Source organism: Pseudonocardia acidicola, assembly GCF_012911935.1.
GTDB classification, from domain to species: Bacteria; Actinomycetota; Actinomycetes; order Mycobacteriales; family Pseudonocardiaceae; genus Pseudonocardia; species Pseudonocardia acidicola.
Genome location: NZ_JAAXLA010000006.1, coordinates 113,077 through 165,454, shown reverse-complemented (window position 1 = coordinate 165,454; position 52,378 = coordinate 113,077). Strand labels below are relative to the sequence as shown.

53 protein-coding genes and 2 tRNA genes (1 of these 55 cut by a window edge) are annotated in these 52,378 nt (G+C 71.2%); 31 read left to right on the top strand and 24 right to left on the bottom strand.

The window, feature by feature from the left end:
• Positions 1-1,139 precede the first annotated feature (1,139 nt).
• Positions 1,140-1,216 (bottom strand) — tRNA-Pro (locus HF526_RS05650).
• A gap of 126 nt (positions 1,217-1,342) precedes the next feature.
• On the opposite strand from HF526_RS05650, the gene HF526_RS05645 reads away from it, so the two are divergent.
• A tRNA-Gly gene (locus HF526_RS05645) sits at positions 1,343-1,416 on the top strand.
• Between the two features lie 174 nt (positions 1,417-1,590).
• Here the strand turns inward: HF526_RS05645 and HF526_RS36800 are convergent.
• Positions 1,591-3,720: a P-loop NTPase family protein gene (locus HF526_RS36800; protein ID WP_338051315.1), complete on the bottom strand. Its 2,130-nt coding sequence runs from the start codon at positions 3,718-3,720 to the stop codon at positions 1,591-1,593.
• A gap of 266 nt (positions 3,721-3,986) precedes the next feature.
• On the opposite strand from HF526_RS36800, the gene HF526_RS05635 reads away from it, so the two are divergent.
• Positions 3,987-5,228: an MFS transporter gene (locus tag HF526_RS05635; RefSeq protein WP_169380171.1), complete on the top strand. Its 1,242-nt coding sequence runs from the start codon at positions 3,987-3,989 to the stop codon at positions 5,226-5,228.
• 639 nt (positions 5,229-5,867) lie between these two features.
• Here the strand turns inward: HF526_RS05635 and HF526_RS05630 are convergent.
• The 7 genes from HF526_RS05630 to HF526_RS05600 all read right to left on the bottom strand — a co-directional run bounded on the left by HF526_RS05630 (position 5,868) and on the right by HF526_RS05600 (position 10,425).
• On the bottom strand, positions 5,868-6,890 hold the full coding sequence (locus HF526_RS05630) for a ferritin family protein (protein WP_169380170.1): 1,023 nt from the start codon (positions 6,888-6,890) through the stop codon (positions 5,868-5,870).
• Positions 6,887-7,219 (bottom strand): MmoB/DmpM family protein, encoded by a 333-nt coding sequence (locus HF526_RS05625; RefSeq protein WP_169380169.1) that lies wholly within the window; start codon positions 7,217-7,219, stop codon positions 6,887-6,889. Before HF526_RS05625 ends, HF526_RS05630 begins: the two co-directional genes overlap by 4 nt.
• Positions 7,216-7,533, bottom strand: a complete 318-nt coding sequence (locus tag HF526_RS05620) for a Rieske (2Fe-2S) protein (RefSeq protein ID WP_338051314.1) — start codon at positions 7,531-7,533, stop codon at positions 7,216-7,218. Before HF526_RS05620 ends, HF526_RS05625 begins: the two co-directional genes overlap by 4 nt.
• 7 nt (positions 7,534-7,540) lie before the next feature.
• The gene (locus HF526_RS05615; protein ID WP_169380167.1) at positions 7,541-7,777 is read right to left on the bottom strand and encodes a hypothetical protein; all 237 of its coding nucleotides are present in this window, start codon (positions 7,775-7,777) and stop codon (positions 7,541-7,543) included.
• A 10-nt stretch (positions 7,778-7,787) separates the two neighbouring features.
• Positions 7,788-9,269, bottom strand: a complete 1,482-nt coding sequence (locus HF526_RS05610; protein WP_169380166.1) for a ferritin family protein — start codon at positions 9,267-9,269, stop codon at positions 7,788-7,790.
• The gene (locus HF526_RS05605; RefSeq protein ID WP_169380165.1) at positions 9,236-9,922 is read right to left on the bottom strand and encodes an MEDS domain-containing protein; all 687 of its coding nucleotides are present in this window, start codon (positions 9,920-9,922) and stop codon (positions 9,236-9,238) included. Before HF526_RS05605 ends, HF526_RS05610 begins: the two co-directional genes overlap by 34 nt.
• A 122-nt stretch (positions 9,923-10,044) precedes the next feature.
• Positions 10,045-10,425 carry an STAS domain-containing protein gene (locus HF526_RS05600; protein ID WP_239028318.1) on the bottom strand — a complete coding sequence of 127 codons (381 nt, stop codon included), beginning with the start codon at positions 10,423-10,425 and terminating at the stop codon, positions 10,045-10,047.
• 304 nt (positions 10,426-10,729) lie between these two features.
• On the opposite strand from HF526_RS05600, the gene HF526_RS05595 reads away from it, so the two are divergent.
• The 4 genes from HF526_RS05595 to HF526_RS05580 all read left to right on the top strand — a co-directional run bounded on the left by HF526_RS05595 (position 10,730) and on the right by HF526_RS05580 (position 14,405).
• Positions 10,730-11,332, top strand: coding sequence for an MEDS domain-containing protein (locus HF526_RS05595; RefSeq protein ID WP_169380163.1), 603 nt, complete (start codon positions 10,730-10,732; stop codon positions 11,330-11,332).
• A 127-nt stretch (positions 11,333-11,459) separates the two neighbouring features.
• Positions 11,460-12,167 carry a helix-turn-helix domain-containing protein gene (locus HF526_RS05590; protein WP_169380162.1) on the top strand — a complete coding sequence of 236 codons (708 nt, stop codon included), beginning with the start codon at positions 11,460-11,462 and terminating at the stop codon, positions 12,165-12,167.
• Between the two features lie 205 nt (positions 12,168-12,372).
• Complete coding sequence (locus tag HF526_RS36795; RefSeq protein WP_338051313.1) at positions 12,373-13,029, top strand: response regulator; 657 nt, start codon at positions 12,373-12,375, stop codon at positions 13,027-13,029.
• The gene (locus tag HF526_RS05580; protein WP_169380160.1) at positions 13,029-14,405 is read left to right on the top strand and encodes a DUF7125 family protein; all 1,377 of its coding nucleotides are present in this window, start codon (positions 13,029-13,031) and stop codon (positions 14,403-14,405) included. The genes HF526_RS36795 and HF526_RS05580 overlap by 1 nt, the downstream gene beginning before the upstream one ends.
• Before the next feature lie 11 nt (positions 14,406-14,416).
• Here HF526_RS05580 and HF526_RS05575 read toward each other — a convergent pair whose 3' ends face one another.
• From HF526_RS05575 to HF526_RS05565, 3 genes are all read right to left on the bottom strand, one after another.
• A complete protein-coding gene (locus HF526_RS05575) occupies positions 14,417-14,938 on the bottom strand; it encodes a hypothetical protein (protein WP_169380159.1) in 522 nt (173 codons plus the stop codon).
• Between the two features lie 190 nt (positions 14,939-15,128).
• The gene (locus tag HF526_RS05570) at positions 15,129-15,347 is read right to left on the bottom strand and encodes a hypothetical protein (RefSeq protein WP_239028317.1); all 219 of its coding nucleotides are present in this window, start codon (positions 15,345-15,347) and stop codon (positions 15,129-15,131) included.
• Positions 15,348-15,702: 355 nt separating this feature from the next.
• A complete protein-coding gene (locus HF526_RS05565; RefSeq protein ID WP_169380158.1) occupies positions 15,703-16,131 on the bottom strand; it encodes an ATP-binding protein in 429 nt (142 codons plus the stop codon).
• 338 nt (positions 16,132-16,469) lie between these two features.
• Between HF526_RS05565 and HF526_RS05560 the strand changes: the two genes are divergently transcribed.
• A complete protein-coding gene (locus HF526_RS05560) occupies positions 16,470-17,213 on the top strand; it encodes a GAF and ANTAR domain-containing protein (RefSeq protein ID WP_169380157.1) in 744 nt (247 codons plus the stop codon).
• The gene (locus HF526_RS05555) at positions 17,210-17,965 is read left to right on the top strand and encodes a GAF and ANTAR domain-containing protein (RefSeq protein WP_169380156.1); all 756 of its coding nucleotides are present in this window, start codon (positions 17,210-17,212) and stop codon (positions 17,963-17,965) included. The genes HF526_RS05560 and HF526_RS05555 overlap by 4 nt, the downstream gene beginning before the upstream one ends.
• 35 nt (positions 17,966-18,000) lie before the next feature.
• Here HF526_RS05555 and HF526_RS05550 read toward each other — a convergent pair whose 3' ends face one another.
• The 3 genes from HF526_RS05550 to HF526_RS05540 all read right to left on the bottom strand — a co-directional run bounded on the left by HF526_RS05550 (position 18,001) and on the right by HF526_RS05540 (position 19,831).
• Entirely contained in the window at positions 18,001-18,414 is a 414-nt protein-coding gene (locus HF526_RS05550) for a hypothetical protein (protein WP_169380155.1), read from the bottom strand.
• 66 nt (positions 18,415-18,480) lie between these two features.
• Positions 18,481-19,164: an MEDS domain-containing protein gene (locus tag HF526_RS05545; protein WP_169380154.1), complete on the bottom strand. Its 684-nt coding sequence runs from the start codon at positions 19,162-19,164 to the stop codon at positions 18,481-18,483.
• 70 nt (positions 19,165-19,234) lie between these two features.
• Entirely contained in the window at positions 19,235-19,831 is a 597-nt protein-coding gene (locus tag HF526_RS05540; protein WP_169380153.1) for a DUF1697 domain-containing protein, read from the bottom strand.
• A gap of 227 nt (positions 19,832-20,058) precedes the next feature.
• On the opposite strand from HF526_RS05540, the gene HF526_RS05535 reads away from it, so the two are divergent.
• Together HF526_RS05535 and HF526_RS05530 are read left to right on the top strand one after the other, a co-directional pair.
• Complete coding sequence (locus tag HF526_RS05535) at positions 20,059-20,316, top strand: hypothetical protein (protein ID WP_169380152.1); 258 nt, start codon at positions 20,059-20,061, stop codon at positions 20,314-20,316.
• Between the two features lie 111 nt (positions 20,317-20,427).
• Positions 20,428-20,880 (top strand): nitroreductase family deazaflavin-dependent oxidoreductase, encoded by a 453-nt coding sequence (locus HF526_RS05530; RefSeq protein WP_420821590.1) that lies wholly within the window; start codon positions 20,428-20,430, stop codon positions 20,878-20,880.
• 351 nt (positions 20,881-21,231) lie between these two features.
• Here the strand turns inward: HF526_RS05530 and HF526_RS05525 are convergent, their stop codons facing one another.
• Entirely contained in the window at positions 21,232-22,209 is a 978-nt protein-coding gene (locus HF526_RS05525) for an alpha/beta fold hydrolase (RefSeq protein WP_169380151.1), read from the bottom strand.
• Positions 22,210-22,248: 39 nt separating this feature from the next.
• On the opposite strand from HF526_RS05525, the gene HF526_RS05520 reads away from it, so the two are divergent.
• Positions 22,249-23,274, top strand: a complete 1,026-nt coding sequence (locus HF526_RS05520; protein ID WP_169380150.1) for a cation diffusion facilitator family transporter — start codon at positions 22,249-22,251, stop codon at positions 23,272-23,274.
• Positions 23,275-23,338: 64 nt separating this feature from the next.
• Here the strand turns inward: HF526_RS05520 and HF526_RS05515 are convergent, their stop codons facing one another.
• Together HF526_RS05515 and gltB are read right to left on the bottom strand one after the other, a co-directional pair.
• On the bottom strand, positions 23,339-24,793 hold the full coding sequence (locus HF526_RS05515) for a glutamate synthase subunit beta (RefSeq protein WP_169380149.1): 1,455 nt from the start codon (positions 24,791-24,793) through the stop codon (positions 23,339-23,341).
• Positions 24,786-29,339 (bottom strand): glutamate synthase large subunit, encoded by a 4,554-nt coding sequence (gltB, locus tag HF526_RS05510; protein ID WP_211176790.1) that lies wholly within the window; start codon positions 29,337-29,339, stop codon positions 24,786-24,788. The genes HF526_RS05515 and gltB overlap by 8 nt, the downstream gene beginning before the upstream one ends.
• A 462-nt stretch (positions 29,340-29,801) precedes the next feature.
• On the opposite strand from gltB, the gene HF526_RS36790 reads away from it, so the two are divergent.
• On the top strand, positions 29,802-30,536 hold the full coding sequence (locus tag HF526_RS36790; protein ID WP_169380148.1) for a (2Fe-2S)-binding protein: 735 nt from the start codon (positions 29,802-29,804) through the stop codon (positions 30,534-30,536).
• Here HF526_RS36790 and HF526_RS05500 read toward each other — a convergent pair.
• Genes HF526_RS05500 through HF526_RS05490 form a run of 3 tightly spaced genes read right to left on the bottom strand, consistent with a single transcriptional unit; the run spans position 30,533 to position 32,249 of the window.
• A complete protein-coding gene (locus HF526_RS05500; protein ID WP_169380147.1) occupies positions 30,533-30,910 on the bottom strand; it encodes an Asp23/Gls24 family envelope stress response protein in 378 nt (125 codons plus the stop codon). The two genes, HF526_RS36790 and HF526_RS05500, sit on opposite strands and share 4 nt — an antisense overlap.
• Positions 30,904-31,551, bottom strand: a complete 648-nt coding sequence (locus tag HF526_RS05495; RefSeq protein WP_239028316.1) for an Asp23/Gls24 family envelope stress response protein — start codon at positions 31,549-31,551, stop codon at positions 30,904-30,906. The genes HF526_RS05500 and HF526_RS05495 overlap by 7 nt, the downstream gene beginning before the upstream one ends.
• Positions 31,548-32,249, bottom strand: coding sequence for an RNA polymerase sigma factor (locus tag HF526_RS05490; RefSeq protein WP_338051311.1), 702 nt, complete (start codon positions 32,247-32,249; stop codon positions 31,548-31,550). The genes HF526_RS05495 and HF526_RS05490 overlap by 4 nt, the downstream gene beginning before the upstream one ends.
• A gap of 145 nt (positions 32,250-32,394) precedes the next feature.
• Here HF526_RS05490 and HF526_RS05485 point away from each other — a divergent pair, with 145 nt between their 5' ends.
• The 7 genes from HF526_RS05485 (at position 32,395) to HF526_RS05455 (ending at position 38,265) form a co-directional block, all read left to right on the top strand.
• A complete protein-coding gene (locus HF526_RS05485; RefSeq protein ID WP_169380146.1) occupies positions 32,395-32,571 on the top strand; it encodes a CsbD family protein in 177 nt (58 codons plus the stop codon).
• A 145-nt stretch (positions 32,572-32,716) separates the two neighbouring features.
• The gene (locus tag HF526_RS05480; protein ID WP_169380145.1) at positions 32,717-33,040 is read left to right on the top strand and encodes a hypothetical protein; all 324 of its coding nucleotides are present in this window, start codon (positions 32,717-32,719) and stop codon (positions 33,038-33,040) included.
• 165 nt (positions 33,041-33,205) lie between these two features.
• Complete coding sequence (gene tig / locus HF526_RS05475; protein WP_169380144.1) at positions 33,206-34,705, top strand: trigger factor; 1,500 nt, start codon at positions 33,206-33,208, stop codon at positions 34,703-34,705.
• Positions 34,706-34,856: 151 nt separating this feature from the next.
• Entirely contained in the window at positions 34,857-35,513 is a 657-nt protein-coding gene (locus HF526_RS05470; RefSeq protein ID WP_169380143.1) for an ATP-dependent Clp protease proteolytic subunit, read from the top strand.
• Positions 35,510-36,139 (top strand): ATP-dependent Clp protease proteolytic subunit, encoded by a 630-nt coding sequence (locus HF526_RS05465; protein ID WP_169380142.1) that lies wholly within the window; start codon positions 35,510-35,512, stop codon positions 36,137-36,139. The genes HF526_RS05470 and HF526_RS05465 overlap by 4 nt, the downstream gene beginning before the upstream one ends.
• A 199-nt stretch (positions 36,140-36,338) precedes the next feature.
• Positions 36,339-37,616 carry an ATP-dependent Clp protease ATP-binding subunit ClpX gene (gene clpX, locus HF526_RS05460; RefSeq protein ID WP_169380141.1) on the top strand — a complete coding sequence of 426 codons (1,278 nt, stop codon included), beginning with the start codon at positions 36,339-36,341 and terminating at the stop codon, positions 37,614-37,616.
• A 187-nt stretch (positions 37,617-37,803) separates the two neighbouring features.
• The gene (locus HF526_RS05455; protein WP_169380140.1) at positions 37,804-38,265 is read left to right on the top strand and encodes a GreA/GreB family elongation factor; all 462 of its coding nucleotides are present in this window, start codon (positions 37,804-37,806) and stop codon (positions 38,263-38,265) included.
• 45 nt (positions 38,266-38,310) lie between these two features.
• Here HF526_RS05455 and HF526_RS05450 read toward each other — a convergent pair whose 3' ends face one another.
• Positions 38,311-39,498, bottom strand: a complete 1,188-nt coding sequence (locus HF526_RS05450; protein WP_169380139.1) for a CoA transferase — start codon at positions 39,496-39,498, stop codon at positions 38,311-38,313.
• Positions 39,499-39,635: 137 nt separating this feature from the next.
• Between HF526_RS05450 and HF526_RS05445 the strand changes: the two genes are divergently transcribed.
• The 9 genes from HF526_RS05445 to ndk all read left to right on the top strand — a co-directional run bounded on the left by HF526_RS05445 (position 39,636) and on the right by ndk (position 48,211).
• Positions 39,636-41,021, top strand: a complete 1,386-nt coding sequence (locus tag HF526_RS05445) for an OFA family MFS transporter (RefSeq protein WP_169380138.1) — start codon at positions 39,636-39,638, stop codon at positions 41,019-41,021.
• Positions 41,018-41,155: an MFS transporter small subunit gene (locus HF526_RS05440; RefSeq protein WP_169380137.1), complete on the top strand. Its 138-nt coding sequence runs from the start codon at positions 41,018-41,020 to the stop codon at positions 41,153-41,155. Before HF526_RS05445 ends, HF526_RS05440 begins: the two co-directional genes overlap by 4 nt.
• Before the next feature lie 58 nt (positions 41,156-41,213).
• Complete coding sequence (locus HF526_RS05435) at positions 41,214-41,501, top strand: DUF6457 domain-containing protein (RefSeq protein WP_169380136.1); 288 nt, start codon at positions 41,214-41,216, stop codon at positions 41,499-41,501.
• Between the two features lie 90 nt (positions 41,502-41,591).
• The gene (locus HF526_RS05430; protein WP_169380135.1) at positions 41,592-42,266 is read left to right on the top strand and encodes a hypothetical protein; all 675 of its coding nucleotides are present in this window, start codon (positions 41,592-41,594) and stop codon (positions 42,264-42,266) included.
• A gap of 308 nt (positions 42,267-42,574) precedes the next feature.
• A complete protein-coding gene (locus tag HF526_RS05425) occupies positions 42,575-45,211 on the top strand; it encodes a valine--tRNA ligase (RefSeq protein WP_169380134.1) in 2,637 nt (878 codons plus the stop codon).
• 37 nt (positions 45,212-45,248) lie between these two features.
• A complete protein-coding gene (gene folC, locus HF526_RS05420; protein ID WP_239028315.1) occupies positions 45,249-46,757 on the top strand; it encodes a bifunctional tetrahydrofolate synthase/dihydrofolate synthase in 1,509 nt (502 codons plus the stop codon).
• Entirely contained in the window at positions 46,754-47,146 is a 393-nt protein-coding gene (locus HF526_RS05415; RefSeq protein ID WP_169380133.1) for a DUF4233 domain-containing protein, read from the top strand. Before folC ends, HF526_RS05415 begins: the two co-directional genes overlap by 4 nt.
• A 90-nt stretch (positions 47,147-47,236) precedes the next feature.
• Positions 47,237-47,779 carry a DM13 domain-containing protein gene (locus tag HF526_RS05410; protein ID WP_169380132.1) on the top strand — a complete coding sequence of 181 codons (543 nt, stop codon included), beginning with the start codon at positions 47,237-47,239 and terminating at the stop codon, positions 47,777-47,779.
• A 21-nt stretch (positions 47,780-47,800) separates the two neighbouring features.
• Entirely contained in the window at positions 47,801-48,211 is a 411-nt protein-coding gene (gene ndk / locus HF526_RS05405) for a nucleoside-diphosphate kinase (RefSeq protein WP_169380131.1), read from the top strand.
• A gap of 31 nt (positions 48,212-48,242) precedes the next feature.
• On the opposite strand, the gene HF526_RS05400 is transcribed toward ndk, so the two are convergent.
• A complete protein-coding gene (locus tag HF526_RS05400) occupies positions 48,243-49,778 on the bottom strand; it encodes an MFS transporter (protein WP_338051310.1) in 1,536 nt (511 codons plus the stop codon).
• A gap of 5 nt (positions 49,779-49,783) precedes the next feature.
• Positions 49,784-50,482, bottom strand: a complete 699-nt coding sequence (locus HF526_RS05395; RefSeq protein WP_169380130.1) for an LppX_LprAFG lipoprotein — start codon at positions 50,480-50,482, stop codon at positions 49,784-49,786.
• An 88-nt stretch (positions 50,483-50,570) separates the two neighbouring features.
• Between HF526_RS05395 and HF526_RS05390 the strand changes: the two genes are divergently transcribed.
• The 3 genes in view from HF526_RS05390 to HF526_RS05380 are tightly spaced (each overlapping or abutting the next) and all read left to right on the top strand, a layout consistent with a single transcriptional unit that may run on beyond the window.
• Entirely contained in the window at positions 50,571-51,494 is a 924-nt protein-coding gene (locus tag HF526_RS05390) for an ABC transporter ATP-binding protein (protein ID WP_338051309.1), read from the top strand.
• Positions 51,494-52,324, top strand: coding sequence for an ABC transporter permease (locus tag HF526_RS05385; RefSeq protein WP_169380128.1), 831 nt, complete (start codon positions 51,494-51,496; stop codon positions 52,322-52,324). The genes HF526_RS05390 and HF526_RS05385 overlap by 1 nt, the downstream gene beginning before the upstream one ends.
• A protein-coding gene (locus HF526_RS05380) for an ABC transporter permease (protein ID WP_338051308.1) crosses the window boundary here: on the top strand, positions 52,321-52,378 show its beginning. It continues 776 nt past the right edge of the window; the window shows 58 of its 834 coding nt (coding positions 1-58); the start codon lies at positions 52,321-52,323; the stop codon falls past the right edge of the window. Before HF526_RS05385 ends, HF526_RS05380 begins: the two co-directional genes overlap by 4 nt.

Below are 52,378 nucleotides of genomic sequence, written 5' to 3'. Positions count from 1 at the left end.
CCCCAGCCCCAGCCCCAGCCGCCCCAGGACTTGGCGTCGGTCTTGGCGGAGTACTTGGCGTCGGTCTTGCCGGTGCTGCTCTTGAGCGACCTCACCCAGTCGGTCAGCTTGAACGACATTTCATCCCCCTTTGTCGAGAAGCGTCAGACGCGCTTCTCCGGGGACAACGCTGCTTCAGGCCGGGCCAGCAAGTCAAGCATTAAATCGAAATTGGTCCGAACGTTGGCCCGACGGTTGTTCCGCTCGTCTGAAACGGGTGGACAATCGGCTGGCGATGCCACGGAAAACGCTTCGATATTTGCCTTCTCGCCGTTTTGGTGGGCCTGTGAGCTCTCCCGTTAATGCGAGGTATGACGCTTGTGCTGCCGAGGGTTTCCGCTTTCCGGATACCTCCGTTCGGTCCGCCGTCCGTCGGGGGACGGCGGACGGGGCCGCCCGGCCCATCGAGGGCTTTCGCGACCCTCCGGCCCTCTTGATGCAGGGAAGAGTGCCTGAACAGCAGTGATAGGTCAAGGGTGCCTGTCATGCTGCTGCGCCGGGTGGTCCTCTTGGTCGCCGTGGCGCACCCCCATCCGGAGAGATTTCCGGTTAGGACTCCTGCGTCTTCCGGTCGGCTCATGGAACGCCTTCGACGCTGGAAATGTGAGGTCCGTGCTGGCGCGGGATCCATGATCTTTCCCCCATTATTTCGCTCCACCCCTCCGGTAGGGGAATAAATATTCGGCCGATTTTCGCGCTGTCGGTCGCGAGTCGGGACGGCTCCGGTTCCGGGAGCGGCGATGACCTGCGCAGATCGCGGGCAGTACGTCGGGGGCCGAACGATTCAGCGAGGTCATGCGTATTCCGTCCGTGCTGTCGATGTTCACCTTCCGGGACCCGGATGGGAACACGCTCGTGATCGTCGAGCGGGGCTGATCACGACGGGACGCGGCACCGAAGCGCCTCGCTGCGGCGGCTCGCCGACTTCGCGACGACGCGCTCGATGTCGGGAACGTCACAGCCGAAGGTCGCTCGATCACCTTCGTGAGCGCGGGTCCGCATCGCGAGGAAGCCCGGATCTCCATGCGTACCGGCGATCCACCACTGCTGCACATCGCGTGTCCGCGCGGGCCACGGACGAGTCCGTACCCTGTCCGACCTGGTCGGGGTGGCGGGATTTGAACCCACGGCCCCTCGCTCCCAAAGCGAGTGCGCTACCAAGCTGCGCCACACCCCGATGCCCGCCCTGGGCGGTGCACAGGTGAGCGTAGCGTGTGACCGGCCGTATGGCCGCTGCCGAGGGCTGGGCGCGCGGCCGGTCGGGGGACTCCGCTACCCTGTCCACGGCACAACACCGTGCCACGCGGGCGTAGCTCAATGGTAGAGCCCCAGTCTTCCAAACTGGCTACGCGGGTTCGATTCCCGTCGCCCGCTCCACCCGGTTTACCAGCGGAAACGGCGCCCCCTCCCGATCATGGGAGGGGGCGCCGTTCGCGTTCGTGCCAGATCCGTGCCAGATCAGCCCGCGCGGCTCACCCCGCGGCTTCCTCGTCGGGGAGGTGACGGTGGGGAGTGGCCCGGGGAGAACTCCCCGGCTCCCCGGGCCTCCCCCTACTCGGTCCCCTCGTGCTCGTCGCTGTCGCGGTCACGCTCGGTGAGCGCGGCGTGGACGGTGGAGGTGGCGACGACCATGTGTCCGCCGGACTTGTAGGGGGCGGCGCCGACCTCGGCGAGGACCTCGGTGAGCTTCGCGAAGGTCCATCCGCGGTAGACGGTGGCGCGGCGTTCGGTCAGGCGCTGCAGGACCTCTTGGGTGCGTATCCGTGCGGTGTCGCCCAGCACGGCGGCGATGTCGGCGAGGGGGTCCACCCGCGGAGCGGCCGGGGCGTCGGGCCTCGCCGGGGCCGGGGTGATCCCGGCCTGCTCCCGGAGCGCGGCCGCGCGGGTGACGATCGGGGTGATCTCGTCGATGCCCTTCTCCTTGCGGATGTGGTGGGTGCGCAGCAGTCCGGGCCTCGCGGCGAACCCGGTGGCCATCGCGGTCCCGACGTCCTCGCCCGGCACGAGCGCGGTCGCGGAGATGCCCTGCTTGTGCGCGCCGGTGCCGAGGATGGCGTCGTTGCCCTGGTGGTCGCCGATCGCGAAGCACACGGAGTGCGAGGTGGTCTTGGCCAGGTCGCGGGGCAGGTTCGCCGACGACGGCGCCGGGGTCACGAACACGAGCGTGATGGCGCACTTGCGGGCCTTCATCATGACCTTGATGGCGAGTTCCTTGGCCTCGTCGCCGAATTCCTCGTGGCGGAACAGTTCCTGGCACTCGTCGAACACCACCACCCGCGGTCGCAGCCGCGCGTCCTTCTCCGCGAGCGCGCGGGTGACCTTGGTTTCCTCGCCGCCCAGCTCGGCGAGGAGCCGGCCGCGCTCGGTGACCTCGGTCCGCAGCTCCCGCAGCGCCTCCATCGCGGCGATCACGTGCTCGTCCTCGTCACCCTTGATCAGCGTCCGCAGCCGGGGCCGCATGGGGTCGTAGTCGACGTTGTAGGCCATCACGTAGACGTCGATGTCCACCAAGGGATCGAGCATCGCCCCGCACAGCAGCTCGATGACCAGCGAGGTCTTACCCGAGCCCATGATTCCGGCGATGCCGTAGTTCGACGCCATCAACCGGCCGGTCACGGTGCTGCCGCGCTGGTCGATGCCGACCGGGACACCGGCGAAGTAGTCCGTGGTGCCGTCGGTGAGCAGCGGGTAGGGCTCCACCGGCCCGGTGAGCAGCCCCTGATCGGCAACCCACAGGTCCAGGACGCCGGGCTGGCGCTTCGGCTCGGTCGGCCACACCTCCACCGGGAGCCGGACCAGGTTGTGCGCCAGCACGGTCTTCCGAGAGTTGATCATCTCGACGGTCACGCCGGGCGGCAGCTCCAGCTGCGTGCGCCAGCCCTTGCCGTCGCGGCCGGTGCCCTGCACCCACCGCGGGACCCACCCCTCCTTCACCTTCTTGTCCAGGGGAGCGAGGTTGAGGTTGCGCAGCGCAGCCATGATCGCGCCCTCGTCCGGCACGACGTCGCGGGCCGGGCCCTCGGCCGGACGCACGGGGGCGACCCAGGCCGGGGGTTCGGTGTGCCGGCGGCCGAGTGCCCACAGGTACAGCACCCCGCCGGCCGTCGCGGCCAGGAGCAGCAGGGCGCCGTAGGCGGCGAGGAACCACACCGTCCAGCGGATCGCCTGGATCACCCCGACGATCGGCGCGAGCACCTGAGAGACATCGGAGTCGGCGACGGCCAGGACGACGCCCAGGCCGAGCAGCAGCGCGGTGAACGAGAGGATGGCGAGGGCACCGGCCTTGACCAGCCTGATCGGCGAGGTGATCCAGTCCATCACCCGCTCATGGCGGCGCTGTTTCTCCGCGACGTCGCGGGCCTCCCACTCCAGGACGGCTTCGCGGTCTCCGGCGATCTCGGCGGGGCGCATCATCCGCTCGTAGCGGCTCGCACCGTGAGTGTCGCGCCACTGCCGCACCGCCACTCCGGCTCTGGCGACCGGGAACCACAGATGACGACCCGCCCCGCGCACCGCGGCTCGCGTGTGCTGATGCGTGGCCACGGTGCGGGCGGTCGTGATCAGATGCACCGGGGCCCGCCGTGCCAGGCTGCCGGCGGTGCGCACCAGCTCGCCGCGAGAACTCCGGGCCGGCCCCTGCTCGTCGACGGTTTCGGCGTCGATCACCTCGCCGTCGATCACGAACGGCTCAGCCTCGGCGCTGTCGGCCTGACGGGGTCACCCCCCGGCGCAGCCGCAGCGTGGGTGTTCAGACCTTTCATTCCTGATCAAGGCGGCGCCTCCGGCGGCGCGGGCCGGCTACGCGGGCCGCAGCAACCAGCGGGCTGCATAAATTCCAAGGCGGGATCGGGCCCCGCCCAGCTACCGTGCCGATCATGTGGACCTAGACGGATCCGGCGAGGAACCTGCCGGGGCCTGGCCGCGGTCTCACTTCTTGAGGAGACATCGTGCGAACGGGGCTTCTGGACACCCGCCCGCTGCGGACGTCACCGGCGTTCCGCCGGCTCTGGGTCGGGACGGCGGCGATCCGGTTCAGCGGGCAGATGGCCGTCGTCGCGGTGCTCTTCCAGGTGTGGGAGCTGACCCGCAGCCCGCTGTGGACCGGTGCGATCGGCGTGGCGACGGCGGTCCCGATGATCGTGCTCGGCCTCCTCGGCGGGACGATCGCCGACACGTTCGATCGCCGCCGGGTCGTGCTGGCGACCAGCCTCGGCGCGGTGGTCGCGGCGGCGTTGCTGGCGGCGCAGGCGGTGGCCGGGATCGGGTCGGCGGCGCTGGTCCTCGTCCTGGTTGCGGCGCAGACGTCGTGCACCGCGCTGGGCTCGGCGTCGCGGCGGGCGTTCGTGCCCCGGCTGCTGCCGCAGTCCCAGGTCGCGGCGGGGGTGGCGCTCGACCACGTCGCGTTTCAGGTGGCGATGCTGGCCGGCCCGGCGATGGCCGGGGTGGTGCTGGCCCGGTGGGGGCTGGGCTGGGCTTACGCCGTCGACGCCGTCGCGATCCTGCTCTCGCTCTACGGGGTGGTCCGGCTGCCGTCGATGTGCCCCGAGGGCGGTTCGGCGCGGGCGGGACTGCGCGCGACCGGCGAGGGGCTCGCGTTCCTGTGGCGGCGCCCGGCGCTGCGTGGGGTGTTGGCCGCCGACCTGGCCGCGACCGTCCTCGCGATGCCGATCGCACTGTTCCCGATGATCAACCAGGAGCGCTTCGGCGGCGACCCGCACACGCTCGGGCTGTTCCTCAGCGCAGTCGCGGTCGGAGGGGCGGCGTCCGGGCTGCTGTCCGGCGCGGTGACCGGCGCCGCACGGCCCGGTGCGGTGATGTTGGGCTCGGTCGGGGTCTGGGGGCTGGCGCTGGCCGGGTTCGGCCTGGTCGACGGCCTCGCCGCGACGCTGGTGTGCCTGGCCGTCGCGGGCGCTGCGGACACCGTGTCGGTGATCTCCCGGGGGACGCTCGTACAGTTGGAGACGCCGGACGGGTTCCGCGGGCGCATCAGCTCGGTGGAGTACGCGGTCGGTGCGGGCGGGCCGGGCCTGGGGGACGCGCGGGCCGGGCTGGTCGCCAGCCTGGTGTCGGCCTCGGCGTCGGCGGTCAGCGGGGGACTGGCGTGCGTGCTGGCGGTGGCGGTGATCGCCGGGATGCACCCTGCGCTGCGACGGTGGCGGCGCCCGAAGCCGGCCGGCGACGAAGCCTGAGCGCTCTGCCGTACGCGTGCCGATTCATCCCGGCGTGGCATGCGGGCACGTCCCGCGTACGTCCACGGACGACGACTGGCCGCTGACCTGCGCGTTTCAGCCCGGCCGTTCCTCCGGTCGATTGCTCGGGACGAAGAGGTCGCGCTTGCCCGGTAGGCCGGTCTCCGGCGGCCAGTGATATGCCCGTGCTCCCACTGAGCAGTTCAGTCCGCCGAGCCGTTCCTGGTTGCACTTCCGGTGGCAATCGCTGGCTGCCGTATCCCACTGCAGGGGCGGCCCGACCAGCCATCCGCCGCCACGTGGCCATCGACGATCACCGGGTGCAGACCTCGAAAGCGTGTGTCTCGGTCGTTGGGGCGCCAGCGCGGGACGGGTGTGGGGGGCCTGCGCTCGTGCCAGATGCGTGCCAGACAGGGCGCGATCTCGTGGTCACTGACGGACAACCGCGGGCGCCCGGGCACAGCGGCGGCCGGGTGGGGTGAGCGCAGGTCAGGGGTAGTGGGTGGCCCCTTCGCTTCCAAACTGGCTACGCGGGTTCGATTCCCGTCGCCCGCTCCACGCTGTCCACCAGCGACAACGGCGGCCGGTTCCGATCATCGGACCGGCCGCAGGCGGCCGGCAGGCACGCGCTGCGGTCTGTTACCCACTCGTGCGAGGCGGCGCCGTCAGCACGACGTCGATCTCCCGCGACACGTCGTCGGTGATGCGGGCGGCCACCGCGCTCGGGTCGAACGGCACGGGCGCCTCGGCGACGATGCCGGCGAGAGCTCCCAGCGACTCGGATGCGAGCGGGCGCCACTTCTCGATCCAGGCGGAGACCACCTCGGCGTTCGCCGACGTGTCCTCGATGAGGTGCCGCAGCAGCGCCGCGGTCCAGGCGCGATGCCAGCGTGCGTCCTCGTCGAGCGAGAAGTGGATGCTCGTCAGGATCGGGTCGCCGTTCGCGGTCGCGAGCGTGCCCGCGATCTCCTGGTTGACGAGGCGGTCGATGCGAGGCTTGATGACCGCATTGGTCACCGTGAACGCCTCGCCCCAGTCATAGGTGATCAGCGCACGTTCGACGAGCTCGCGCAGCGGCTGGAACGCCGCGGTGTCCTCCCATGCCGCCTGCTGTCGCCGCACCGTCTCGGCGTCGATCGGTGCACCGCTGAGCTGCACGGTGCGGTAGGCGATCCGCTGGATGCGGCGCATCTCGTCTGCCGACTGGAACGCGGCGCAGTTGGTGATCCGGGATTCAGGCGCCATCTGCGCGACGTAGGCGGCCAGCATCTGCAACCCGTGCACGGGGAAGCGCAGCGGGGAGTACCAGCGATCGAGGAACCGCACCCATCCGTCGTCGAGGTCCTGGTCGTAAGCGGTGTCGTCGATCTCTCGCAGGAGGCCGTCGACGACGTCCTCGCGGCCGTCCTGCAGCTGGGTGTAGCCGCGGTAGGTGGTGCGACGCGGGTCGGAGAACTGCGTCCAGCTGCGGGCTCGGAGGGGGGAGCCTTCCCGGTGGCGGTAGTACCAGGCGACGACGGGGTTGGTGGCCGGCAGCTCGAACCGCAGCGGGTAGTTGTAGTGGAGATCGGTGCTCACCAGCTCGTACTCGAGCGGGACGCGCCGGCCCACCGCGAGCCGCGTGTACGTCTTGCGGCCCGGTGGCCGAGCCGGTGTGGTCATCGGTCGCCTGCCAGCGGAGCGGGATCCACCGATGGCTCACTCGCGAGCCGCCAGACGGCGCCGTCATCGGTCAGCTGCATGACGCCCGTGAACGAGGACATCACGATCTCGAGGTCACCGGGGAACCGGATGGCGGTGCCGGTGGCGTCCTCGAGCCCGGCCCGCGACAGGCGGCAGACCCGAGGGGCCAGCACGCGCAGGTAGGCGCCCTCGTCCTGGACGAGCACGTGCTCGTTCTCGTCCTCGATGACGGAGACGACCGCCTGCGCGAACGGCGTTGCGTGCAGCACCGGGCCCACCCCCACGCCGGCACCATCGGATGCGCTCATTCGTCCTCCCCAACGCCTACGAATATCCGGTCGCCGTCGAGTCGCAGGGGGTAGCGGTGCAGGCACACGCTCGCGGGGTTCACCCCGTGTCCGCTCCGCGCGTCGAACTGCCACTCGTGGGCAGCACAGGTGAGGACGCCTTCACTCAGGTCTCCCTGGGAGAGCGGATTCGCCAGGTGGGGGCACCGATCCTCGTAGGCGAACAACTCCCCGTCGAGGTTGCACAGCAGGACCTCGGCGCCGTCGAGGTCCACGGCGCACATCTCGCCTTCCCAGACGTCGTCCAGCGTCCCGGCGAACAGCCACGCCGCCACGGCGCTGTCAGCCTCGCTCGACCGTGAAGATGTCACCATTTCCCAGCCCTGTCCGGGCGATCGTGGATGCGGGATCGAGGGTGTCGCCGGCCTCGTTGCGCACTGTCACAGATCCGGCCTGCTCGGGCGCCAGGCCCCAGGCCACCAGCTGGTCGGCCAGTTGCGCGACGGTGCGTCCGTCCGGGGTGACGATCACGCGCCCGACGAAGTCGTCGCTCGCGTAGCCGAAGAGGTAGACGACCATCGATGCACCCTCACGCCGTCGGGATGGGGTCGAGGCGCCACGGGTCGAGGCCGCGGCGCAGGTCCTTGCCGGTCTCGACGGGTGCTTCGAGGCCCATCCACCTGTGCAGATCGGTGAGCTTGCCGGGCGCCTCCCCGACGACGATCCGATCGACGACGCTCTTGTGATCCGCGAACCGCTCGGTCTCCTGCTGGAAGATCCAGCGGCAGGGCTCGGAGCAGAACAGGTAGCGGCGAGCACCCATCTCGAGGGTGCATGCGGTGTTCCGTCCGGGCCTCATGAACAACGTCGGGAGCTGGCAGAGGTTGCAGAGCGCGGGCAGCCCGTAGGACAGCGTGCCGCTCTCGCCACCGGCCGCCCAGCGTCGCTCGAGATCGTCCCAGAGCGGCCCGTAGGTCTCCTCCCACCGGGGGTACTTGGCGTTCAGCCACTCGCGCTCGGCGCGGTCGGGCATGGCGACGTCGAACCACAGGGTGGTCCGGTACGTGTACAGCCCGAGCTGGAAGCTGTGGTGCGCGTAGTCGAGCTCTTCGGTGAACAGGTCCCAGAACCAGGGCTGTTCGAGGTCGAACTCGGCGAGGTTCTTCATGAACTGTTCGTTCACCCACTCGTTCATGAACTCCTTGAACGAGCGCGCTCGCGCCTCCAGCGGGGTCAGGTACTCCATCGCGGTTCCGGTCAGCGCGAGGAACACCCGCCAGCACCGCCACCACATCTTGTCGACGAGGTACTGGGCGCGCTCGCGGGACCCGTTCTCGAGCAGTGTCCGCAGGACCGGGTGGCCGATCTGGGCGTGGCGGGCCTCATCGGTCTGGATGCTCGCCACGGTCTTCTCGAACAGGTGGTGGTGGGCGCGGTCCGCCATGGCCGCCATGGCCATGAACTGGAGGTTGGTGAAACCCGTCTCGAAGACGAAGTTGAGCTGGATCGCCATGTCGATCGCGTCGGCGGCGAGGAACATGTCGTCGAACAGATGGCGCGCGGCGAGGATCACCCACTGGTCGGTGTGGAACGCCTTGTGCGTCCAGTCGAAGTTGCCGTCGTGGGCCAGCAGATCGTGACCGGTCAGCAACGGGATCTGGGTGTGGCGGATCTCGTCGAGCGCCCCCAGTGTCGCCATCATCCGCCAGGCGCTGTCGCGCCCGAAGCGGGCCATGCGCAGCTCGGCGACCGCGCCCGCGTACTCCGCGAGGGCGATCGCGCCGTTGTGGAACTTGACCAGCTGCACCCACCCGGGGTCGAGCTCGTCGAAGAGGCGGGGCTTGCTGAGCGCGGCGCGCACGCCGAGCACGGCGGCGTCCTTCTCGCGCTGGTTCGCGACGTACTCACGATAAGTCGTGCGATAGACCTCGTTCCAGCCGCGCCACTCCTCGTGCGGCAGCCAGGGGTGGCCGCTGAGCTCCTCGGGGAAGAGCTCCCGCTCGTCGACGTAGCGGGGGCTCCAGTCGATCTTGCGGGCTACGTCGAGCCAGTCGTCACGTCGGAGAACCACTTCGCCGCCTCCTCGTTCTCGGTGTTCGCGCTGACGTCCTCGCGCTTCACCGCCATCGTCAGGAGCTCATCGGGTGTCAGGTAGTAGGGGTTCTCGAGGAGCGTCTCGCCCACCAGCACACGGGGGTGTGTCTTGAGCAGATCGATGATGATGCCGCCCCCGAAGCGGTCGGTGTCGTACAGGCACACGATGACCTGCGGGTAGAGCGGCAGGTACCGGTTCATCTCGGACTCGAGCATCAGGAGTTCGTGCATGTCGGGGACGACGTCGCGCCGCGACCAGGTCTCCACCGCGCGCACGGTGTCGAACCGCCCGTCGTACATCACGTCGGACATCGCGGCCTTCCACGAGCTGATCACCTCATCGGCGGAGAAGCGGCCGGATCGCAGGTACATGTCGGCGGCGCCGATGACCTCGAGCTGCTTGCTGGCGGCGAACGCCGAGGCGTCGAGGTAGGTCTCGAGGATCGCGACGATCTCCCGCGGAGGGGTCCCGTCGACGACGCAGATGCACTTGTCACCCGACTCCAGTCCGGCTTCGAGGAACGGGATCACGACCTGGTCCCGCTCGAACTCGCTGGAGTACACACCACAGATGTGATCGCCCAGCGTCGCTTCGATGCGCCCGACTCCCAAGGCAAGGCCGTTGGACACGACACACCCCACATGATCGACGGGTGCTTCCGGGGATGAGGGTATGCGGATTTCTCGCGGTCAAACATGCTGTCGCAAGGCCATCCGGCGCGGCTACGCCGCGGCCGTCGCGGGGCCGAGCGTCACGTCAGGGCGCGCCGGGCCGCCTCGGTGCTGGGGTAGACATCGAACAGGGCGTCCACGCCGGCGGTCGCGAGGGCCCGGATCACAGCGCCGTCAACGGTGACCAGACCCAGGCCGATGTCGGCCTCGCCGGCGCGGCGTGCGACGTAGTCGAGGGTCTCGACCCCGTCCGGCTCGACGACGGACACCGAAGTGAGATCGAGCACGATCGCCCGCGGTGCTGCGGCTAGCTGATCATCGAGCAGCTGTCGGAGGCGCAGTGCCGTCGCGCGGTCCAGTCGCCCGCTGGCGTGGACGATCACCGCGTCGCCCCGGAGGTGATCAAGTCGAAGTGTCAGGGTTGCCGGTGTGCCCGCACGCCGGTTGGCGTTCGTGCCCATATGCGATCGCCTTCTCCGGGATGGCGCTGGAGCCGGCCGTGACACACGGGTTCGGCCGGCCCGAGCCGATCTGTTTGTGGCCTCATGGTCGCAGGGTGCCGGCGGGCAGACCAGCCCTTCTCGGCCTGCCGAGCAGGTGGGTCTCCGACGTGGCCGGGGTCTTGCCCTCGGCTGGTGCGGCGAGGAGGGTAGGCCCACTCGGAGGCTCCTCGGGATTGCCGGTCGAGTGCGGTCCCGTCTCCGCTGACGACCTGGATGGAGAGCTGACGACCTGGATGGAGATGGGTGACGCCGAGATGGCGGTGTGAGAACTCCCCTGTCGCCGGTCGCCGGCCGGCGCACGGTCACGTTGGGCCGGGCGCATCTGTCGACCCATGACCACGTGTGTGCCTTCGTCCGGGGCGACGACGAGCGGGAGCGGGTGGCGCTGTCGTTCTTCGTCGAGGGTCTCCAGGCCGGGGAGGCCTGCCGCTATGTCGGGCGTCTCCGCGACGGCCGGCGGCTGGCCGCCGTGATGTCCGAGGACGGTGTGGATGTGCGGTTGTTCGAGGTGAGCCGGCCGTGGGACCCGGTGACGGGTGACCCGCTCGACGTCGACCGGTTGATCCACGCGGCCGACGTCTGGGCCGGCACGATCGCCGCGCTGGACGGACACCATTTCACCCGCACGATCACCGACATGACCGCTCTGCACCCGCGCATCGGGTCTGTCGGCTTGCGGCCCCGACTCGTGGACTACGAGGCCCGAGCGACGAAGCGCGCCAAGGCCTTCCCGCACGTCGACGTCTGCATGTTCGACTTCGGGGTGTTCGGCGGTGACGTCGTCATCGCCTCGACGAAGACGCACCCGGACGTCTGGATGGGTGGCTACGTGCTGGCCCGGCTACCCACCGAACCCCCTGAGTAGGTTGACCTCGGCGTTTCCTCGGCACTCCACCCTGGCCTCGCCACTTTCTCAGCAGGTCTGGCCGATCCGACGTCGGCCGAGGACCGTTGACCGTTGACCGCGTCACCGGAGCAGGGCGAGGCGCAGCATGGACGACGCCGTGGACGTGGTGATCCAGCCGCGAGGCAGGTACGTCGTGGCACGGCTGAGCGGCGCGTTGTCCTGGCAGACCGCGCCCGCGGTGCGCCGCGCGCTGGTCGAGTTACTACCGGAAGCAGGCTGTGTCGCGGTCGACCTGTCCGGCCTGCGGCTGCGAGATCCAGGGTGCGTGGCCGTCTTCGCCGCTGCGCTGGAGCAGGCGGGGGGCTGGCCGCACGCCAAGCTCGCCTTGTTCGGAGCCGATCCGGTGATGCTCGCGCAGCTGCGATGCCCGCTGGTTCGTGCCACAGTGCCCGTGGCCGACGGGCTGGACGCCGCTCTCGCCGCGGCCGACCGGCCGCCTGGTCCTGCCTGGCCGTCCGGCATCACCGCGCCCGACGAGGAGCGAATTTCTCGCGTTCTCGCGGCCGCGGAGGCCGGTGGCGGGTTGGCGCGGTTCGTCCGGGACTGGCTCGGCGTCCTTCTCGGGTACGACTCGCGCCAGCGATCCCAGCTTGTCAGGACCCTCTCGATGTACCTCGATCGTGGCTGCGACTACGACGGAGCCTCACGAGCCCTGGGTGTTCACCGCAGCACGGTGCGCTACCGCGTTCAGCGCATCCGTGAGCTCACCCGCCTCGACCTCGACGACCCCGACACCCGCGTGATGCTGCAGGCCGCGCTGCAGGCCCTGGTCCGGCTCGGGGGCGCCTCCTGATCACGCACCGCTCCCGGCCACACCGGCCCAGGAGCCCGGCCTGACAGGGGCGAGCGGCTGAGCCCGGCAGCCGGGGCGCCGCGGGAGACGCGGGCACCCGAGCGGCGAGCCGGTCGGGGCTTCCTCCGATCGGCCAGGGTGCTTGCACCGGTCTCCGGCACGCGGTAGTCAGAAGGGCTCGTGAACAGCAGATAGGCGTGCTGACGTGCCTGACCCACCTGTCTTCAGCATCGGTGCTGTCGCCCGCATGCTCGGCATCCGAGCGCCCACACTGCGGACCTGGGAGGACCGCTACGACGTCGTCGTTCCCGAGCGGAGCCCGGGCGGCCACCGGCTGTACACACGACCGCAGCTGGAACAGCTGCGGTTCCTGCGCGACAGCATCGGCGCCGGCCTCTCTCCCGCCGACGCCCACCGTGCTCTCCGCGAGCGCCTCCATGCCGGTGTCGCGCTGCACGACATCGATCGTCCTGTGAAGCTCACAACGCTGTTGATCCTGCTGGCGGAGCAGGACCGCTTCGCGGCGGACTTCGCCGAGTACTTCCTCCGAACCGAGGGCTACGACGTCGTGCTCGTCGCTGACGCGGACGACGCTCTCGTCCAGATGGAGGGGAAAGCGCCCGACCTTGCGGTGATCGACCTGCTGATCTCCGGTGGACGGGGGCTGCAGTTGTGCACGTATCTGCGCCGGTACTTCGATGCGCCGATCCTGGCCATCTCCACCCTGGAGCTGCGCGACGAGGCGCTCGCGGCAGGAGCATCTGCCTTCCTCCATAAGCCGCTCGAATCTCTGCAGCTCGTCGCGACGATCGAGGATCTGCTGGGGCGGAGCGGGCTCCTGCGCCGAAGAGTGGAGGAATGATGGCAGACCGGATGATGACGGGCGCCCAGCGCCTCGACGACGTGCTGGGCGGCGGCCTGCCTCGTGACGGGATCACTCTCATCGTCGGCCTACCCGGGTCGGGGAAGACGATCCTCGCTCAGCAATGTGCGTTCGCCAACGCCCGGGCCGATCGACCGGCGCTGTACCTCTCCACGGTCTCCGAGCCACTCGAGAAGCTTCTTCGCTTCGGCCAGACATTGACCTTCTTCAAGCCTACCGAGGTCGGCAAGAGTGTCTTCTACGAAGATCTCGGGGTAATCCTCCAGGAAGGAGGGCTCAGTCGGGTTCTGGACGGGGTGCGAGGGCTCATCAGGGAGCGCCGGCCCGCGATGATCGTCATCGACAGCTTCAAGGCGCTGCGTGTCTACGCGACCGACGACGCCGACTTCCGGCGATTCCTGCACGGTCTTGCCGGTCTTTTCAGTGCGTATCCGGTGACCACTCTGTGGGTCGGGGAGTACGGGGAGGAGGAGATCGTCCTGGCTCCTGAGTTCGCCGTCGCCGACGCGATCATCGCCTTGGGAGACGTGGGGGTCGCCGAGCGGACGGCCCGAGCTCTGCAGGTCCAGAAACTGCGTGGAGGTGACTTCCTCTCGGGCAAGCACGCTTATCGGCTCTCGAGCAGCGGGGTCACGGTCTTTCCGCGTCTCGCCGATCCTCGTGACGCCACCGACTACAGTCTCGGCGAGGTGCGCTGCCGATCCGGGATCGCGGCGCTCGACGACATGCTGAAAGACGGGTTCTGGCCGGGCTCGTCCATCCTGCTGGCCGGGCCCACGGGAGTCGGCAAGACGCTCATGGGACTGAGTTTCGTCTTCCACGGTGCCCGCGAAGGCGACCCCGGGCTGGTCGCGACCATGCAGGAGAACCCCGCGCAACTGGAGCGAGCCGCGCAGCAGTTCGGCTGGTCGATGATCGAGGACGGCATCACGTTGCTGTACCGCAGTCCCGTCGACCTCTATCTCGACGAGTGGGTGTACGAACTTCTCGACCTGGTGGAGGCCACCGGGGCGCGGCGGGTGCTGATCGACAGCCTGGGAGACCTGCAGGGCGCCGCATCGGATGTGACCCGATTTCGGGAATACCTCTACTCGCTCACGCAGAGATGCTCCCGCCGTGGTGTCAGTCTCCTCATGACCTATGAGGTCCCGGAGTTGTACGGGCTGACCCGCCTCAGTGAGCACAACGTCTCGCATCTGGCGGACAACGTCGTGCTCCTGCGGTTCCGAGAGTCTGGGCGGGCCGTGTCGCGTACCCTCACGGTCCTGAAAAGCCGTGCCGGCGGACACGATGTCCGGGTGCGGGAATTCGAGATCTCGACGGGGGGGATCACCCTCACGTCGTCACCGTCGTGACGGTCGGCCGTTCACGGGCTGTCGATGGACATCCGGACAGCCATCATGTTCGGGGTGCGGTATGCGTCGATGCGGTGGGTGGCGCTGTATGGCAGCCATGGGTGCGGGCCGGTCGTCGGTCCGGCGCTCGAGCCGGGCCGATGGCGTGGGCCGCTGGCCGGATCGGGAGCGCCCAGGACGACCTGGCAGATGAGCTCGCCGGGGTCCTGCCACAGATCCCAGGTGCCCCCGCCGCGATCGATCGCGTCCGCGACGATCTCGCCGGCGGCGCGGCTGAAGGCACGGGCCGCGGGCTCCGGCGCGCAGCTGCGGGCGATCACGTAGGTGATCCGGCCGAGGCTCTCCAGCGCCGCCCCGCCGAGACGGACCCGGGCCCACAGCGGCGGTGTGTCAGCGCCGCCGTCACTGCAGATGTGGGGCTGCCCGTTCACCGCGGTGGCCTGCTGCCCGTGCAGTCGGGTCCGTACGGCATTCTCCCGAGGTCGTCGACGCCGCTGTGCCTCGTGGGCGGCGAACTGCCCGTCCGCTGACATCCTGTGATCCCCCCACCTCGCCCCTTGCGTCTGCGTCCGCGGGTAGGCGCGGACAGCCGATGACGCCGGGGTCCAGGGCGAGAAGAAAAGTATATCCGAGGGGCGGGCCGGCGGAGCCCGCCGGGCTGCCCGGGGCCAGGCAGATGATCACATGTGCGGCGATCGGATGCTCCCGGGCCCGCAGGCCGAGCTATGCGTACGGGCGCCCTGGGTCGTCCATGTCCTCGTCGGCGGGCTCCAGCCCGAGCATCGACAACAGGCGCATGCAGTCCTGGGCATCCAACGCCTGGTTGGCGACGATCCGTGCCGCCTTCCGGTTCTCGACCGTGTGGCGGAGCTTCTCTGCGGCGCGTGCTCGGGCGAACTCACTCTGCTCGTGCGCGGTGCGTGTCGGTCTCTCCAGCATCATGTCGTTCCTCCTCCGAGCCCGACCGCGGCGAATCGGATCGGTCGGCGTGGAGTGGTGGCGCGGATCGTGAGGTCGTCGATCACATGATCGATACGATCCGTCGTACCACCGGCCCGGCGAGCAGGGCCGGCTTCGTGCTCGATCGGAGTGTCAGCCGAGGCCGCTCGATGACCTTCGCGGTCGTGGGTGGTGCTGCGATCGCGACATCCGCTCGAGTGCCGGCGCCGGATGCTCTCGACGGCCCGACGCTACACCCCCGGCGCCGTCGGTGCGGGCAGTCGACCGCGGCCCGGCGAGGACGATGTCGAGCCCCCGGTCGAGTTCCCGCGCGCCATCGCCCGGCCCGCCGTGCTGGTCAGCCGGTCGCCAGGGCCGGCTCATCGGTCAGCGGATGGCGAAGGAGGACCCGGGTGCCGCCGGCGTCGTGGTCGATGACGACCGATTCGACGAGTCGCAGCATGAGGGTGATCCCGTTGCCCCTTCCGCCGGGATGCGCCGGCCTGGGGCGCCAGCGTCCGTGATCGCTGATCGCGATGTGGACGACATCGTCGTCGACCCAGAACATGAGTTCGACGGTGCTCTGCTCGGTGAGCGGGCGATAGGCGTGTTCGATGGAGTTCGTCGCCGCTTCGTTCACGGCCAGGACGACGTCGCCCACGACGTCCTCGGTCATGGGAAGTGCCTGCAGCCAGCGGTGCACCTCGAAGCGGATCGCCGCCAGGTTGTACGGATCGGCGGACCAGATCCGGCGGGCGAACCCCGCGTACTCGACGGCGTCAGACATGATGGCACCGGTGTGAACGGCGCCCGCTGGTGAATGAGCCATGGAGACACCCCGTAGGCGCGCTGTGCTCCGAGTAGGCAACGGCGGCTACCGGGGTCTGGAGTAGCGAGCCAAATGTAGCAGCGGACCGGTACCGAGCGGAACGGAACCTTTCGTCGGTGAGCGGCCGATTCCGGGTCCAGGGGCCGCCCGACCCGCTGCGGTGAGGTACGAGGACCCTGGCCTGCATCGACGCGGCCGTGCAGCGTCCGCATGCACGTGATGGCGGAGAGGGGCGTGCGGCATGGGGTGCTGGCCCGTGTGCCGGATCCCGGCGGCCAGGACCGGGCGCGGTCCGGATGGCTGATCTCGGTGCGCTGGCGGATGACCTGGCCGCGATCGTGGCCGAGGGTGGTCCCGAGGCGCCGCGACGGATCTGCGAGGCCTGTATGGCGGCGCTGCCGGTGACCCGGGCCGCGATCACCATGATGGCCGGCGCGGATCGCCAGGAACCCATCTGGGTCAGTGACGAGGTGGCCCGCCAGCTCGACGAGCTGCAGTTCGCCGTCGGGGAGGGCCCGTGTGTGGAGGCGTTCACCGTGCGTCGCCCGGTCCTGGTCGCCGATCTGACCGATCCGACCGAACAGGTCGACGGTCGGTGGCCGGTCTTCGCCGCCGCCGCGCGCCGGACCCCGGTGCGGGCGTTGTTCGTACTGCCCCTGCAGGCCGGCGCGATCACCGTCGGCGTCCTCGACCTCTACCGGGACACCCCGGGGCTGCTGGAGCCCGACGAGTTGAACGGTGCGCTCCGGGCCGCCGACGCAGCCTTGTGGGCATTGCTCGGCATGCGCAGTGGGGGGAAAGTGGACGGTGCGGCCGACGGCGCGCGCCGAGCCGACCCGCACGGCTGGCTGATGGGGTCGCCACTGCGCCGCACCGAGATCTACCAAGCCACCGGGATGATCATCGAGCAGATGCAGGTAACGCCGGAGATGGCGCTCAGCGCGCTACGGGCCCACGCCTTCGCGCACGATCGGCCCATTCTCGAGGTGGCCCGTGATGTGGTCGCACGGCGGCTGAGATTCCACGAGGAGATGCAATGAGCTCCGAGCAGAGCAGCCGCGAGCGGGCGCTCGCGAGGGCCTTCGTCACCCTGGCCGACACCCTGGTCGCCGACTACGACGTGATCGACCTGCTCCATCAGCTCACCCTCAACTGCGTCGAGCTGCTCCCGGCCGACGCGGCCGCCCTGCTGCTCTCCGACCAGCGGGGCAGTCTGCAGGTGGTGTCGTCCTCGGACGAACAAGCCCAGCTGGTGGAGCTGTTCCAACTGCAGACCGATGAAGGACCCTGCCTGGACTGCTTCCGCGGCAGCCGGCAGGTCACCGCGCCCGACCTGCGCGACGTCACCGACTGGCCCCGATTCAGCGCACACACCGTCGAAACGGGCTACCGCTCGGTGTACGCGCTGCCGCTGCGGCTGCGCTCGGAGACCATCGGCGCGCTCAACCTGTTCGGCATCCAACCCGGTGCGCTCTCGGCGGACAACCTGCGCATCGCCCAGGCGCTGGCCGATGTGGCGACCATCGGCATCCTGCAGGAACGCGCCATCCGCCACCACGAGGTCCTTGCCGAGCAGCTGCAGAGCGCCCTGAACAGCCGGGTGATCATCGAACAGGCCAAGGGCGTCCTCGCCGAACGCGGCCGACTCGATCTGGCCCGCACCTTCGATCTGCTCCGCGACCATGCCCGCTCCACCAACCAGCGCCTCAGCGACGTCGCCCGCAGCGTCGTCGACGGCACGACGACCGCCGACGCCCTGCTCCGCCCCGTCCCTCGAGGCAACCCGGCGTAACCCGGCACCCCATCCGGCAGCGCCGGACCCACGCGTCACACAGCCATCCGGACGATCGCCTCGTCCCGGTCCTGGTACACCGTGATGTCGCAGACGGACGCGCTGCAACACGCCGGCTCGTGCTCGCAGAACCCACCGGCGGACGCGCTACCACGCCGGTGGGGGCCGCTGCCCGGGTCACCGGCGCCCCGGACGATCTGGCAGACGAGCCGGCCGGGTTCCTCCCACATGTCCAGCGTCGCTGCGCCCGCTTCCACCACCGTTGCGGCGGCCGCGTTCGTGGCGGAGCTGAACCGGCGGGCCGCCTGCTCCGGCACCCACCGCTGCGCGACCGCGTAGGCGAGGATGCTGATGGTGTTCAGGCCACGGTGGTCGATACGGGCGCGGGTCCAGAAGGGGCGCTCGTCCGATCCGGAATGGTGGTGACCACGGCGCAGTTCATCGGCCACGCATCCTCCCTACGCCTGCGTCGTCGGGTCGGCCAGGACCAGGGTGGGATCGTGAGCCCTGCGACCTCATTCCTCGGGCTTCTCGCCGGTCAGCGGCCCGATCTCGTCCGCGAGGAGGTACTCGCTGTCCAGGTAGTAGGGGTTCTCCAGCACGATGCCGTCCATCCACACCTTCGGATGCACCATGATCACCGGGACGACCACCTCACCCCCGAACTTGTCCAGGTCGTACATGCAGGCCGTGACCTGCGGGTAGTGGCTGGACCACAGATTGAACCGCGACTCGTAGCGGGCCAGGTCCTCGATGAAGTCGGGGGCGATGAGGGGCTTCGCCCAGCTCATGTCGGCTCCGATCCGGGCGAAGGTCCGGTGTTGCTGCTCGTAGGTCCTGACCCCCCAGTCGTCCCAGAATTTGAGCATCCGTTCCGAGGCGAACCCCCCGGTCTGCAGGTGGCTTCCACTGGGCTCGGTGAACTCGAGCTCGCCGATCTCCGCGGCGTCGTCGTCCGGCGCCGCATCCGCCCCGCCGCGCTCCGAGACGGCCGACGCGATCCACCCGTGCTCGGTGGGCGCGATCATGCAGTAGCACTTGTGTCCCGCCTCCACGCCCTCGGCCAGGAAGTCGACCATCAACTCGTCGCGCTGGGATTCGCCGCGGTAGAGCACGCACAAGTGATCGTGGGGGTTGAGCGGCAGCCCGGCGATCGTGGCGACCGGACCCGGCTCGGACCTGTTGACGGCAGGCGTCATCGCCACCACCCCTTTCCGATGAGGGGAGGACGTTAACCACCCCTTCCGCCTCCCACCTGAGCCCGGCGGGTCAGTCCGGGCCCGGGCGATTCCGCCCGGAAGGACCAGGGCCCTCAGTCCCGCCGGTCCCGGCCTCGAGGAGTTCGGCGAGCGCGGTGACGGTGTTCCAGTTGCGCCCGGTCACTGCGACCCGCCAGTTCTTCATGACGAACCCCGCGACGTCGGGTGCCTTCAGTACGCCGTCCGGGCACCACTGGTAGATCACCCGATCGCCGATCCGGGTCCGCTCCGGATCGAGTACGACGGGGTCGTGCGCAACCACCAGCGCCGGCTCCGGGGCGGCCGAGAGGAACAGCGCCATCATGCGGGAGCCGTTGCCGGCCACCTCGGCCAACGGGTGCCCGTCGACCACTGCGCGCATCTCGGCGGCCGTCCGCACCAGGCAGCGCACGTCGATGCCGAACGACCGGGAGACGGCCTGCTCGATGCGCCCGGCCAGCCGGTCCGGTGTCGTGGCCCGGGTGCCGAACACGGCGTTGCCGCTCTGCAGGTGGGTGCGCACGCCGGTGAAACCGAGGCCGGCCAGCAGCTCCCGCAGGTCGGCCATGGCGACCTTCTTGTTGCCGCCGACGTTGATCCCGCGCAGCAACGCCACATAGCCGGGCATCGAGGAAGGGTAGTACGTGATCGGTTGCTCCGGATGCCGGTGCGGTCACGGTTGCGGCTGGCCCGGTGGCCACTGAGGGTGTTCCTCGCGACCTCAGGCCCCGGGTCCGTCACCCTGTGTGCCGTCACGTCGACTGCGCATTCGTGTCCTGCGGGTCGCGCCGATCCTGCGTTCCCCACCCGGTGTCACGTGGGGCTTTCTCTGCGTTGGCGCCGCATAATCCCGGAATGCGCGATCAACACTGGGTGGCCGAGGTCGGCCCGGAGAACGCCAACTGGCTGGCCACCGAGAGCCGCACCGCCCGGCTGGCCCGCGAGTACCGGCCGCGGGATCTCGGGGAGGGACGTGTGGAGCTGAGCGCGCTGGCCCTCGGGGCTTCCCGGGAGTTGGGCGAGGAAGAGGACGGCTACATCACCGAGGACGCCGAGGGGCTGCGGGTCTGGATCGGCGACGACGCGTTCGAGCTGGTCCCCGTCGAGGACTGATGCGGCGGGCAGAACGGCCGTCAAAAACGAGAGCACTGCTCTTGACGTCCGTCGCAGGATGCTGTTCACTGCTCCTTATCGAGAACACTGCTCTCGCGAGCAGGGGAGGTCATCGTGAACACAGCGTCCCGCTACGTCGCCCCCGGCCGCAGCACCAACCTGTTCAACCAGGCCGTCGCCGGCCTGACCCGCCTCGGAATCGGCGTCTGGGGCAGCCGGATCCTCGCCGTCCGCGGCCGCGTCAGCGGCGAGTGGCGGACGGTCCCGGTCAACCTGCTCACCCACGACGGCGAGCGCTACCTCGTCGCCCCCCGCGGACACACCCAGTGGGTGCGCAACCTGCGGGCGGCCGGTGGCGGTGAGCTGCGGCTCGGCCGTCGTGCTGAGTCCTTCACGGCTACCGAGCTCGGAGACGACGAGAAGCCGGCCGTGCTGCGCGCCTACCTGCGGCGCTGGAAGTTCGAGGTCGGAGTGTTCTTCGCCGGCGTCGACGCCGACGCCTCCGACGCCGAGCTTCGCCGGATCGCGCCCGGTTATCCCGTGTTCAGGCTGTCGTCGAGGTAGGCGACCGCCTGGCGACGTCGGCCCGCACGTGCTCGGGGGTCACCTGGGCGACGTGGGGCTGCCATTCGAGGTCGTCGTCGCGGGCACCGGTGCCGGCCGTCCGCCCGGTGCGCGCCCGAAGATGGATCAACCGGTGCCGGCGGAGGCTCCCCGTTCCGCCGGCCCCGGTCAATCCGGACAACGCGCGGGCGGCCCGGGAGTTGCGGGTTGTGCGCGCTCACCGTCGAGTGGACCTTCCGCGTCTGTGACCGGTGATCGAGATCATGTCTGGTCCTACCGGGTGGTAGCTTCCGCCGGCCGAACTGCGTACACCGGTCACCGATCGTTCGGTGACGTTCGGTGATCGCATGCTCACTTCAGTGACGCCATGAAGTTCAGCAGGGCTGTGTTGATCTCTGCGGGGCGTTCCTGTTGGGTCCAGTGTCCGCAGCCGGGCAGGAACGTGGCGCCACGCAGGTCGGTCACGGCGCTCGTCAACGCCCCGACGATCGCGTCCGGCTCGGTGCCGGCCACCACGAGATCGTCCTCGCCGGCCAGGTACAGCGCCGGGGGCGTGACCGCGGCGCCCTGCCAGGGCGCGGTCAGCTCCCAGTTGCGGGCGATGTTGCGGTACCAGTTCAGTCCGCCGGTGAAACCGGCGCCGCGGTACTCGCGCTCGTAGACGTCGAGGTCGGCCTCGGTGAGCCAGCCGGGTAGCGAGCCGGGCTCCGGGCAGAGATCGAGGAACCCGCCACCGGCCGGCACCGACGCGTCCGGCGGTACCTGCCCGCCGGAGGCCCGGGACAGCAGCCGGCGCAGCGTCGCCCGCGGGTCGGCGCCCAGTTCGGCGTCGGCCACGCCGGGGATCTGGAAGTACAGCTGGTAGTACGTGCCGCCGAACCGCCGCGCCAGCGCCGGCAGCGGAGGCTGCCGGCTGCGCCCCACGAACGGCACGCTCAACCCGACGACACCACGCACCCGGTCCGGGCGCAACAGGGCGGTGTGCCAGGCCACCGGGGCGCCCCAGTCGTGCCCGACCACCACGGCCTGTTCGGCGCTCACCGCGTCGAGCACCCCGACGGCGTCGCCGGCCAGGTGCAGGATGGTGTACGCGTCGACGGCCACGGGGGCCTCGCTGCGGGCGTAGCCACGCTGGTCCGGGGCGACGACGTGGTAGCCGTCCGCGGCCAGCGCAGCGAGCTGATGGCGCCAGGAGTACCAGCACTCGGGGAAGCCGTGCAGCAGCAGCACGGTCGGCCCGTCGGCGGGGCCGGCCTCCGCGAGGTGCAGCCGGACCCCGTTCACCTCGACGGTGCGGTGGACGATCGCGTTCGGTGCCGTCTCGTTCATCGCGGCCGAACCTACGCGCCACAGGCCTAGGCTCGATACATGCCGGACGGCGATGACGACAAGCGCGGCGACACCGAGAGACAGGATGGTGAGAGCACCCTGACCGTGCTCGTCGCGCTGGGCGCGAATCTCGGGATCGGGTTGCTCAAACTGGTCGCCGGCATCCTCACCGGCTCGGCGGCGATGTTCGCCGAGGCCGCGCACTCGGCGGCCGACACCGCGACCGAGGGGTTGCTGCTCACTGCACTGCACCGGTCCGGGCGCAAGGCCGACCGGCGCCATCCCTTCGGCTACGGCAAGGAGAGGTTCTTCTGGTCGCTCATCGCCGCGGTCAGCATCTTCGTCTCCGGTGCCGTGTTCGCGATCATCGAGGGCGTCCGCGTGATGTTCGGCGGCGAGGCGGAGCAGACCCTGCCGGTGGTCGCCTACCTCGTGCTGGCCCTGTCGTTCGTGCTGGAGGCGGCCTCCCTGAGCCGGGCGGTCCGGCAGATCCGGGCGGAGGCGCGCGCCGAGGGGCAGTCGATGCGGGTGTGGCTGCGCACGACCGACGATCCGACCGTGACATCGGTGTTCTACGAGGACACCGCGGCCCTGATCGGCCTGCTGCTGGCCTTCGCGGGGGTCGGCCTGCATCAGTTCACCGGCTCGGCGTTCTGGGACGGCCTGGCATCGCTGCTGATCGGGGTGCTGCTCAGCGGCGTCGCCTACGTGCTGGGGCGGACCAATCTGGGATTGCTGGTCGGCCGGCAGGCCGATCGTAGGCTCGTGCTCGCCGTGCGGGACCGGCTGGCCGCCCGGCCCGAGGTGGAGCAGGTCGTCGACCTGCTGACGATGATGACCGGCACCGACCGGGTGCTTGTCTGCGCGCGGCTCGACTTCTGCGACGCGCTCACCGCGGCCGACCTCGAGCGCACGTGCGTGGACATCGACGAGCAGCTGCGCGCGGAGTTCTCCGACCTCGACGAGATCTTCCTGGAGCCGGTACCGCGCAACGACCCGCGGATGCGGGCCCGCGTGCTGGAGCGCTACGGCAGCGGCGCGGAGGGCTGGGGCCGCGCCGGCTGATCGGTACGCAGACGCAGCGGGCCCCCGACGACGTGTCGTCGGGGGCCCGCGGGACGCCGGCCGGCTACGCGATCTGCCGGTCGGTCGGGTTGATCGGGCGGGGGAGCACCGTCCGCCCGGTGAGGTGCTTGTCGACACCCGCCGCAGCGGCCCGGCCCTCGGCGATCGCCCACACGATCAGCGACTGGCCGCGGCCCATGTCACCGGCCGCGAAGACGCCCTCGACGCTGGTCATGTAGTTCTGGTCGCGAGCGACGTTGCCGCGCTCGTCGAGCTCCACGCCCAGGTCGGCGAGCAGCTTGCCCTTCTCCGGCCCGACGAAGCCCATCGCCAGCAGCACGAGGTCGGCCGGGATCTCCCGCCCGGTGCCCTCGACGGGGACGAACGTGCCGCCCGCATCGCGGGAGACCTCCACCAGCCGCAGCGCCGCGACCTTGCCGGTGCCGTCGTCGACGAACTCGGTGGTGTTGACCGAGTACAGCCGCTCGCCACCCTCCTCGTGCGCCGAGGACACCCGGTAGACCATCGGGTAGGTCGGCCAGGGCATGTTCTCGGTGCGGTGCTCCGGCGGCGTCGGCATGATCTCCAGCTGGGTCACCGACGCGGCGCCCTGCCGGTGCGAGGTGCCGAGGCAGTCGGCCCCGGTGTCACCGCCACCGATGATCACGACGTGCTTGCCCTCGGCCGTGACGGGCGGGGCGTCGATGTCGCCCTGCTGCACGTGGTTGGCCCACGGCAGGAACTCCATGGCCTGGTAGATGCCCTCGAGCTCGCGGCCCGGCACCGGGATGTCGCGCCAGGCGGTGGCCCCGCCGGCGAGCACCACGGCGTCGAAGTCCTCCCGCAGCTGCTCCACGGTCACGTCCACCCCGACGTCCACCGACGCCCGGAACAGCGTGCCCTCGTCGCGCATCTGCGCCAGGCGCCGGTCGAGGCGGGCCTTCTCCATCTTGAACTCGGGGATGCCGTAGCGCAGCAGCCCGCCGATCCGGTCGGCGCGCTCGAAGACCACGACGTCGTGCCCGACCCGGGTGAGCTGCTGGGCGGCGGCCAGACCGGCCGGGCCGGAGCCGACCACAGCGACCTTCTTGCCCGTCTTGGCCTCGGGCCGCTGCGGGGTGACCCAGCCCTCGTCCCAGGCCCGGTCGACGATCTCGACCTCGACCTGCTTGATCGTGACGGCGTCGCTGTTGATGGCGAGCACGCAGGCGGCCTCGCACGGTGCCGGGCACAGCGTCCCGGTGAACTCCGGGAAGTTGTTGGTCGCGTGCAACCGCTCGGTGGCCTCGCGCCAGTCCTGCCGCCAGACCAGGTCGTTCCACTCCGGGATCAGGTTGCCCAGCGGGCAGCCCTGATGACAGAACGGGATGCCGCAGTTCATGCAGCGCCCGGCCTGCTTCTCCAGGTCCTCACGGGAGAAGTCCTCGTAGACCTCGCGCCAGTCCATCAGGCGCAGGTCGACGGGGCGTCGATTCGGGGTCTCCCGGGGAGTGGTGAGGAAGCCCTTCGGATCAGCCATGCGCGGCCTCCATGATTGCCTCGTTCACGTCACGGCCGTCCTTCTCGGCCTGCTCGCGGGCCTGCAGCACCCGCTTGAAGTCCTTCGGCATGACCTTGCCGAACCGCTCCACCGCGACGTCCCAGTCGGTCAGCAGCGCGTGCGCCACCGCGGAGTCGGTCTCCGCGTGGTGCTTCTCGATCGCCGTGCGCAGGAACTCGCGGTCGGCGTCGTCCAGCGGGTCCAGGTCGACCATCTCCGGGTTGACCCGGTGTACGGGCAGGTCGAGCACATAGGCCGTGCCGCCGGACATGCCCGCGGCGAAGTTCCGGCCGATCTTGCCCAGCACCACGACCCGGCCGCCGGTCATGTACTCGCAGCCGTGGTCGCCCACGCCCTCGACGACGGCCAGCGCGCCGGAGTTGCGCACGCAGAACCGCTCGCCGACCACGCCGCGGATGAACACCTCACCGGACGTGGCCCCGTAGAGGATCACGTTGCCGGCGATGATGTTCTCCTCGGCGACGAACGGTGCCGACGGGTCGGGCCGCAGGGTGAGCCGCCCGCCGGACAGGCCCTTGCCGAAGAAGTCGTTCGCGTCGCCGACCAGCCGCAGGGTGATGCCCCTGGGCACGAACGCACCGAACGACTGGCCGGCTGAACCGGACAGCGTGATGTCGATGGTGTCGTCGGGCAGGCCCTCGCCGCCCCACCGCTTGGTCAGCTCGTAGCCCAGCATCGTGCCGACGGTGCGGTTGACGTTGCGCACCGGCAGGTCGAGCCGCACCTTGTCGCCGGAGGACAGGGCGCCCTCGGCGAGCTGGATCATGGTGTTGTCCAGCGCCTTCTCCAGGCCGTGGTCCTGGCTCCGGGTGCGGTGCCGGACCGCGCCGGCCGGCAGCTCGGGGGTATGGAAGATCGGCCGCAGGTCCAGGCCCTCGGTCTTCCAGTGCTGCACGGCCTTGCCGGTGTCGAGCATCTCGGCGTGCCCGACGGCCTCCTCCAGGGTCCGGAACCCGAGCTGGGCCAGGTACTCCCGGACCTCCTCGGCCACGAACCGCATGAAGTTGACGACGTACTCGGGCCGCCCGTCGAAGCGCTTGCGCAGCTCCGGGTTCTGGGTGGCGACGCCGACCGGGCAGGTGTCGAGATGGCAGACCCGCATCATGATGCAGCCCGAGACCACCAGCGGCGCGGTCGCGAAGCCGAACTCCTCGGCCCCGAGCAGAGCCGCGATGACGACGTCGCGGCCGGTCTTGAGCTGGCCGTCGGCCTGCACGACGATCCGGTCGCGCAGGTTGTTGGCCAGCAGCGTCTGCTGGGTCTCGGCCAGGCCGAGCTCCCACGGACCACCGGCGTGCTTGATCGAGCTCAACGGCGAGGCGCCGGTGCCGCCGTCGTGCCCGGAGATGAGCACGACGTCGGAGTGCGCCTTCGCCACGCCCGCCGCGACCGTGCCGACGCCGACCTGCGACACGAGCTTGACGTGCACGCGCGCGGCCGGGTTGGCGTTCTTCAGGTCGTGGATGAGCTGCTTGATGTCCTCGATCGAGTAGATGTCGTGGTGCGGCGGCGGGGAGATCAGCCCGACGCCCGGCGTGGAGTACCGGGTCTTGGCGATCCACGGGTAGACCTTGCCGCCCGGCAGCTGACCGCCCTCGCCCGGCTTGGCGCCCTGCGAGATCTTGATCTGCAGGTCGTCGGCGTTGACCAGGTACTCGCTGGTCACGCCGAAGCGGCCGGAGGCCACCTGCTTGATCGCGCTGCGCCGGGAGTCGCCGTTGGCGTCCGGGGTGAAGCGGTCGGCGTCCTCGCCGCCCTCACCGGTGTTCGACTTGCCGCCGAGCCGATTCATGGCGATGGCGAGCGTCTCGTGCATCTCCTGGGAGATCGAGCCGTAGGAGATGGCGCCGGTGGCGAACCGCTTGACGATCGACTCGACCGGCTCGACCTCGTCGATCGGCACCGGCGGGCGCACGCCCTCCTTGAAGCGGAACAGCCCGCGCAGCGTCATCAGCCGCTCGGCCTGGTCGTCGACCGCCCGGGTGTACTCCTTGAAGATCTCGTAGCGGCCCGAGCGGGTGGAGTGCTGCAGCTTGAAGACGGTCTGCGGGTTGAACAGGTGCAGCTCGCCCTCGCGGCGCCACTGGTACTCGCCGCCCACGGCCAGGGCGCGGTGGCTGGCGCGCACCTCGTCGGCCGGGAACGCCCGCCGGTGATGGCGCAGGACCTCCTCGGCGAGGACGTCGAAGCCGACGCCGCCCAGCCGGGACGTGGTGCCGGTGAAGCAGGTGTCGATGACCTCCTCGCCGAGCCCGATCGCCTCGAAGATCTGCGCGCCGGTGTAGGACGCGACGGTCGAGACGCCGATCTTCGACATGGTCTTGCGCACGCCCTTGCCCAGCGCCTTGACCAGGTTCTTCGCCGCGGTCTTGGCGTCCACGCCGGGGATGTCGCCGCGGTCGGCGAGGTCCTCGACGGTGGCCATGGCCAGGTACGGGTTGACCGCGGCCGCGCCGAAACCGATGAGCAGCGCGACGTGGTGCACCTCGCGGGCGTCGCCGGACTCGACGATCAGCCCGACCCGGGTGCGGGTGCGCTCGCGCACCAGGTGGTGGTGCACCGCGCCGGTGAGCAGCAGCGACGGGATCGGCGCGTGCTCGGCGTCGACCCCGCGCTGGGACAGCACGATCAGCCGGGCGCCGTCCTCGATGGCCCGGGTGACCTCGGCCTTGATCTCCTCGAGCCGGTTGACCAGGCCCGCGCCGCCCTCGGCCGCCGTGAACAGGCCCTTGACGGTGTACGAGGCGAAGCCGGGGAACTCGCCGTCGTCGTTGATGTGGATGATCTTGGCGAGGTCGTCGTTGCCGAGCACCGGGAACGGGACCACGATCGTGCGGCAGTTGTGCGGGCTCGCCGAGAGCAGGTTGCGCTCCGGGCCGAGCTGCGACTGCAGCGAGGTCACCAGCTCCTCGCGGATGGCGTCCAGCGGCGGGTTGGTGACCTGGGCGAACAGCTGGGTGAAGTAGTCGAACAGCTGCCGGGGCCGCTCGGAGATCGCCGCCAGCGGCGCGTCGTTGCCCATCGAGCCGATCGGCTCCGCACCGGAGACCGCCATCGGCCGGAGCAGGACGTTGAGCTCCTCCTCGGTGTAGCCGAAGGACTGCTGGCGGTGGGTGAGCGCGGAGTGCGCGATCTGCTCGCGGTCGCGCTCGGGCAGGTTCTCCAGCCGGATCAGGCCGGCGTGCAGCCAGTCCTCGTAGGGGTGCTCGGCGGCGAGCTGGCCCTTGATCTCGTCGTCGTCGACGATCTTGCCGGCGGCGGTGTCGACCAGGAACATCCGGCCGGGCTCGAGCCGGCCCTTGCGGACCACGGCCGAGGGGTCGACGTCGAGCACGCCGACCTCGGAGGCCAGCACGACCAGTCCGTCCTCGGTGACCCAGTACCGGGCCGGGCGCAGGCCGTTGCGGTCGAGCACGGCGCCGATCACGGTGCCGTCGGTGAACGCGACCAGCGCCGGTCCGTCCCACGGCTCCATCAGCGTGGAGTGGTACTCGTAGAACGCGCGGCGGGCCGGATCCATCTCGTCGTGGTTCTCCCACGCCTCCGGGATCATCATCAGCACCGCGTGCGGGAGGCTGCGGCCACCCAGGTGCAGCAGCTCGAGCACCTCGTCGAAGGTGGCCGAGTCGCTCGCGTCCGGGGTGACCACCGGGGTCAGCCGCTGCAGGTCGCCCGGCAGCACGTCGGACTCCAGCAGCGCCTCGCGGGCGGCCATCCAGTTCCGGTTGCCGCGCAGCGTGTTGATCTCACCGTTGTGCGCGACGTAGCGGTAGGGGTGGGCCAGCGGCCACGCCGGGAACGTGTTCGTGGAGAACCGGGAGTGCACCACGGCCAGCGCGCTCGTCACGCGCTCGTCGGACAGGTCCGGGTAGAACGCCTCGACCTGCGGCTCGGCGAGCATCCCCTTGTAGACGATGGTCCGCGGGGACAAGCTGGGGAAGTAGACGCCGGTCGTGTGCTCGACGCGCTTGCGCAGGCAGAACGTGCGCCGCTCGAGGTCGATGCCGGTCGGCGCGTCCTCGCCCTCCTCGATGCCCGCGACGAACAGCTGCCGGAAGCTCGGCATCGCCGCCAGCGCGGTGGGGCCGAGGTCGGCCTTCTCCGGGTCGGTGGGCAGCTCGCGCCAGCCGAGCACGCGGAGGTTCTCCTCGGCGGCGAGCGCGTTGATCCGCTCGACGGCCGCGTCCGCCTCGGCGCGGTCCCGCGGCAGGAACGCGGTGCCGACCGCGTAGGCACCGGTAACGGGGAGCTCGAAGTCGACGATGTCCCTGAAGAACGCGTCAGGTACCTGGATCAGGATGCCCGCACCGTCGCCGGTGTTGATCTCGCTGCCGCGGGCGCCGCGGTGCTCCAGGCGCAGCAGCGCGGTAAGAGCTTTCTGGACGATGCCGTGGTCGCGCCGACCGGCCAGGTCGGCGACCATGGCGACACCGCAGGCGTCATGCTCGTACTCAGGGGCGTACAGGCCCTGCGACGTGTCCGCCTGGTCGCTGATCGCAGCCAACAGCTCCTCCTGTCGTCTCGGTGCACCCCGACGATCGCATCGGGACGACGTGGACCTAATGGTTCCAAACAGAGTATCCGACGCTCCCGGCGGGACGCTGTGACTCGTCCGGTCGGATGCACCGGGCTGGACTTGTCGTCCGGCCCGGGTGTTGCCTCGGACTAATGCGTGACGGCCGAACGCCATGATGAGGCGCCGACCGGCCCAGTGCACGGTGCGACCGCACGCAGCGTCGGGTGCGGTTTTGCTCCCAAAGAGTCGCATGCAGGGCCGGTGATGCGCCAGTAAACGTAGCAGTGACCACCGTGACTACGCTCTGACCTGCGATTTCATCGCGCTTCTGGCCGTCTGGAATGCCACAGTGGTCTGCTCGACCGGTGGACGGCTACCCGGCGGTACGCCCGCGAGGCAATGCGCGCTGCTCCATTCGACCGGGCCGCGGGCCCGGGAGAGACTGTCCGGGTGGACGTGTGCGCGGCGCTGGCCGACGTCGGGGAGTTCGGGCCGTTCTTCGCGATCGGTACCAACCCGGCCGAACAGGTGGACCCGACCTGGCGCCCGATGACCGACCTGTACACCGATCCCGAGCCCCTGCGGGCCCGCATCGCGCACGTGCGCCGGGTACTCGACGGCGACGAGCGGGTGGCGGCCTCGATCGCCTTCCAGGGCATGGCGGCGCGGGTGCTGTCCGCCCCGCTGGCCGTCGTGGTGCTGCACGGGATGCTGCCCGCGGTCACGGCGGGCGCGCTGCACTGGCGGGTGTCGGTGACCGGGCCGTGGCCGCTGTGGCTGGCAGACCCGCGCGGCGAGGTGCTGCCCGACGACCTCGGCGAGGCCGCCGACCGGCTGACCGCGCTGCTGGTCACCGAGCACCTGGGCCCGCTGGTCGCCGCCGTCCGGGCCCAGGTACCGATCTCCGAGCGGCTGCTGTGGGGCAACGCGGCGTCGTCGGTCGCGGCGGCGAAGCGGCTGATCGGCAGCAGCCGCCCGGCGGCCGCCGAGCGGGCTGCGCAGGTCGCCGCCGGCGTGCTCGCGCGCGGCCCGTTCGCCGGTGCGGGGGAGCGCCGTCCGGCCGTCGGCGCGGACGTCGGATGGACCTTCCAGCGCCGGTCCTGCTGCCTGTACTACAAGGTTCCCGGCGGCGGGACCTGCGCCGACTGCGTGCTCAACCTGCGGGCGGCCCGGTCGCGCGGCTAGTCCAGCCGGACGTCGGCGATCGTCACCCGCACCTCGGCGTCGAGGCCCGTGTAGCTCGCCACCGCCTCGGCCACCTCCTGCTGCACCGCCCGGGCCAGGTCGCGGCAGTTGTGGCCGAGCCGGGTGACGATGGTCAACGCGACCTCCGCGCGGTCGCCCTGCACGGTGGCCGTCACCCCGTCGGTGGCCGGTCGGACCCGGTCCGGGCCCAGCACCGAGCCGGCCAGGCCGAGCAGCGCCTGTGCCAGGTCGGCCCGCAGGGCCACCACTCCCGGGACCTCGCGGGCCCGTTGTGCCGCGACCCGGGCGACCACGGCGTCCCCGACGTGGAACCGGACACCGTCCGGTCCTGCACCGGCCCCCTCGTTCACCACTGCCCCCGATCGTCGAACACGTCGACCACCTCGATGTCCACCCGCTGCACCGGCACGCCCAGCGCCTGCCCGGCCGCGGCGATCACCATCTGGCGCACCCGGGCCGCGACCGAGGCGAGGTCGACGCCGAAGCGTGCGGTCACGGTCATCGCCACCGTGACCGCGGCGGCCGGACCGCCCGAGATGTGTGGCACGTCGCCGGCCTGCTCCACCTGCTCGATCCGGCAACTGCGGGCGTGCACCCCGCCCATCCCGTCGACGACGTGCCGCAGCACCGCGGCCGCCGCCGGGCGGCTGAGTCGTGCCGGGCCGTGCGGGGACGCCAGCGAGATCACGTCGTAGGGCCGCAGTTCGGCCAGCACCGCGCCCATCACCCGCTCCATCACCGACGGCGGCGGGGTCAGCGGCTCGGCCGCCATCCGGTGCACGACGCCGTCGAGCCGACGGGCGTCCGCGATCGCCGCGGCGCAGTGCGGGCAGCCGCGCTCGTGCTCGTCGAGTGTGCCCGCCGTGGCGTGGTCCCACACCGCAGCCGCGTCGCGCCCGCAGGCCAGCGGTGCGATGGCGGTGTCCGGCTCGTCGCCGGGGCCGGGCAGCCGGCCCGCCGCCGCGTCCGGAGCCCGGTTCACCTCCCCGTTCATCGCCATGACCGCATCGCCTCCGCCAACCGTGTCCGTGCGCGGTGGATCCGGCCGCGCACCGTCGACTCGCCCGCGCCGGTGATCTCGGAGATCTCGGCGTACCCGAGGCCCTCGAGTTCCCGGAGCACCCAGCAGATCCGCTGGTCGTCGGGCAGATCCGCAAGCGCGGAGCCCAGTGCGGCCATTCCCGCGTCCACCTCCGCGGCGCGCTCCGGGGAGCCCCCGGGGCCGGTGGTGAGCTCGGCGAGATCGCCCACCTCGGCCACCGGCACGGCAGGACGGCGCCGGCGGAGCATGCTGATGCAGCGATTGGTGACCACGCGGTACATCCAGGTGGAGAACGCCGAGTCGCCGTGGAACCGGCCGATCCGGCGCCACGCGTCGAGCAGGGCCTCCTGCAGCGCGTCCTCGGCGTCGGGGGGGTTGCCCATCACGCGCACGGCGAGCCGGTAGAGCGCGGCCTGATGGCGCAGGGCGAGCACCTCGAACGCCCGCACGTCGCCCTCCTGGGCGCGCACGACCAGCGTCGTCTCGTCGAGTTCGACGGCGGCCGCCCGCGATGCGGCCGCGGACGGCGCGGGACCGGGCCCGGCCGGGCCGGATGGGGCCGGGACCGGCGCCGTCGGTCCCACCGTCGCGGGGACGTCGGGCGCGCCGGTGGCCGGTCCGTGCACATCCGCGCGTTGAGTGGCCCGCACCGGTCTCCGCTCACTTTCCGTCGATGTGATGCCGATCACGACAGGGTCAAGATCCGGCGACACCGGGTAGGGGCAGCGTAAGGGCGCAACGGCATCGCCCGCCGGACGGCGGCGCCGATGTCATCCGATCGACGAGGAGGCTGCGATGAGCTTGTCCGACAAGGTCGAGAACAAGGCCCAGGAAGTCTCGGGCACGGCCAAGGCGGTCGCCGGCGAGGCGACCGGCGACCGGGAGTTGCAGGCCGAGGGCAAGAAGGACCAGTTCGCCGGGCGCATCAAGCAGGCCGGCGAGAAGGTGAAGGACGCCTTCACGAAGAGCTGACGCGCCTCAGGGTCGCGTCTCGCGAGCGGCACCTCGGAGGAGTACTCCCGGGGTGCCGCTCTCTTCGCGCCGGTGTTCTCCGTGTCTCTTCGCGCCGGTCTGGTCGTGCCGGGCAGGGGCCCGTCGTGCTCAGTAGTCTTCGCGCGTGACCGACACGCCCGCCCGCCGTGGCGCCGCCCCCGGCCCCGACGCCGTCGCCGCCGCGGTCCTGGCGCACCCCGCGGTGGCCCGGTTGGACGGTGGTCCGTTCGGTTCCGTCGCCTCCTATCTGCCCGGCCGGCGGCGGCTGCTCGGGGTCCGGGTCGGCGCCGCCGGCGAGGCCGCCGAGATCGCGGTGGTGGTCCGGGCGGGCGCCCCGTTGCCGCGGCTGGCCGGCGAACTCGGCGCACTGGTCCGCGCCGTGCTCGGTCCGGTCCCGGTCGAGGTCACCTTCGCCGACGTCGTCGGAGAGGGGGCCGGGCGGCGCTGAGCGGCCGGTCCGCGGCGCCGCCCCCTGGGCGGCCGGACGCCGTCACACCCGTCTCGCCTAGACTCGCGCGTAAGAGCGGTGCCGTTCGAGGGCGCCGTGGTCGCCTCCCGCGACCGGTACGTGAGTCCGCATGCTTTCCGTCTGTCCGTCCAAGGAGTACCCACCGTGAAGAGCACCGTCGAGCACCTCAGCCCGACGCGCGTCCGCATCAACGTCGAGGTGCCGTTCGACGAGCTCAAGCCCGACTTCGACCGCGCGTACAAGAAGATCGCCAAGCAGGTCCGGATCCCGGGCTTCCGGCCCGGCAAGGCGCCGGCCCGGCTCCTGGAGGCCCGGCTGGGCCGCGGCGTGGTGCTCGACGAGGTCGTGAACGAGGCCATCCCGGCGAAGTACAGCGAGGCCGTCACCGCGTCGGAGGAGGTCCGGCCGATCGGTCGGCCCGACATCGAGGTCACCGAGATCGCCGACGGCGAGAAGCTCGCGTTCACCGCCGAGGTCGACGTCCGCCCGGAGATCACGCTGCCCGACATGGACGGCCTGTCCGTCTCCGTCGACGATGTCGAGGTCACGGATGAGCAGGTCGACGAGCAGCTCCAGTCGCTGCGCGCCCGCTTCGGCACGCTGACCGGTGTCGAGCGCCCCGCGGCCCAGGACGACTTCGTCCAGATCGACCTGTCCGCCACCGTCGACGGCACGCCCGTCGAGGAGGCCACCACCACCGGGTTCTCCTACCAGGTGGGCCAGGGCGGGCTGATCGACGGCATCGACGAGGCCATCACCGGGCTGTCGGCGGGCGAGTCGCGCACGTTCACCTCGAAGCTGGTCGCCGGCGAGTACGCCGACCGCGACGCCGAGGTCACTGTGAAGGTCACCGCGGTCAAGGAGCGTCAGCTCCCCGACGCCGACGACGAGTTCGCCCAGCTGGCCAGTGAGTTCGACACCCTCGACGAGCTCACCGCCGACCTGCGTGAGCGGCTCGGCCGGGTGCGCCGGATGGAGCAGGTGACCCAGGCTCGGGACAAGGTCCTCGAGGCGCTGGTCGACGCCACCGAGGTGCCGCTCCCGGAGAGCGTCGTCAGCGCCGAGGTCGACTCCCGCCTGCACGACGCGGTGCACAGCTTCGACCACGACGAGGAGAAGTTCGGCGAGTTCCTGGAGAGCCAGGGCCGGACCCGGGAGCAGTTCGACACCGAGACCCGCGACGAGGCCGAGCGCTCGGTGAAGACCCGCCTGGTGCTCGACGCGCTGGCCGACGCCGAGCAGGTCTCGGTCAACGACCAGGAGCTCACCGAGCGGATCGTCTTCCAGGCCCAGCAGTACGGGATGGCGCCGGAGGAGTTCGTCCAGCGCATCCAGCAGGCCGGTCAGCTCGGCGCGATCTACTCCGACGTGCGGCGCAGCAAGGCGCTGATCACGGCGGTGCGCGCGGCGACGGTAACCGACCAGCAGGGCAACGCCGTCGACCTGTCCGACCTGCTCGGCCCGGAGGACGACGGGGTCGAGGTGGTCGAGGTCCCGGGCGCCGAGGACGAGGCCGCGGAGACCGCCGGGACCACCGAGACCACCGGGACCACCGAGACCACCGAGACCACCGAGGCGGCCGCCGACGCCCCGGCCGGGGACGACGCGGACACGTCCGGTACGGCCTCCTCGACCAAGGCCTGACGTCCGCGCCGGGCGTCGTCTGCGCCCACAGCGAACAACCTCCCGGTTCGCGGACGCCGGGCACGGCGTCCGCGTAGGGTCGGTCCTCACAGATCCACTTGGGTCTGGCCGGACCGGACAACGCGAGCTAGCCAGCAGAAGGCAGGGTGAAGTGAGCCAGCAGGACACCGGCCCGCGTAGCGCGGACCGCCTTACGCAGATGCGCTCCGCGGCGGCGTCGATGACGCTGTCCGACTCGGTGTACGAACGGCTGCTGCAGCAGCGGATCATCGTGCTCGGGCAGCAGGTCGACGACGACATCGCCAACCGGATCGCAGCGCAGATGCTGCTGCTGTCGGCGGAGGACCCGACAGCCGACATCTCGCTCTACATCAACTCTCCGGGTGGCTCGGTCACCGCGGGGATGGCCATCTACGACACGATGGAATTCATCGAGTGCGACGTGGCCACGTACGGGATGGGGCTGGCGGCCTCGATGGGGCAGTTCCTGCTGTCGGCGGGGGCCCGGGGCAAGCGCTACGCGCTCCCGCACTGCCAGATCCTCATGCACCAGCCCTCGGCCGGTGTCGGTGGCACCGAGTCCGACATCGCCATCCAGGCCGAGCTGTTCCGCCGGCACAAGCAGGAGATGGCGGAGCTGATCTCCGAGCACACCGGGCAGCCGGTGGAGCGGATCATGGCCGACTTCGACCGTGACCGGTGGTTCACCGCGCAGGAGGCGCTGGAGTACGGCTTCGTCGACCACGTGATCTCCCGCGCCGGCCAGCTGCCGAACAGCGCCACCAGCGAGAACGGGAGTGCCCGATGAGCAAGTTCGAGATGCCGCAGTCCCGTTACGTGCTGCCCTCGTTCGTCGAGCGGACGAGCTACGGGGTCAAGGAGTCGAACCCGTACAACAAGCTCTTCGAGGAGCGCATCATCTTCCTCGGGGTGCAGATCGACGACGCGTCGGCCAACGACGTCATGGCGCAGCTGCTGTGCCTGGAGTCCGCGGATCCGGACCGTGAGATCAGCATGTACATCAACTCGCCGGGTGGCTCGTTCACCTCGCTGATGGCGATCTACGACACGATGCAGTTCATCCGGCCGGACATCCAGACGGTCTGCCTCGGGCAGGCCGCGTCCGCCGCCGCGGTGCTGCTGGCCGCCGGTACCCCGGGCCGCCGTCTCGCGGTGCAGAACGCGCGCATCCTGATCCACCAGCCGGCCACCGAGGGCTTCTACGGTCAGGTGTCCGACCTGGAGATCCAGGCGCGGGAGATCACCCGGATGCGCCGGCTGCTCGAGACGACGCTGGCCAAGCACACCGGGCGTACTTCCGAGCAGGTCCACGAGGACATCGAGCGTGACCGGATCCTGACGGCCGAGGAGGCCAAGGACTACGGGATCGTCGACGAGATCATCCAGAGCCGGAAGCTGTCTGCGGTCGGCTGACACCTGCGCTACCGCCGGGTCCGGGGTCGGAACGGCCCTGGACCGGCCGTCGCGGCCGTAAAATCGGCCCGACGTCGACCGTCTGCCGACACGTTGCCGAATAGGAGTACTCCGACGCTCCCCGGTAGCCGTGATCGGCAGGTACCGTCACGAACGGGCGCGCCGCCGGGCGCGCCGGATGGGACTGGGGTCTGCACTCATGGCACGCATCGGTGACGGCGGTGACCTGCTCAAGTGCTCGTTCTGCGGGAAGAGCCAGAAACAGGTCAAGAAGCTCATCGCTGGACCGGGTGTCTACATCTGCGACGAGTGCATCGATCTCTGCAACGAGATCATCGAAGAGGAACTCGCCGAAGCCGGTGAGGTGAAGCTCGACGAGCTGCCCAAGCCGGCCGAGATCCACGACTTCCTCGATCAGTACGTGGTTGGCCAGAGCCAGACGAAGCGGACGCTGTCCGTTGCTGTCTACAACCACTACAAGCGGATCCAGGCGGGGGACAAGGGCCGCGGCGACGGTGACGGCGTCGAGCTCGCGAAGTCCAACATCCTGATGCTCGGCCCGACCGGGTGCGGGAAGACCTACCTGGCACAGACACTCGCCAAGCTGCTCAACGTTCCCTTCGCGATCGCCGACGCCACCGCCCTGACCGAGGCCGGCTACGTCGGTGAGGACGTCGAGAACATCCTGCTCAAGCTCATCCAGGCCGCCGACTACGACGTGAAGCGGGCCGAGACCGGGATCATCTACATCGACGAGGTCGACAAGATCGCCCGGAAGTCGGAGAACCCGTCGATCACCCGTGACGTCTCCGGCGAGGGTGTGCAACAGGCGCTGTTGAAGATCCTGGAGGGGACGACCGCGTCGGTGCCCCCGCAGGGCGGGCGCAAGCACCCGCACCAGGAGTTCATCCAGATCGACACCACGAACGTGCTGTTCATCGTGGCCGGTGCGTTCGCCGGGCTAGAGAAGATCATCGGCGACCGGGTCGGCCGGCGCGGCCTCGGCTTCGGTGCCGAGATCCGCTCGAAGAACGACCTGGAGTCGGCCGAGAGCTTCGCCGACACCATGCCCGAGGACCTGATCAAGTTCGGCCTGATCCCGGAGTTCATCGGGCGGCTGCCCGTGGTGGCCTCGGTGACCTCGCTGGACAAGGAGGCCCTGGTCAAGATCCTGACCGAGCCGCGGAACGCGCTGGTGAAGCAGTACCACAAGCTGTTCGAGATGGACGGCGTGGAACTGGAGTTCACCGACGACGCGCTCGAGGCGGTGGCCGACCAGGCCATCCTGCGCGGCACCGGCGCCCGTGGCCTGCGGGCCATCATGGAAGAGGTGCTGCTGCCGGTCATGTACGACATCCCGAGCCGCGACGACGTGGCGAAGGTGGTCGTGACCGAGCAGACCGTGCGGGAGAACGTCAACCCGACGATCGTCCCCCGCACGCCGGCGCGCCGGGAGCGGCGGGAGCGCTCCGCCTGAGTCCGGCACTCCGCTCGAACGCCGGTCCGCACAGTGCGGGCCGCCGTTCGGCGTCCGACGGGCCCGCTGCGACCGCACGACCCGCCCCGGCGGGCGGAACCGGTGCCACGGCTCCCGGCCTGCCAGGCCGGGGGCGCAGCCGGCATCCGGGTGCCACCGTGGGGTCGACCCCGGATCGGAGGTGGCGATGGCGGAAACCACGACGGGCCACGACGAACGCCATGCCCTGCTCGACGAACTCGCGCTGCTCCGCACCCGGCGCCGTGAGCTCGAGGAGGACTTCGAGGTCGACGACGAGCCGAAGGACTTCGGTGAGCAGGGCGAGATGACCGAGCGCCGCGACGATCTCGACTGGATCGACCGGCGGATCAACGACATCCTCCACCTGCTCTACACCGCGCCCGGGTCCCGCGACGAGACCCGCCCGGACCGCGTCGGCATCGGCAGCGTGGTGACGTTGCGGTACGAGGACGGGACGACGGAGACGGTGCAGGTCATCGCCGTCCCCGACGAGGACGTCCCCGAGGTGACCCCGGACAGCCCGCTGGGCCGCGCGTTGCTCGGCGCGGAGCAGGGGGAGGAGATCAGCTGGCAGGCGCCGGAGGGCAGGCTGCGGGCGCGCATCGCCACGATCCGCCGCCCGGCGTAGGGGCGGTTGCGGCGGACCGCCGGCCCGGCGCGTGGCGCCGCGTCGCTACCCGGCGAGCTTGTCGATCTCGGCCTCGCTGTAGCCGAGCTCGGCGAGCACGTCCCGGGTGTCGGCCCCCAGCGCCGGGACGATGTGCCCGGACGGGGCCGGCCAGGCCGAGGAGTCGACCGGCGGCGCGAGCATGGGCACGTCGTCCCCGCCGGGCACCGGCACCGCATGCCATCGGTCGCGGGCCACGAGTTGCGGATGCGCCGTCAGGTCGGCGACCAGCCCCACCCGGGACCAGGCGACGTCCGCGGTGTCGAGCAGCGCGCCCAGCTCGTCGGCGGTGAGCTCGTCGAACCGCCGGTGCAGCTCGGCGTGCAGGGCGTCGCGGTGGCGCACCCGCTCGCGGACCGTGGCGAACCGCGGGTCGGTCGCCAGCTCCGGGCGAGCCAGCACCACGGTGCACAACCGCACCCACTCGCGCTCGTTCTGCACCGCCAGGTGCACGGCGACGCCGTCGCCGCAGGTGAACGGTCCGTACGGGGCGATCGACGCGTGGTGGCCGCCGGTCCGCGGCGGCGGCGTCCCGGTGCCCAGCGCGTAGAGCATGGGCTGGTGCATCCACTCGGCGAGCGCCTCGAGCAGGGTGATGCGCAGCGTGGCGCCCTCGCCGGTCCGCGCCCGGTGCAGCAGCGCCGCCAGCACGGCCGACTGCACCTGGACCCCGGCCGCGATGTCGGCCACCGAGATGCCGGTGCGCGCGGTCACCGGTCCGTCGCCGGTCAGCTCCAGGAGCCCGGCCTCGGACTGGATGAGCGCGTCGTAGGCCTTGCGGCCCGAGGAGGGCCCGCCGTCGCCGTACCCGGTCAGCTCGCAGGTGATCAGTTCGGGGCGCCGCGCGCGCAGCGTGTCACCGTCGAGGCCGAGCCGCGCGGTCGCGCCCGGCCCGAGGTTGGCCAGCACCACGTCGGCGCGCTCGACCAGCCGGTGCGCGGCGGCCAGGCCGTCCGGGTCCTTGAGGTCGAGCATCACCGACCGCTTGCCGCGGTTGATCCACGCGAAGTACGAGGAGACCTCGCCGCACGCGCTGTCGTAGTGCCGCGCGAAATCACCACCGCCGGGACGTTCGATCTTGACGACGTCGGCGCCGAGATCGGCGAGCAGCCGGCTGGCGTAGGGCACGGACACCGCGTGCTCGAGGGACACGACGGTGACTCCGGCGAGAGGGCCGGTCGACGCAGCGGGCACGCCCCATCCTAGGCACACCGATGGTGGCCGTCGGAGATCACGATTCCCCCACTCGCCAGAGCTTGCACCGCCGGATGGCGGAGTCCTAGGTTTCACCGCGTAACGACGAGTCCATCACTGCGCAAGGAGATCCCCGGATGGCCGCTGGCTTCCTGGAAAGATCCCGGATCGTGGCGCCACCGGGGTGGAGCCGCTGGCTCGTTCCGCCCGCGGCGCTGTCCATCCACCTGGCGATCGGCCAGGTCTACGCCTGGAGCGTGTTCAAGGCCCCCCTGGAGAAGGGCCTCGGCATCTCGGGCGTCGCGAGCGCGCTGCCGTTCACCCTCGGCATCGTGATGCTCGGGCTCTCGGCGGCGCTGTTCGGCACGAGGGTGGACACGAACGGCCCGCGCTGGGCCATGGTCATCGCCACCGTGTGCTTCTGCGGCGGCTTCCTGATCGGCTCGCTCGGGATCTACACCCGGCAGTACTGGCTGGTCGTGCTCGGCTACGGCTTCGTCGGCGGCATCGGCCTCGGGATCGGTTACATCTCGCCGGTCTCGACGCTGATCAAGTGGTTCCCGGACCGGCCCGGGATGGCGACCGGCATCGCGATCATGGGCTTCGGCGGCGGCGCGCTCATCGCGTCCCCGTGGTCGCAGTCGATGCTGCAGGCCTTCGGCGCGACCGGGAACAACCCCAACCCGAACGGTATCGCCGAGGCCTTCCTGATCCACGGCATCGTCTACGCGGTCTTCATGTCGGTGGGCTGGTTGCTGATCCGGGTCCCGGCCGACGACTGGAAGCCCGCGGGCTGGACGCCGACGGAGCAGAAGGCCGGCTCGATGATCAGTTCGGCCAGCGTCTCCGCGCGGAACGCGATCAAGACGCCGCAGTTCTGGCTGCTCTGGGTCGTCCTGTGCTTCAACGTGACGGCCGGCATCGGCATCCTGGAGCGGGCCGCGCCGATCTACACCGACTTCTTCGGCGGCGTCTCGCCGACCGCAGCCGTGGCCGCCGCCGCGGCGGGCTTCGTCGCCATGCTGTCGCTGGCCAACATGCTCGGCCGGTTCCTGTGGTCGTCGGCGTCGGACCTCATCGGGCGCAAGAACATCTACCGGCTCTACCTGGGCGTCGGGGCCCTGCTCTACCTGACGATCACGTTGACGACCAACACCGACAAGGTCCTCTTCCTGATCTGTGCGCTGTTGATCCTGTCGTTCTACGGCGCCGGGTTCGCGACGGCCCCGGCCTACTTGCGGGACCTGTTCGGCACCTACCAGGTCGGCGCGATCCACGGCCGGCTGCTCACCGCGTGGTCCACCGCCGGTGTGCTCGGCCCGGTGATCGTCAACGCGATCGCCGACGCGGAGATCCATGCAGGCGTCGCGGGGCCCGGCCGGTACACACCGGCGTTCACGGTCATGATCGTTCTCCTTGTCGCCGGCTTCATCGCCAACGAGCTGGTGCGGCCGGTCAACGAGAAGTGGCACGAGCCGTCCTCGACGACGGCCGCGACGGGGAAGGCAGGGGTGCAGGCATGAGCACCGCGGAGGGCAGCGGCGAGGGCCGCCCGCCCATGATCGTGATGGTCCTGGCCTGGCTGTGGGTGGTGGTACCGTTCGCCTACGGGCTCTGGCAGCTCCTGCTCAAGATCCCCTCCCTTTTCGGGCACTGACGGGTGGGACGGCGCCGCCGCGGGTATGAGGCCACAGATGAGTGACGAATCACGAGCAATGTCCGAATGGGTCACTGCCGTCTGCCGTGAACTCGGCCTGGAGGGCGCGGTGGACACCGATGCCAGTGTCGACATGGTGCTGGACATGACCTCCGACGTGGCCCACGGCGTGAGCCGGCCGGCCGCCCCGGTCACCGCGTTCCTGGTCGGGCTGGCGGCCGGGCGGGCCGACGACCCGGTGGTGGCGGCCCGCGACTACGCCGAGAAGGTCACGGGCCTGGCCGAGGGCTGGGACAGCGACTCCGAGCGTGGGGTCCCGGCCGGTGATCAGGAGCAGCGCGGCTGATTCTCCGGCGGGCGACAGTCCTGCCATGCGCACCCCAGGCACGCCCCGCTCCTGCGTTTGTGACAACGGCGGGGTGACCGAGGAGGAGCCATGCGCACGGTGTGCGGGCTCGCGCGCCGGGTGCAGCGCGTCGTGATGCGGCGACGGTCTCCGCGTCCGGGCGCCGGGGGGTGCCGGATCACGGGCCGGGCGTTGCTCACCGGGGTGGTGGGGGAGCAGCGCCACGGCGGGGTCCGGCTCGACCAGGCCGATCCGACCACGTGCGGCAGCGCGGTACTGGTCGTGCTGGCGGCGTGGGCCGACGCGGCGCAGGCGCAGCGGCTGGACGGCGCCGGCGCGGATTTCGGTGCCCGGTTCGACGCTCGCCAGCACCAGGTCCACCGGCAGACCAACCGGTTCTGGCCCCGCGCGCTCGGCACCACGCCGTGGGGGATGCTCCGCTGGCTGCGCGACAACCTCCCCGGCGCGGGCCGGTACCGGCTGCGGCTCGTGGACGACGTGTCGGCGCCCGACCTGGACGACGCGATCGCTGCCGTGGGGACGGCGCTGGCCTCCGGGCGCCCGGTGCCGTTGCTGGTCGGCCGCGCCGCGCCCCGGCACTACGTGCTCGCGCTCGGCCCGGTGGCCGGGGCCGGCAGCGCCTGGCGGGTGTACGAGCCGACCAGCGGGTCGGTGCGGGCGCTGGACCCGGATGCCGTCCGGCAGCGGCGGCTGGCCCCGGTGCTGGGCTTCGACCGGCTGCACGCGGTGCTGCTGCCGGGCTGACGTGGCCGGACCGGGCGGCCGTGCCGGGCGCTCGCCGGCCACCGGCGGGCGCGGCGATCCGATGGCGCGATGGCGGCAGACCCTGCCGCTCTCCGGACCGGTCGACCCGGCCCGGGACGGCCGCCGGTGGACGGGCCGATTCGGCCTAGCAGACCCTCTGACCAGTGTCAACGGGTGCATCGCGGGGCCCGGGGAGCCGGGCTCGCCCGGGCCCCCGGCGCCGCCCCGGTTTTCCGCTGCTCAGGGCCGCGAGCCGGCGATCACGGGGTCGCGGAACCGGTTCGCGTGGAACTCGTAGAATCGGTGGGGTGACCGACACCCTCCCACCCCGCACCGCCGACCTCCCCGCCAAGTGGAACCCGGGCGAGGTAGAGGGCGGCATGTACCAGCGGTGGGTGGACCGGGGCTACTTCCAGGGCGACCCCACCAGCGGCAAGCCGCCGTTCTCCATCGTCATCCCGCCGCCCAACGTCACCGGCAGCCTGCACCTCGGGCACGCCATGGACCACACGTTGATCGACATCCTGACCCGGCGCCGCCGGATGCAGGGCTACGACGCGCTGTGGCTGCCCGGCATGGACCACGCCGGCATCGCGACCCAGAACGTCGTCGAGCGCCAGCTCGCCGCCGGCGGCACGACCCGGCACGACCTCGGCCGGGAGGTGTTCGTCGACAAGGTCTGGCAGTGGAAGGCCGAGTCCGGCGGCTCGATCCTCGGCCAGATGCGCCGCCTCGGCGACGGCGTCGACTGGTCGCGTGAGCGGTTCACCCTCGACGAGGGGCTGTCCCGTGCCGTCCAGACGATGTTCAAGCGGCTGTTCGACGAGGGCCTCATCTACCGCGCCGAGCGGATCATCAACTGGTGCCCGCGGTGCCACACGGCGCTGAGCGACATCGAGGTCGACCACCACGACGACTCCGGCGAGCTCGTCTCGATCCGCTACGGCGACGGCGAGGACTCGATCGTCGTCGCCACCACGCGGGTGGAGACGATGCTGGGTGACACCGGCGTCGCGGTGCACCCCGACGACGAGCGCTATCAGCACCTGATCGGCAAGGAGATCGAGCTGCCGATCGTCGGCCGCCGGATCCCGGTCGTCGCCGACGACCACGTCGACCCGTCCTTCGGCACCGGCGCGGTGAAGGTGACCCCGGCACACGACCCGAACGACTTCGAGATCGGCCAGCGGCACAACCTGCCGATGCCTTCGATCCTCGACGAGAGCGGCGTCGTCACGAACTCCGGTACCCGCTTCGACGGGATGGACCGCTTCGCCGCGCGCGAGGCGATCCGCGAGGAACTGCGCGCGCAGGGCCGGATCGTCGCCGAGAAGCGGCCCTACGTCCACGCCGTCGGACACTGCAGCCGGTGCGACACGATCGTCGAGCCGCGGCTGTCCAAGCAGTGGTTCGTGCGCGTCGAGCCGCTGGCCAAGGCCGCGGGCGACGCGGTCCGCGACGGGCGCGTCACGATCCACCCGAAGGAGCTGGAGAAGCGCTTCTTCGACTGGGTCGACAACATGCACGACTGGACGATCAGCCGGCAGCTGTGGTGGGGCCACCGCATCCCGGTCTGGTACGGGCCGGACGGCGAGGTCGTGGCCGTGGGCCCGGACGAGGAGCCGCCGTCGGGTGCGGGCTGGCGCCAGGACGAGGACGTCCTCGACACCTGGTTCTCCTCGGGCCTGTGGCCGATCTCCACGTTCGGCTGGCCCGAGCAGACGGCCGATCTCGAGCACTACTACCCGACGTCGGTGCTGGTCACCGGCTACGACATTCTGTTCTTCTGGGTCGTCCGGATGATGATGTTCGGGCTGCACGCGATGGACGGGGTGCCGCCGTTCGAGCACGTCTACCTGCACGGGCTCATCCGCGATGAGCACGGCAAGAAGATGTCGAAGTCCAGGGGCAACACGATCGACCCGCTCGCGCTGATCGACGAGTTCGGTGCCGACGCGCTGCGGTTCACCATCGCGCGCGGCTCCAACCCGGGCACGGACATGTCGCTGTCCACCGAGTGGGTCGCCGGGTCGCGCAACTTCACCACGAAGCTGTGGAACGCGACCCGGTTCGCGCTGGCCAACGGCGCCGACCCGGCCGCTGCGCTGCCCCCGGCCGAGCGCCGCACCGACGCGGACGCGTGGATCCTGGGCCGGCTGGCCGAGGTCCGCGAGCAGACCGACGCGCTCCTGGAGGACTTCCAGTTCTCCAAGGCCACCGAGGGGCTCTACCACTTCACCTGGGACGAGCTCTGCGACTGGTACCTGGAGCTGGCCAAACCGCAGCTGGCCGACCCGGAGCTGGCCGAGGGCACCCGGGCGGTGCTCGGTCACGTGTTCGACGCGCTGCTGCGGCTGCTGCACCCGATCATCCCGTTCGTCACCGAGGCGCTGTGGACCGCGCTGACCGGCGGCGAGTCCGTCGTCATCGCGCCCTGGCCCACCGCCGGGGACACTGGTGGTGCGGTCGACCAGGGAGCCTTCGACCGGGTCGCCGCGGTGCAGAAGCTGATCACCGAGGTGCGCCGGTTCCGCACCGAGCAGGGCTTGCCGGACAAGCGGTCGGTGGCGGCCAAGCTCGTCGGGCTGGACGAGGCCGGCCTGGGCGGGCACCGCAAGGCGGTGGCGTTCCTGACCCGCCTCGACACCCCGGGTGCGGAGTTCGCGCCGACCGCGACCGTCGAGGTCGGGCTGCCGGGCGGCGGTGTGCACGTCGAGCTGGACACCTCCGGCGCGATCGACGTGGCGGCCGAGCGTGCCCGGCTGGCCCGCGACCTGGTGGCGGCGCAGAAGGAACTCGAGCAGGCCGACAGGAAGCTGGGTAACCCGAAGTTCACCGAGAAGGCCCCCGCCACGGTCGTCGACGGTATCCGGGCCCGGCGCGAGACGGCGCTGGCCGACATCGAGCGGGTGACCGCACGGCTCGCGGCGCTGCCGGCATCGTGAGGACGCCGCGAGTCCCAGGCGCCGGGAAGGTGCAGGCATGACGGATCGCTGGGACGACACCGAGCCCGAGCACGGCGAGCTCCCCGAGGGTGAGGGGGAGGTCCGCTCGCCCGAGGAGACCGCGCAGGACGCGGTCATCGCCCACGTGCTCGACGCCATCCGGGGCGGTGACACCCCGGACGTCGTCCCGGCCTCCTCGACCGTCGCCGGCTTCGCCGAGTTCCTGGCCGTCGAGGCCGAGCTGGACAAGCGCTGGCCCGAGACGGTCATGGAGCCGTCGCTGGACCGGATCGCCGCGCTGGTCGACGCGCTCGGCGAGCCACACCGCGGCTACCCGGTGGTGCACCTGACCGGCACCAACGGCAAGACGTCGACCGCGCGGATGGTCGACGCGCTGCTCACCGAGGTGGGGCTGCGCACGGGGCGCTACACCAGCCCGCACCTGCAGCGCGCCACGGAGCGGATCAACCTGGACAACCGCCCGCTGAGCCCGGAGCGGTACGTGCAGATCTACCGCGACGTCATCCCGTTCGTCGAGCTGATCGACGCCAAGCGCGGCGACGGGCCCGCGATGAGCAAGTTCGAGGTGCTCACCGCGATGGCCTTCGCCGCGTTCGCCGACGCCCCGGTGGAGGCCGGGGTCGTCGAGGTCGGCCTGGGCGGGCGCTGGGACGCGACCAACGTCGTCGACGGCGCGGTCGCGGTGATCACCCCGATCGGGCTGGACCACGCGGAGTACCTCGGCACCGACATCCTCGGCATCGCCCGGGAGAAGGCCGGGATCATCAAGCCCGGTTCGGTCGCGGTGCTCGCGGCGCAGGACCGCGCCGTGGCCCAGGTGCTCATCGAGCGGGCCGCCGAGGTCGGCGCCCAGGTGGCCCGCGAGGGCGCCGAGTTCGGGGTGCGGGAGCGCGAGCTCGCCGTCGGCGGACAGCGCCTCGAGCTGCAGGGCCTCAGCGGGCGCTACGACGACATCTTCCTGCCGCTGCACGGCGAGCACCAGGCGTCCAACGCGGCGATCGCGCTGGCCGCGGCCGAGGCGCTGCTCGGGGCCGGGCCGGCGCAGCCGCTGGACCCCGACGCCGTGCGCGCGGCGTTCGCGAAAGTGATCTCGCCGGGGCGCCTGGAGCGGCTGCGCAACGCGCCCACCGTGCTCACCGACGCCGCGCACAACCCGCACGGCGCCCGGGCGCTGGCCGCGGCGCTGGTGTCGGAGTTCCGGTTCACCCGGCTCGTCGCGGTGATCGGCGTGATGCGCGACAAGGACGCCCGCGGCCTGCTCACCGAGCTCGAACCCGCCGTCCACGAGGTCGTGATCACCGCGAACTCCTCGCCGCGCGCGATGGGTCCCGACGAGCTGGCCGCGATCGCCGTCGAGGTCTTCGGCGCCGACCGGGTCAGCGTCGAGCCGATGCTGGGCCAAGCCGTCGAGCAGGCCGTGGAACTGGCCGAGGAGGGTGGGGACTCCGGCGTGGGTGTGATCATCACGGGCTCGGTGGTGACCGCGGGGGAGGCCCGCACGCTGTTCGGCAGGGAGCCGGCATGACCCCGCCCGAGCAGCCGGCCGCGCCCCGCCCGGATCCGATGAAGGGCATCCGCGGCGTCTTCGCCGCGACGCTGATCCTCGAGTCGATCGTGGTGCTGCTCGCGTTGCTGGTGCTGCCCAAGTTCGGCGACGGTGCGACCGCGGCCGGGGTGACCGCGATGCTCGGGCTGGCGATCGCGATGATCGTCGCGGCTGGCCTGCAGCGGCGGCCGTGGGGCCTCGGCCTGGCTCTCGTGCTGCAGGCCGTCATGATCGCCTGCGGGGTGTTCGTACTTGCACTGGGCATCATGGGCCTGGTCTTCGCACTGGTCTGGGGCGGCCTGCTGCTCATGCGCCGCGACGTCGCCCAGAAGATGGCCCGGGGAGAGCTGCCCAGCCAGCGGCAGTGACCGGCGGCGATGCCCGGCGGGTCCGTGCGGGCGTAACCGGTTGCTGCTCGCAGCCGTAACCGCCCGGGCGAACGGGGTGCACTATGAAGCATGGAGCGCACCGCCCGTCATCCGCTGCTGCGGCGCCCGGCCGTCCACCTCGGGTTCGTCGTCGGCGTGGTGCTGGTCGTGGTCGCGGTGTGGTGGTTCCAGCCGTGGAAGCTCTTCGTCGACCAGGTCGTCGAGGAGCCCGTTCCCGTCGCTGCGATCCCCGGGGACGGGCCGCAGGTGATGCCCGCCGTCCTGGCCGGCGGTGAGCTGATCAGCCACGAGCACGCCACCAGCGGCACCGTGCAGATCCTCCGGCTCACCGACGGCTCCCGCGTGCTGCGCCTGGAGAACCTCGTCACCAGCAACGGCCCGCAGCTCGAGGTGTGGCTGACCGATGCCCCGGTGCTGCCCGGCCGCGACGGCTGGTACCTGTTCGAGGATGCCCGCCACGTCGACCTGGGTGATCTCAAGGGCAACGTCGGCAGCTCCAACTACCCGATCCCGGCCGACGCCGACCTGCCCACGCTGACCAGTGTGAGCATCTGGTGCGGCCGCTTCGACGTCTCCTTCGGGGCCGCGGCCCTGCGGCCGACCGCGATCTGATCCGGCTATACGCTGGAGAGCGTGACAGAACGCACCCTTGTCCTGGTCAAGCCCGACGGTGTCTCGCGCAAGCTGATCGGCGAGGTCCTCGCCCGGATCGAGCGCAAGGGGCTCGACCTGGTGGCGATCGAGCTGCGCACCGTCGACCGGGAGCTGGCGGCCCAGCACTACGCCGAGCACGACGGCAAGCCCTTCTTCGAATCCCTGCTCGAGTTCATCACCTCCGGCCCGGTGCTCGCCGCCGTCGCCGAGGGCCCTCGCGCGATCGCGGCCTGGCGGCAGGTCGCCGGCGGCACCGACCCGGTGGAGAAGGCGGCCCCGGGCAGCATCCGCGGCGACTTCGGCCTGGAGACCCAATACAACCTGGTGCACGGTTCGGACTCGGTGGAGTCGGCCGCCCGCGAGATCAAGCTCTGGTTCCCGAACCTGTGAGTGCGGAGCCTGCCGGGGTAGCCGGGGCCGGTCAGCCCCGGCGCCGGGTCACCAGCCCCACGGCGGCGACCGCCCCGAGCAGGCAGATCAGCGCGGTGATCCCGAAGATCTCCCGGTACTGGGTGAGCAGCGCGGCGCGCAGCGCCTCGGTGTAGCGCGCGAGCTGCTCCCGGTAGACGCCGGGCGCCACCCCGAACGGCAGTGGCGTCACGAGCCCGGCGGTCAGCTGCCGGAAACGGTGCAGGCCCCAGGTGGTCAGCACCGCCACGCCGACCAGCATCCCGGTGCTGCGCGCGACCACGGTCGCCGCCGAGGCGACCCCGCGCCGGTCGGCCGGCACCGCGCGCAGCACCGCGGCCGCCACCGGCGCGACGACCAGGCCCAGGCCGAGACCGGCCAGCACCAGGTCGGTGTCCAGCACCGGTAGCGACACCGGCCCGGCGGAATGCCGGGCGCTCACCGGATCGGCAGGCCAGCGCGACATCAGCAGGAATCCGGTCGCCGCGGTGAGCATGCCGAGCACGGCCACCGCCGCGTCACCGGCCCGCGGCGCAAGCAGCCCACCGAGCAGCGCCCCGGCCGGCAGCGCGACGAGGAACCGGGTGAGCAACAGCGCCGCGTCGACGGCGTCACGACCGAGCAGCGTCTGCCCGAGCAGTTGCACGTCGACCAGCGTCACCATCAGCGCCGTGCCGACGACGAAGCCGACCACCAGGCCCGCCGCCACCGGCCGGCTGTGCACCCCGGCCGGGTCGAACAGCCGGGTCCGGGCCCGCGTCTCCCAGCCGGCGAAGGCCAGCAGCGCGACCCCGGCGCCTGCCAGCCACCACGGCGCGTCCGCCGCGAGCACCGACCGGGCCGGATCGCCGTTGTAGAGCCCGACCACGAGCAGACCGAGACCGGTGGCGAGCAGCAGCCCGCCGACCACGTCCACCCGGGTGCGGGGCGCACCGGCCGGCTCACCACGCGGCACCGCGACCTGCACGGCCGCGACCGCGGCCAGCGCGAGCGGCAGGTTGACCCAGAACAGCCCGCGCCAGCCGATCAGCACGGCCAGCCCCACCCCGTACAGCGGGCCGAGCACGCTGCCCAGCTGCTCGGCCGCGCTCACCGCGCCCAGCGCCGCGGCCCGGTGGCGTCCGGCCACCAGGTCACCGACCAGCGCCATGCTCACCGGCAGCAGCGCACCGCCGGCCACGCCCTGCAGCGCCCGCCCGCCGATCACCGTCGCCAGGTCCGGACCGGCCGCGGTGATCGCGGAGCCGGCGGCGAACGCGAGCAGGCAGACCTGCAGCACCCGGCGGCGGCCGTAGCGGTCGGACAGCTGGCCGAGCAGCGGCATCGCCGCGACGTAGCCGAGCAGGTAGCCGGTGACGAGCGGGGTGGCCCGTTCGAGCCGGTTCACCGGCACACCGAGGTCGACCACGATGGTCACCAGCACGGTGACCACCACGTAGCCGTCGAGCGCGGCCAGCAGCACCGCGAGCCCCGCGATGCCGATCGCCAGCCGGGGCCGCCGGACGGGGGCGGGGGTGCTGGTGGCCGCCGGGGCGGCGGTCTGGTCCACCGGGGCTACGCGGGGGCGGTGACGCTGACCGGCGCGTCGTAGTCGTGCAGCTGCACCGTCGCCGGGCCGGTCGCGCTGCCGGGACCGGCCGGCACCTGCAGCTCGGCCTTGACCAGCCGCGAGGTCGCGGCGTCGATCCACAGCAGGCCCTTGACCGGGCCGCTCACCCCGGGCACCAGCGCGGCCACCGCGTCGGGGGCGAGCGTGGCCGGCACCCGGTAGCTGTCGACCCCGTCCACGGTCTCCTTCGCCTCGGTCGCGCCCGGGGTCGCGGTCGCCAGCAGCCGGGCCACGCCGCGCTGCGGGTCCAGGACGACCGTCGGGTCGTAGAAGCCGGCGGCCAGGCTGACCGGGATCGGCGGGCCGAACCCGCCGGTGGGGCCCTTCAGGTAGATCTTGCCGCCGACCACCACGAACTCGAACTCGACGGGTGTGCCGCCCTGGGCCAGCGTGACCGAGCCGACGGCGTCGCCCGCCGCGGTGAGCGAGCCGGTCGCGGCGCGCACCGGGACCGTGCTCAACGCCGGATCGACCTGGATGTCCACCCCGACCGTCCTCACCTGCTTCATCGCCGCCGCCGAGCGGGACAGCAGGTCGGCGGCGGCCGGCAGCGCGGCGGTGGTGGGGCCCGGCGCGCCGGTACAGCCGGCGAGCAGCAGCACGAGGCCGGCCGCGACGGCGGCGAGCAGATGACGGGGTCGCACGGCGGCAGGGTAGCGGGCGGTCCCGCCGGCCCCGGGCCGGCCGGAATGGGCGCGCAGACTGTCGGGGAAGCGGGCTAGCGTGCTGGATGTGTCCGATGCTCTGGTGCAGGCGCGCGGGCTCCGCAAGCGCTTCGGTTCCTTCGAGGCCGTCCGCGGCATCGACGTCGACGTGGCGCGCGGCGAGGTGTTCGGTTTCCTCGGCCCCAACGGGGCCGGGAAGTCCTCGACCATGCGGATGATCGCCTGCGTGTCGCCGCGCACTGCGGGGTCGTTGCAGGTGCTGGGCATGGACCCGGGACCCGACGGCCCGCGGATCCGGGCCCGGATCGGTGTGGTGCCGCAGCTGGACAACCTCGACGCCGAGTTGTCGGTGCGGGAGAACCTGGAGATCTACGGCCGCTACTTCGGGCTGTCCCGGCGGCACGTGCGGGCGAGGGCCGCGGAGCTGCTGGAGTTCGCCCAGCTCACCGAGCGGGCGGGTGATCCGGTGGAACCGCTGTCCGGCGGCATGAAGCGGCGGCTGACGATCGCCCGGTCGCTGGTCAACGACCCGGAGCTGCTGCTGCTCGACGAGCCCACCACCGGCCTCGACCCGCAGGCCCGGCACCTGCTGTGGGACCGGCTCTACCGGCTCAAGCGCGAGGGGGTCACCCAGATCATCACCACGCACTACATGGACGAGGCCGAGCAGCTGTGCGACCGGCTCGTGGTGATGGACGGCGGGCTGATCGCTGCCGAGGGCACGCCGGCGGAGCTGATCGAGCGGTACTCCACCCGGGAGGTGCTGGAGCTGCGGTTCGCCCCGGAGAACCGGCCCGCGGTGGGCACCCTGGAACCACTCGTCGACCGGGTCGAGGAGCTGCCCGACCGGTTCCTGCTCTACACCGCCGACGGCGAGCGCGCGCAGGCCGAGGTGGCCCGGGCGGGGCTACGGCCGCTGTCGGAGCTGATCCGCCGCTCCTCGCTGGAGGACGTGTTCCTGCGGCTCACCGGCCGGACGCTGGTCGACTGATGGCGCCGGCCGAGACCACCTCGCGCGCGGCGGCCGCGGCCCCGGGCCGGCTGCGCGGCGGGCTCATCGTCGTCGAGCACTACTGGTCCTGGTACCGGCGCAACTGGCGGGCCACCGTGGTGTCCTCGGTGCTGCAGCCGCTGCTGTTCCTGCTGGCCTTCGGGGTCGGTTTCGGGGCCCTGGTCAACGGCACCGGCCGCGCCGCGGCGGCCACCGGCGGCATCGCCTACCTGGTGTGGCTCGCGCCGGGGCTGCTCGCCATGTCGGCGGTGCAGAGCGGGGCGTTCGAATCGACGTACCCGGTGCTGTCCGGGTTCAAGTGGCAGCGGGTCTACCACGCGATGGCGGCCACCCCGCTCACCGGCGGGCAGATCGCCGGCGGACACCTGGTCTGGATCGCGTGCAAGATGTTCGCCTCCGGCGCGATCTACGTGGCGGTGATCGCGCTGTTCGGAGGCGTGGCCGGCCCGGGGATCGTGGTGTCGCTGCTGGTCGCGGTGCTGGCCGGGATGTCGGTGGCGGCGCTGGTGATGGCGTACGCCGCGACGATCGAGAACGAGGGCTCGGCGTTCAACGCGCTGTTCCGGTTCGTGATCATCCCGATGACGCTGTTCTCCGGGACGTTCTTCCCGATCGAGAGGCTCCCCGCGTTCGTGCGACCGATCGCATGGATCTCGCCGCTGTGGCACGGCACCGAGCTGGCGCGATCCGCCGCCCTCGACGCCTGGCGTCCGGCGGCCGCCGCCGGGCATCTGGCCTATCTGGTCGCGCTGCTCGCGGTCGGCACCGGGCTGGCCACCCGCCGGTTCAGCAGGAGGCTCGCGCCGTGACCCCGCCGATCGCGCCGCCCGCCGCTGCGGTCCCGCTCGCGCTGCGGCTGCTGC

What these genes read in the sequence shown, in the direction of transcription:
- HF526_RS05580 (WP_169380160.1), top strand. Translation starts at nt 13,029, where the DNA reads ATGGCAGACCGGATGATGACGGGCGCCCAGCGCCTCGACGACGTGCTG.
- HF526_RS05385 (WP_169380128.1), top strand. Translation starts at nt 51,494, where the DNA reads ATGGCGCCGGCCGAGACCACCTCGCGCGCGGCGGCCGCGGCCCCGGGC.
- HF526_RS05525 (WP_169380151.1), bottom strand. Translation starts at nt 22,209, where the DNA reads ATGAACGAGACGGCACCGAACGCGATCGTCCACCGCACCGTCGAGGTG.
- HF526_RS05615 (WP_169380167.1), bottom strand. Translation starts at nt 7,777, where the DNA reads ATGGTCGTCTACCTCTTCGGCTACGCGAGCGACGACTTCGTCGGGCGC.
- HF526_RS05535 (WP_169380152.1), top strand. Translation starts at nt 20,059, where the DNA reads ATGCGCGATCAACACTGGGTGGCCGAGGTCGGCCCGGAGAACGCCAAC.
- HF526_RS05540 (WP_169380153.1), bottom strand. Translation starts at nt 19,831, where the DNA reads ATGCCCGGCTATGTGGCGTTGCTGCGCGGGATCAACGTCGGCGGCAAC.
- HF526_RS05430 (WP_169380135.1), top strand. Translation starts at nt 41,592, where the DNA reads ATGCGCACGGTGTGCGGGCTCGCGCGCCGGGTGCAGCGCGTCGTGATG.
- HF526_RS05545 (WP_169380154.1), bottom strand. Translation starts at nt 19,164, where the DNA reads ATGACGCCTGCCGTCAACAGGTCCGAGCCGGGTCCGGTCGCCACGATC.
- HF526_RS05570 (WP_239028317.1), bottom strand. Translation starts at nt 15,347, where the DNA reads ATGATGCTGGAGAGACCGACACGCACCGCGCACGAGCAGAGTGAGTTC.
- HF526_RS05445 (WP_169380138.1), top strand. Translation starts at nt 39,636, where the DNA reads ATGGCCGCTGGCTTCCTGGAAAGATCCCGGATCGTGGCGCCACCGGGG.
- HF526_RS05575 (WP_169380159.1), bottom strand. Translation starts at nt 14,938, where the DNA reads ATGTCAGCGGACGGGCAGTTCGCCGCCCACGAGGCACAGCGGCGTCGA.
- HF526_RS05495 (WP_239028316.1), bottom strand. Translation starts at nt 31,551, where the DNA reads ATGAACGGGGAGGTGAACCGGGCTCCGGACGCGGCGGCGGGCCGGCTG.
- HF526_RS05415 (WP_169380133.1), top strand. Translation starts at nt 46,754, where the DNA reads ATGACCCCGCCCGAGCAGCCGGCCGCGCCCCGCCCGGATCCGATGAAG.
- folC (WP_239028315.1), top strand. Translation starts at nt 45,249, where the DNA reads ATGACGGATCGCTGGGACGACACCGAGCCCGAGCACGGCGAGCTCCCC.
- HF526_RS05560 (WP_169380157.1), top strand. Translation starts at nt 16,470, where the DNA reads ATGGCTGATCTCGGTGCGCTGGCGGATGACCTGGCCGCGATCGTGGCC.
- HF526_RS05455 (WP_169380140.1), top strand. Translation starts at nt 37,804, where the DNA reads ATGGCGGAAACCACGACGGGCCACGACGAACGCCATGCCCTGCTCGAC.
- HF526_RS05440 (WP_169380137.1), top strand. Translation starts at nt 41,018, where the DNA reads ATGAGCACCGCGGAGGGCAGCGGCGAGGGCCGCCCGCCCATGATCGTG.
- HF526_RS05625 (WP_169380169.1), bottom strand. Translation starts at nt 7,219, where the DNA reads ATGAGCGCATCCGATGGTGCCGGCGTGGGGGTGGGCCCGGTGCTGCAC.
- HF526_RS05465 (WP_169380142.1), top strand. Translation starts at nt 35,510, where the DNA reads ATGAGCAAGTTCGAGATGCCGCAGTCCCGTTACGTGCTGCCCTCGTTC.
- HF526_RS05485 (WP_169380146.1), top strand. Translation starts at nt 32,395, where the DNA reads ATGAGCTTGTCCGACAAGGTCGAGAACAAGGCCCAGGAAGTCTCGGGC.
- HF526_RS05435 (WP_169380136.1), top strand. Translation starts at nt 41,214, where the DNA reads ATGTCCGAATGGGTCACTGCCGTCTGCCGTGAACTCGGCCTGGAGGGC.
- HF526_RS05515 (WP_169380149.1), bottom strand. Translation starts at nt 24,793, where the DNA reads ATGGCTGATCCGAAGGGCTTCCTCACCACTCCCCGGGAGACCCCGAAT.
- HF526_RS05590 (WP_169380162.1), top strand. Translation starts at nt 11,460, where the DNA reads ATGGACGACGCCGTGGACGTGGTGATCCAGCCGCGAGGCAGGTACGTC.
- HF526_RS05600 (WP_239028318.1), bottom strand. Translation starts at nt 10,425, where the DNA reads ATGGGCACGAACGCCAACCGGCGTGCGGGCACACCGGCAACCCTGACA.
- HF526_RS05520 (WP_169380150.1), top strand. Translation starts at nt 22,249, where the DNA reads ATGCCGGACGGCGATGACGACAAGCGCGGCGACACCGAGAGACAGGAT.
- HF526_RS05410 (WP_169380132.1), top strand. Translation starts at nt 47,237, where the DNA reads ATGGAGCGCACCGCCCGTCATCCGCTGCTGCGGCGCCCGGCCGTCCAC.
- clpX (WP_169380141.1), top strand. Translation starts at nt 36,339, where the DNA reads ATGGCACGCATCGGTGACGGCGGTGACCTGCTCAAGTGCTCGTTCTGC.
- HF526_RS05555 (WP_169380156.1), top strand. Translation starts at nt 17,210, where the DNA reads ATGAGCTCCGAGCAGAGCAGCCGCGAGCGGGCGCTCGCGAGGGCCTTC.
- HF526_RS05565 (WP_169380158.1), bottom strand. Translation starts at nt 16,131, where the DNA reads ATGTCTGACGCCGTCGAGTACGCGGGGTTCGCCCGCCGGATCTGGTCC.
- HF526_RS05630 (WP_169380170.1), bottom strand. Translation starts at nt 6,890, where the DNA reads ATGACCACACCGGCTCGGCCACCGGGCCGCAAGACGTACACGCGGCTC.